A 57671-nucleotide genomic window follows, 5' to 3' on the forward strand; every position below is an offset into this window, starting at 1 on the left:
GGCCGGTTCTCCCTCGCCGTAGCCTCGATCACGCTGGTGATCTGTGCCGCCACCGGCACTCTCGTGGGGTTCCTTGCCGCGCGGCGGGGTGGTCTGCTCGACAGCATCGTCATGCGCGTCACCGACATCCTGCTGGCCTTCCCGGAAATGGTGGTCGCGCTGTTCCTCGTCGCGGTCCTCGGCGCCGGTGACCTGACGTTGCTGCTCGCCCTGACCATCGGCGGGTGGACCCCGTTCTGCCGGCTGGCCCGCGGTGTCGCGCTGGAACTCAACGGCCGTGACTTCATCGAAGCGGCTCAGGCCCTGGGTTGCTCGGGGTGGTTCATCATCCGCCGCCACCTGCTTCCCAACGCCCTGCCCCCGTTGCTGGCCCACGCGGCAGTGCGCTTCGGTCACAAGCTCATCACCGTCGGCGCCCTGTCCTACCTGGGGCTTGGCGTCCAGCCGCCGTCCTCCGACTGGGGTTCGATGCTGTCCGAGGCCACCCCATACCTCGACCGGGCGCCGCTGCTGGTCCTGGCACCCGGTGCCGCGATCTTCTTCGCCGCTCTCAGCGTCACACTCATCGGCCGCGGCCTGGAAATGCGCCGGGCCCGGAGAGGCAGGTCCTCGTGACCCCCGGAGCCCCGCTGCACGTCCGCAGCGGTCAGACTGAACACGCTCACGCAGTCCTGCAACTGCGGACCGTGAGCGACGGGAACGGCACCCAAACCGGGAGAAGTACACCCATGAGCCACCAGACCCAGGCCGCGGCGGCCAAGACCTCGAAGCGCACCCTCGCGGAGGTGGTCACCGGGCTGCTGCGCGACCGCATCCTCGACGGGGAGTTCCCGCCCGGCACCCAGATGAACGAAGTCGAGCTCGCGGCGTACTTCGAGGTCTCCCGCGGCCCTCTGCGGGAGGCGATGCAGCGTCTGGTGCAGGAAGGGCTGCTGGTCAGCTATCCCCGCCGCGGGATCTTCGTCCCCGCCTTGACCAGCGAGGACCTGGAAGACATCTTCGTCGCCCGCCAGGCAATCGAGCGCGAGGCACTGCGCCGGGTCACCGCCCGAGGGGTCTCCGCGGGCCTCGTCGCCGATCTCGAAGTGATCGTCGCGCGCATGAAGGACGCCGCCGCCCGCGCGGACAAGAGCGCCCTGGCCGCCCTCGACCTCGCTTTTCATCGCCGCCTGGTCGGTGCTGCCGGCAGCACCAGGCTGGATCGGCTGTACGGACTCATCGCCAACGAGATGCGGCTGTGCTTCCGGATGATCGTCGACAGCTACAGCGATCGTTCTGACCTGTCGGCCGAGCACGAGCAACTGCTGCACGTCATCGCCAGCGGCGACAAGTCCGCCGCCAGGACGCTTCTGGACCATCACTTCGGCGACCCCGGCGACCTCCAGGCGGCGGCGTCGGGCCAACCGCTCAAGCACGGCCTGCACCCCCACCCGCATCACCATTACGGCCCGTCGGCGCACGACCAGATCGTTCACGACCACGCCGACAGCTACCGCCACGGCAACCACGGAGAGGGCCACCAGGCCCCACCACACCCCCGGGAGCAGCCATGAGCGCACGTCTGGAGGTTCGCGACCTGACCGTTCACGCCGGACGGCCCGGACAGGCCCCGCCCATCCTCGACCGCATGAGCCTGACCCTGAACCCCGGCGAGGTACTGGCCCTGGTCGGCGAATCAGGGTCGGGCAAGAGCATGACCGCCCACTCGGTGCTGCGCATGCTGCCGGCCGGGTTACACATGCACGCCGAGGCCCTGCAGCTGGATGACCTGGACCTGCTCGCCGCCTCCTCACGGGCGTTGGACGACGTCCGCGGCCGGCGCATCGCAATGCTCTACCAGCAGCCCAAGCGGATGCTCGACCCGACCGCGACCGTCGGCAGCCAGGTCGCCGAGCCGCTGCGCCGGCACCTCGGCATGAGCCGGCAGGCCGCCCGCCGCCGGGTCGTGGAGCTGCTCGCCGCCGTCGGGATCCCCGATCCCGAACGCCGCGCCGGCGACCATCCGCACCAGATGTCCGGCGGCATGGCCCAGCGCGTCATGATCGCGATGGCGCTGGCCGCCCACCCCGATGTCCTCATCGCCGACGAACCCACCACCGCCCTGGACGTCGCCGTCGAAGCGCAGATCCTGCAGCTGATCGCCACCCAGCAGGCCGAGACCGGAATGTCGGTCCTGTTCATCTCCCACAGCATCACCACCGTCGCCTCCATCGCCGACCGCATCGCCGTCATGTACGCCGGCCGCATCGTCGAGGACGGACCGGCCGCCGACATCCTCACCGCCGCCGAGCACCCGTACACCCAGGCCCTGTTGCGCTGCTCCACCCTGCAACCCGACGACACCGGCCACCTGCACGCCATCCCCGGCAACGCCACCTCGGCACGCGCCGTCAGTTACGGCTGCCGATTCCGCCCGCGTTGCGCCGTCGCGGCCGGTGACGCGGAACTGGGCTCCCACTGTGACAGCGAGGAACCCGACCTCGCCTGCTGCGGTACCCACCGCAACTCCCGCTGCTGGGTCACCATCGACACCCGACGGCAGGTTCCGGCATGAACGACGTCGCGCAGAACTCCGACATCGCCACCATCGACCACGTCACCAAGCAGTACCCGTTGCCCCGCAACCGTTTCGGGCGCCGACTGCACTTGCACTGTGTCGAGGACGTGTCCCTGCGTATCCGCGTGGGAGAGGTGCTGGGGCTGGTCGGTGAATCCGGCTCGGGCAAGAGCACACTCGCTCGTCTCCTGCTCGGCCTCGTACCGGCCGACTCCGGACGGATCGATGTCGCCGGACTGAGGGTCGGCACGTTGCGCGGCGCCCAGCTGCGCCAGCTGCGCCGGTCGGCGCAGCTGGTCTTCCAGGACCCGCACGCCGCCCTGGACCCGCGGATGACGCTGCAGGAATCGCTGCTCGCCCCGCTGCAGCAACACCGCATCGGTACCCCGCAGGAGCGCCTGCGCCGGGTCACCAACGCGCTGGCGGAGGTGGGCCTGGACGACAGCTTCCTGGCACGCCGGCCAGGAGACTGCTCCGGCGGGCAGCTGCAGCGGGTGGTCATCGCCAGAGCCCTTCTGCTGGAGCCCCAGCTGCTCGTCTGCGACGAGCCCGTGTCGGCCCTGGACGCCTCGGTGCAGGCGACCATCCTGAACCTACTGGTCGACCTGCGTCGCTCACGGGAGCTGAGCATGCTGTTCATCTCCCACGACCTGCGGGTGGTCAAGTTCCTCGCCGACCGGGTGGCGGTTCTCTACCTCGGGCAGGTCGTGGAGATGGCCACGCACGACAGCCTCTTCACCGGTGCCCTGCACCCCTACACCCTGGCGCTGTTGGATTCCGGTCACGGACACCGTATCGACGCCGCTACGCCGGATCGGCTCAAAGGTGAACCACCCAGCCCCGTCTCCCCGCCTCCCGGCTGCCTCTTCAACACCCGGTGTCCGCTGGCCACCGACCGGTGCCGTGCCGAGCAACCCGACCTCGTCGACGCCGGAGAAGGCCACCAAGTCCGCTGTCACCGCTGGACGGGGAGCAGGAAGCTGCTGGCCGTTGAGGAGAGCCGCGCATGAGCCTCATGACCGAACGTACCGCCACGGCGAGCGCGCCCGCCACCCGCTGGACCCCACCCGGTAAGGCGTACGCCGGCGGGCGCTGGCAGGAAACGACCCGGACCACCGCCATCACCGATCCCGAAACCGGCGGCTTCCTCGGCGAGGTCGCCGACAGCACCGCCGCAGAGGTAGGCACGGCCGTCGACGCGCTGGTGGACACCTTCCGGGTCACCACCGCTGCCGACGGTACCGACTGGCCGCTGTGGCAACGCCGGGAGGCCCTGCACCGCGCTGCCGAACTGGTGAAGCAGCACGCCGAACGGTTCACCGGCATCGTAAGCTCCGAGGGATGCAAGATCATCAGAGATGCCCGTCGGGAGGTGGCCCGGGCGGCGGAGACCCTGCGGCTGTCCGCCGGTGCGGGACACGCCCTGCAGGGCACCAGCGTGCCGTTCGAGGACACCTCCCTTGGTGCGGACCGGCTCGGGTGGAGCAGCAGGGAGCCGCTCGGGGTCGTCGCTGCCATCACGCCGTTCAACGACCCGCTGAACCTCGTGGCGCACAAGGTCGGCCCGGCCCTGCTGGCCGGCAACGTCATCGCGGTCAAGCCGCACGAGGCAACGCCGCTGTCCGCACTTGCCCTTGCCGAGCTACTCCTCGAGGCCGGCGTTCCCGGCGATCGGATCGCCGTGCTGCCGGGCGGCCCGATCGCCGGGCGGGAGCTGGTGTCGCACCCCGGCGTCGACGTCGTCTCCTTCACCGGCGGGGTCCGCACCGCTGACGAGGTGGCCCGTCTGGCCGGCGCCCGGACCCTGCTGATGGAGCTGGGCGGATCCAACCCGGTCATCGTCGACCACGGCGTCGACCTGGTGTCAGCCGCGCAGGCCATAGCTGAGGGGGCGTTCGGGTGCGCGGGGCAGAACTGCCTGTCGGTGCAGCGGGTCTACGTGGTCGCTGAGCACTACGAGGAACTGCTCAGCCACTTGACCCATGCGACCGCCCAGCTCAGCGTCGGCAGCAAGCACGACGAGAGCACCGACGTCGGGCCCTTGATCAACACGGCAGCCGCGCGGCGGGTGGAGCGCCGGATCGAGGAGGCCGTCGCCCGCGGCGCGGTCGTACGCGCTGGAGCGGTCCGTCAGGGAGCCACGTACCAGCCGACCATCCTCACCGACCTCGCCCCCGACGATCCCATCGTCACCGACGAGATTTTCGGCCCCGTGGTCAGCGTGCTGCCCGTGGCCGGTCTCGACGACGCCGTGCACCAGGCCAACCGCCCGGCCGCCGGTCTGCAGGCCGGGGTCTTCACCCGCGACACCACCGCAGCCCTACGCACGGCCCGCCGCCTGCGGGCCGGCGCAGTAATGATCAACGACACGTCCGACTTCCGTATCGACGCCATGCCGTTCGGTGGTTTCCACCGCAGCGGCATCGGCCGGGAAGGCGTCACCAGCGCCGTCGTGGCGATGACCGCACCCAAGGTCATCGCAGCCCGGCTGACCTCCATCAGCTGAATTTCCTCACCGAACAATACCGATCGGCCCGCCCGCCCGACCTGGATGAGCGGACGGCAGCCGGTCATGCCGTGGTCGCCATGTCCCCTTTGTTCTCCATCCAACGACGTTGAGGAACACCATCATGGACGGAACCCGCACCCTGACCACCCTCGCCGGCTTGTCGACAGCCCTCGTCGTCCTCGCCGGTTGCTCGTTCGACTCCGGGAGCAACGACGCCACCGCAGGCGGCAGCTCCAAGCTGGTGATCGCCGACCTGTGGGCACCCGACTCCGGGTACGCGCTGGAGACCGACGACGCCTTCACCCTCACCCGCGCCGGCTGCCTGGAAACCCTGGTGACCGTGGACGGAAACAACCAGGCCCAGCCAGGTCTGGCCACGGATTGGAAGCAGACGGCACCCACGTCCTGGACATTCACCATCCGTGAGACCAAATTCCAGAACGGCACCCCGCTCACCGCCAAGGTCGTCGCCGACGATCTCAACCGGCTCCTGAAGGCCACTGCGCCGCCGCGCAGCTTCTCCCCCAGCGTCATCTCCACGGTCACCGCCGCCGACGACCGGACCGTACGGATCGATACGCCCGACGAGGACCACTTCCTGCCGCTACGGGTCAGCGTTCCCAACACCGGGATCCTCGCCCCCGAGGCGTTCTCCGGCACCACCACGAACCCGGTCGGCACCTGCACCGGGCCGTTCAAGATCACCAGCACCGGAACGGGCCAGTCGCTGTCACTGACCGCCAACGACGACTACTGGGGCGGGGACGTCGCCCTCGACAGCGCCGAAATCCGCTACGCCGAGAGCGGCTCCACCCGCGCCACGCAGCTGCGTACCGGTGAGGTCTCGGTGGCCGCCAACCTCCCCGTCACCAGTCTCACCCCCCTGAAGGGCGACGACCGCATCACCCTGGAGCAGGCTTCACTGCCCCGCACCACGGGCCTCTACCTCAACACCCGCAAAGCCCCCTTCAACAGGATCGAGGCCCGTCGCGCAATCCAGAACGCCCTCGGACTCGACGCCATCGTCAAGGGTGTCTACGAGGGCACCGCCACCGCGGCGGCCGGACCGTTCACCCCCGACGAGCCCTGGACGCCGGCCGGACTGCACCCGGTGCAGGGAAACGCCCCCGCCGCCAAGGCCATCATGGCCGCCGCCGGCATCGACCCCAAGTCCCTCGGCTTCGAGCTCATCGCCTACTCCGACCGGCCCGAGTTCGCCGACCTCGCCCAGGTGATCCAGGCGCAACTGGCGGAGGCCGGCATCACCGTGAAGATCCGCACCGGGGAGTACGCCTCGGTCGAGGACGACCTCATGAGCGGTAACTTCCAGGCGACCCTGCTGTCCCGCAACCATCTCATCGACCTGCCCGAGCCCATCAGCATGCTTCGCTCGGACGAGACCTGCAAGGGCGGCTTCAACCTCGCCGGATACTGCAACCCGCAGGTCGACAAACTCGTCGCGGAGGCCGGGACCACGGCGGACACGGCCAAGCGCCAGGCCCTCTACGGTCAGATCGCCACCCAGCTCGCCACCGACGTGGCGTTCGTCCCGCTCGTCCACGAGAGCCTCACCATCGGCGTGGCGCACAACGTCCGGGGCGTGCCGACCGACCCGCTGGAGCGCACCCTGCTGACGAAGGACACGAAACTGTCGTGACCATGACCCTCCCCGAACACCCCGGCACCGGGACGACACGGCACCACGTTGTCGATGTCGTCCCCGGTGACGGCATCGGCACCGAGGTCGTCCCCGCCGCGGTCCGCTGCGTCGACCTCCTGGCGGAAACGTTCGGATTCACCGTCGAGTGGCGCGACCGCGGGTGGGGGTGCGACCACTACCGGGCGCACGGGCGCATGATGCCCGTCGACGGCCTCGAGCAGTTGGCCTCCGCCGACGCCATCCTGCTGGGCGCCGTCGGAGCACCGGACATTCCCGATGACATCACCCTGTGGGGTCTGCTCATCCCCATCCGCCGGGAGTTCGTGCAGTACGTCAACCTCCGGCCGGTCCGATCTCTGCCCGGAATCCGCTCACCGTTACGCTCGGACACCCCGATCGACCTCGTCGTCGTACGCGAGAACGTCGAAGGCGAGTACAGCGAGGTCGGCGGCCGGGTCAACCGCGGCCGGCCCGGCGAGTTCGCCGTTCAGGAGGCGGTGTTCACCCGGGCCGGCATCGAACGGGTGGCACGCTTCGCCACCGACCTGGCCCGGCGACGCTCGGGCCGGCTGGTCTCGGCGACGAAATCCAACGGCATCATCCACACGATGCCGTTCTGGGACGAGGTGGTGGCCGAGGTGGTCGCCGGCAGCGGGGTGGAGCTGGAAAAGGTCCTCATCGACGCCCTGGCCGCCCGGCTCGTGCTGCGGCCGGAGAGCATCGACGTCATCGTCGCCTCCAACCTGTTCGGCGACATCCTCTCCGACCTCGCCGGCGCCCTGGCCGGGTCGATCGGGGTTGCGCCCAGCGCCAACCTCGACCCGACCAAGACATACCCATCGATGTTCGAGCCCGTGCACGGATCGGCACCCGACATCACCGGCCTGGGCATCGCCAATCCGGTCGGCACCCTCTGGGCGGCGGCCATGATGCTGGACCATCTCGGCGAACCCGCGGCTGCCGCCAGTCTGGTGTCCGCCTTCGAGCACGTCCTGCGCGCGGGGATCGCCACACCCGATCTCGGCGGTACGGCGAGCACCGAGCAGTTCACGACCGCTGTCGTCCGTGCCCTCGCGGGAGGAACGCCGTGAGCACGCGCCAGCGATCGCCGGATCCACTGGACGCGACCGCCGTCCGCCGTCGTCTGCACCGGCGACCCGAGATCGGCTTCCTCGAGATCGAGACCGCCGACCTTGCCTGGGGCGTCCTCGCCGACCTGGGCTGGCAGCTACGTGGCGGCGGCGACCTCGTCGACGTAAGCAGTCACCCTGGTGTGCCGAGCCGTGACGAACTCGACGCCGCCGTCCAGCGGGCCGCCGCGCGGGGGGTGCCGGCGGCGTCCGTGCACCGTTTCCGGGACGGAAACACCGCCTTCGTCGCGGAGCTACGGGGCGCACGCCCGGGTCCACTGGTCGCCCTGCGGGTAGACATGGACGCCTTGCCGATCCAGGAAAGTGGTTCCAGCAGTCACCACCCCGCAGCGCAGGGTTTCGGCTCAAGCATCGACGGCGCGATGCACGCCTGCGGACACGACGGGCACGTGGCCATCGCGCTGCGGGCAGCAGCCCTGCTGTCCGACCGGCAGTTCCCCGGCACCGTACGCCTGCTGTTCCAGCCCGCCGAGGAGGGGGTCCGCGGCGCTGCTCCCATGGTGGCTGCCGGACTTGTCGACGACGTCGACGTCCTACTGGCCGTCCACCTCGGCTTCGGTACCCCGGACGGGTGCGTCGCGGCCGCGACCGAGTTGTACGGGACCTCGAAGCTGCGCGCGGAGTTCACCGGGGTCGCCGCCCACGCCAGCGGAGCGCCCGAGGAGGGCCGCAGTGCCCTGCTGGCGGCGGCGTCCGCCGTCCTGGGCCTGCACGCGCTGCCGCGCTACGCGACCGCGACCACCCGCGTCAACGTCGGGACGCTGCACGCACCCGGCGCGGCGAACATCGTCAACGCCCGTGCCGTCCTCGGCGCCGAGATCCGGGCCGACGGCGCCGCCGAGCACGACGACCTGGAGCGGCGTGCCCGCGACGTCATCCACGGCGCGGCCGCCATGCACGGGGTCACCGTGGACATCGCCAGAACCGGCTGGGCAACCAGCGCGTCCACCGACAGCGCGGTCCTCACCAGGATCGAAACCCTCGCCCCGAGCTGCGGTCTACGTCTTCTGCCGCCGCGTCCGCTGCGGGCAAGCGACGACGCGACGCTGTTCATGCGGCACGTCCAGGAACGCGGCGGACTCGCCGGATACCTGCTCGTGGGTTCCGGAACATACGGACCGCATCACTCGCCGACCTTCGACCTGGACGAGGCCGTGCTGGCCCCGGCCGCCGACCTCCTGGCCGCGTTCATCCGATCCCGATGCCCGTTCTGATTGCCCCGCCCCGTGCCGGATGTACTCACTTCTTGGTGCGGGCGGGTCGCCGAGGGGCGGACCAGCCACGGCGACGGAGACAGCCGGGCTCCCCTCGGTCGGGTGCCCGGCCGTCGAGGTGGTGGGGTGCTCAGGCAGCGAAACCCAGCGCCAAGAAACAGGCCACCGGCGCCATGTACAGCAGTGGGAACGGAACGTGCGAGAACCAGCGCGCCCGGACCACGGGGAGGACGGCACACCAACAGCACCCCGACCTGGTCGGCGGTGCAGTCTCAGTCTGGCAGGTCGGCGATCCGGGTCGACAGCTTGCGCAGCACCGCGAGTTCGTCGGAGCTCAGGTGATCGAGGAAGCGCGAGCGCACGGAGACGACATGGTGCCGGGCGGCTTCCTCCAGCACCATGAAGCCGTCGTCTGTCAGGTGCAGGATGCAGCCCCGCGCGTCCTGCGGGTCGGGCTCCTTGTCGATGAGGCCCCGGCCCTGCATGCGGGCCGCGTGGTGGGACAGTCGGCTGCGCGACCACTCCATCTTGGCGGCGAGGTCCTTGAGCGCCCACCGACGGTTCAGCTTCTCCGACAGTGTGCTCAGCACCTCGTAGTCCGCCGGTGACAGCCCCGAGTCGCGGGCCAGGTCCCGGCCGAGCCGCGCCGGCAGCGCTGTCAGCAGGCGTCGGAAGGCACGCCACCCCTGTTCCTCGTCCTCACTCAGCCAGGCAGTGTCCACCCCGTCACCCTACCGTTTGTTGACACGTCATTGAAGGCCGATGTACGTTCGTTGACATGTCATCGACACCCCCGAACGCGCCCATGAACATCCTCGTCATCGTCGCGAGTACCCGCCCCGGGCGGCTCGGACCTGCGATCGCCGACTGGTTTGTCCGGGCAACCCTTCCGGAAGCCGCACGTGACGGGATCGCCGTCGACGTCGCGGACCTGGCCGACATCGGACTGCCACTGCTCGACGAGCCCGAGCATCCCTCCAGCGGCATCTACGTCCACGAACACACCCGCGCGTGGAGCCGACGGGTGGCCGCAGCTGACGCATTCGTCGTGGTCACGCCTGAGTACAACTACGGCATGCCGGCGGCGTTGAAGAACGCCCTCGATTTCCTCTACCACGAGTGGGCGTGGAAGCCGGTGGGGTTCGTCAGCTACGGCAACACCTCGGCCGGCACTCGGTCCGTACAGATGACCAAGCAGGTCGTCACGACCTTGAAGATGATGCCCATCGGCGCCACCGTCGCCCTACGTATCGCCGACAGCACCCGCAACGGACAGGTGATCGAGTCCGCAGGAATCGAGAGAGCTGCCCGCGATGTGCTGCTCGAGCTGAGCCGGGTGGCCTGGGCGATGCGGTCCCTGCGCACCGGGGCCGACAGTGAAGACACCAGCATTCCCGGGCCGGTCGATGGCCTGACGCTGACCACAGCGCGGGCGGACGACCTGGCGGAACTGCTCGTGCTCCAGCGGTGCTGTTGGGTACAGGAGGCCCTCGCGAACGACACCCTCGACCTGGCGCCGCTACGGGAGACACTCGAGGACCTGCGCGCCTCGATGTCGACCTGGCAGCTGTGGTGCGTACGCCGGCACGGACGCCTCGTCGCGGCGGTCCGAGCCCGGGCACACGAGCGGGCGTGGCTGATCGGTCGCCTGATGGTGGCTCCCGACCAGGCCGGGAATGGCATCGGCTCCTGGCTGCTCTCGTACGCCGAAGAGCAGGCCCCTGAGGAGACCACGCACTGCGCGCTGTTCACCGGCCACCGCAGCACGCGCAACATCGCGCTGTACGAGCGCGCCGGCTATGCCCTCACCGCCGCCGACGGTACCCCGGACGACAGCGTCTACCTCGCCAAGCAGCGGCAGTTGACCGCCTGACAACGTGTCTCGTGGATCATGTCGTCAGCGTGCGGCCTGCGACGTGACGGGTGCGATGAGACGAAGTCCGCCGTTCGCGCCAGAGCGCGAGTGGTGGGCCGGCGATTGCCGGCCCACCACCTGTTTCCGTTGCGGCGACGGCGCGCTACAGAGCCGCGCAGTCACCGCCCTTGGCACCGTTCAACGTGTTCGGTGCGCCGAAGTCCTTGACCGCCGCGCTGTTGCCGGTGCAGCTCAGCGATCCGTTGACCCGGCTACCGACCAGGATCGGCCCGTAGACGCCGGCCAGCCGGCTGAACCGCTCGTTGGCGGTCACCTGGACGTTGTCCGAGAGGGTGAGCGAGCCGTCGAAGGTGCTGCCGGCAATCGTCACGTCCCGGGTGGCTCCGGTGATCCGGGCGGGGCCGTTCACCGTGCTGCCGAACAGCTGCACCGCCTGGGCGCCGGTCGCCGTCAACCCGCCGTCGATCGAGCTGTCGCTGACCACCAACGAAGCGCCTGGACGCACCGATACCCCACCGGCCACCTGGGCGCTCTTGAGGCAGGTCACGCCCTCGCTGGCCACGACTCGCGGTTGCTGGCCGGTGAGCGTCCTCGTGCAGTCGGGCGACGAGCCCGGCAGCACGGTGGCCCGGTAGGCGCTCGGCTCACCGATGTTGCCAGCCGGGTCGATCGCCCGGTGCTCCACCAGGTGTGTGCCGAAGCCCGGCACGAACCCGCCGCCCGGATGGTTGTCCGGCAGCGTCTGCTCGAACGCCGCCTTCGACAGACCGCCGGTGCCGAGGTTGCCGTACGTCAGCGCCTTCACGGTCGTGCCCGAGTGGCGGAACTTGAACGGCGACGCGGGCATCGGCTGCTCGGGGAACCCGAAGTAGTTGAACCACCCGTCCTTGTCCAGCCGGAGCTGGCCAACGACGTGACGGTCTTCGGCATACCCGGTGTGGTCGTCCTGCGGGGTCAGCCACATGTCCCAACCGTCGAAGTACACCGGGTGCTCCATGCCGTCCGCGAGCCGGGTCAGCGGCTCCGACAGGGTGCGCGGTGCGGTCGGCCGTGCGTTGTCGACGGTCCATTCGATTCGGTCGGAGACGCCACCCGGATCGGCCGGGTCGGTCACCGCCGCGGCCAGCTTGTAGGTGCCCGGCGCCAGATTCAGCGCACCGAGGTCGAGGTTGCTGCTGTTGTGCGGGTTCGGCAGCGTCTTGCCGTCGAGCGACCAGGTCACCTCGGGGATCCGGTCGTCCAGGTGGTTGGTCCGCACGTAGACCACCTCGTCACCGGCGACCGGCTGGGTGTTCAGCGTGGCGCCGGTGATGGTCGCCGCGGGCGACGACGGCGCCGTCTTCGTGTCACCCACCGTCCACTGCCGGGTCTGCACGAACCGCGCTCCGTTGTAGCCCGAGTTCGTGGCCGTGTTGCTGGTCGACGGGTTGCGGACCCAGTCGACGCCGTCCGGCCCCACCGGGTCACGCACCTCGACATGCACCACGGTCCCGGCGGGCAGGTCCAGCTCACCGAGGTCGAGGTTGCGGCTGTTGTGCGTGTCGAGCACGGTGCCGTCCGGTCCACCGATCCGCCAGGTGACCTGCAGCTCGTGGTAACGCGGCTGCCCGGTCTCGACCCACAGCACACCGTCGGACGCCACCGTGCCCAGCGGGGTGTGCCGGACGTTCATCTGCCCGGAGTTACGCATACCTGTCACCCGGGCGACCATGTGCTCGCGGCCGATCTGGTCGAAGTCGAACCCGATCCAGCGCATCATCGAGTGCTGGCTCGGCCGACGCTGGCCGCACGGGTACATGCCGCCGCCCTCGTGCACCCCGATCGTGCCGCCGGACAGGCTCTCCTCGCCGATCCACCGCCACCATTTGTGCTGGTCCCCGACCATCTTCTGCGGATCGCTGTAGGTGGTGTGGTGGAAGCTGCTGGGCTCACCGCCGGTGTAGCAGTTCCGCACCACGTCACGGGAGGAGTACGGATACTCGTCGACCAACGTGCCGAGCGAGTGGCCGATCTCGTGCAACGAGATCAGCGGCCCCTGCGGGGAGCCGCCGGAGGTCGTCGCGTTCGTACCGCCGATCCCGCCGTACGTGAACGTGTTGAAGATCGCCAGGGTCTGCACGTTCTGCGCGGTACGGGGGATGCCCATCACCGGCGCCACGTAGGTGTCGATGATCCGGTTCTGCGCCTGGGTGCCGGTCTCGCAGGGGTTGACCCCGGCCGGGTAGTAGGCGGCGTAGCTGGCACAGTCCAGCGGCGCGCCGCCGTAAACGGTGCCGCGCGACAGCGGGTCGTTACAGCCGTCCTGGAAGATCATGCGCAGCGCGGTGTTCTTGGCGTTGATCGGACCCTCACGCTGGCCGCTGTCACGGATCGTGCCGTCCGGGTGGCGTACCCGGCCATCGGGGTCGCACCGGACGCCGTAGTCGATCGAGGCGATCTCCACCGCGTACACGTTGATGTAGTCGCGGTAGGTCCGGAACGGTTCCGTGGCCCACATGACGGCCAGGTTGCGGTCCACGTCCTCCAGGAAGAGCCGCTGCTGGTCCCACTGGTAGCCGTCACCGAGAATGATCAGATTCAGCCGCTCAGTCGACGGGCCGGTGACTTGAATCGGATGCACCTTCGGGCTGGGCAATGGCATCGGCGGGCTGTCCGCCGGAGCGCCGCTCGCCGGGCCGGCGCTCAGCAAGCCGGCCACCAAGGCTACCGCCGCGAGGGTCGCGACCTTGAGTCTCACTGGCTATCCACCTCACCTTCGTCCGCCGGCATTTCCCTCCGGCCACCTGAAGCTAATTCCGGCAAGGCTCAGGAATCACCAGACACCTGACGGAACTTCCGTGGGCACCGGCCGTCCAACGTCGCAACGCGCCGATCCACCGGGACTTCACCAAGGGCGGCTTCGGCCCTCGACCACCAACTCAGCCTGGTCGACTGCCCGACATCCGAGCAGGAGGTCGACTGCCACAGCGAAGCCCGCAAGCGCCGGCACCTGAACCGCTACGAGGTCCTACGGACGCCGTCGACCATGCGGGGAAGGGCGAGCGGGTTGGCCTCGCGCAGTTCCGGTGGGAGCAGCGGGTCGGGGGTGTTCTGGTAGCAGACCGGGCGCAGCCAGCGCTCGATCGCGGTGCTTCCCACCGAGGTCGAGCCGCTGGTGGAGGCGGGGTAAGGTCCGCCGTGATGCATGGCAGGGGCGACCGTCACCCCGGTGGGCCAACCGTCCACGACGACCCGCCCCGCAATCTCGCTCAGCCCGGCGACCAGTTCCGCCGCCACATGGTCCCGTTCGTCGGCAGCCAGGTGCACGGTCGCTGTGAGGTTGCCCGGGAGGGCGCGGAGCACCGCGTCCCGCTCCGCCGTCGAGCCGTAGCGGACCAGCACGGTGACCGGCCCGAAGCATTCCTCCAGCAGTTCCCGGTACGGCCCACCCTCGGCGAGCCGCGACGCGGCGACGGTCAGCACGCCCGGCCGGATGGCCAGCGGAGTCTCGTCATCGCCGGCCTCCCCCGCTGTGAGCGGTTCCGTCACGCCGGGAAGCGCGACGCGGGAGCGGACGCCGGCCAGGAACGCCGCGCGCATGCGCGGGTCGAGCAGCGGCCCGGACGGCACCGCCGCCGTGGCGACCGCCCGGATGACGGCGTCACCCGCCGGTCCCTCGGGGAGGAGGACGAGACCCGGCTTGACGCAGAACTGGCCCAGACCCTGGGTGTACGAGGCAGCGAGCCCCGCTCCGATCTCCTCCGCTCTGGTCTCGGCCGCCCGCGCGGTCACCACAACCGGGTTGAGACTGCCCAGCTCGCCGTGAAATGGAATCGGCCGCGGCCGGGAGGACGCGAGGTCGAACAACGCGCGACCGCCGCGCACCGAGCCGGTGAACCCGACGGCCGCTGTCAGTGGGTGGCGTACGAGTTCCGGGCCCGCGTCGAAGCCGTGGACCAGGCGGACGACGTCCTCGGGCAGCCCGACCTCAGCCGCCGCCGAGCGGAGGATCCGGGCGCACAGGACGGAGGTGGCCGGATGGTCCGGGTGCGCCTTGACCACCACCGGGCACCCCGCGGCCAACGCGCTCGCGGTGTCGCCGCCCGGCACACTGAAGGCCAGCGGGAAGTTGCTCGCCGCGAAGACCGCGACCACGCCCAGCTGCACTTTGTAGCGCCGCAGGTCGGGGCGGGGCGCGGGCTTCGCCAGCGGGTCGGCATGGTCGATGATCACGTCCAGGTAGGCGCCGGCTTCGACCACGTCCCCGAATGCGCGGAGCTGGTAGCACGTGCGGGCGAGCTCGCCCGTGAGCCGTACCCGGCCGAGCGCCGACTCCGCATCGGCAGTCGCGATGATCTCCTCGCCGCTCTTCTCCAGGAACGTGGCAGCCGTGCGTAGCAGGTCTGCCCGCGCGGCGCGGTCCCTGAGTGCCGCGCCGGCTGCGGCGGCGGCCCGCACCGCCTCGTCCACGTCCTCCGCCGTCGACTCGGTCGCGACGCGTCCCTGCGGCTCTCCGGTACGCGGGTCGATGCTCAGCACGTCACTCACGGTCTCGTCCTCTTTTCCGTCGTGTCTTCGGTCGCCTCGACGGGCGTCGTGTCTTCGGCCAGGGCGGCGAGCTCTGCCAGGGGCACCGGTACGGCGAGGCTGCGGGTGGCCAGCGGGCGCAGGTCCTCCGACGTGGTCTCGCGCCTGCTCAGACAGGCCGCGATCTCGGTGGTGGCGAAGCCGCACACCCGTCCCTGGCACCAGCCCATCCCCGGCCGGGCCAGCATCTTCAGCGTGCGCGCATCCTCCGCGCCGAGGTCGTCGTGCGCCCGGCGCAGGTCACCGTACGAGACCTCCTCGCAGCGGCAGACCGGGGTCGTCTCCGACAGCCACTGCGGCCACGCCCGCGGCACCGGATAGGTCCGGTGCATGGCGGCGGCGAACCGGCGCCCCCGCCGGACGGCGCTTCGCAGCCGCCTCATCACGGCCGGGTCGGCCGGCTGGCCCAGTGCGGCGGCGACGGCGAGCCCGCTCAGCCGTCCCTCGTGGACGGCCAGGGCCGCGCCGCCCACGCCGGTCGCCTCGCCCGCGACGTACAGCCCCTCGACGGTGCTGCGCTGATGGTCGTCAACGACCACGACGAGGGATCCGTCGACGTCCTTCGCCGTCTCCGCGCCGAGCATGAGCGGCAGTTCGAGCGAAGGGGTGAAGCCCCACCCGAGCGCCACGAGGTCGGCGGCGATCTCCTCGTCCGGTCCGGCCGGGCGGCCGTCGCGGTCCACCCTGGTGATCCGGACCGCCTCGACCCTGTCCGTACCGAGGATCTGACGAATCACGGTCCTCGTCCGGTACGGGATGCGGTGCCGGGCCATGAGCGCCGCGTACTGCAGTGCCTCGACACCCTTGCCCGGCGCGGAGATCGCGCCGACCGGGTCGCGCAGCCAGCCGAGCGTTCCGTTGGCCTCGACGACGGCCGCGACGCTCACCCCGGCCCGCGCGAGGCCGGTGGCCACGGGAAGCAGGAACGGGCCGGTGCCGGCGACAACGGCTCGCCGTCCCGCCGCCGTGCGATGCCCCTTGAGCAGGGCTTGCACTCCCCCTGCGGTCATCACGCCGGGCAGGTCCCAGCCGGGGAGCGGCAGTTGCCGGTCGTATCCCCCGGGGCACAGGATCAGCGCCCGCGCGATGAACGTATGGTCGGCCCCATCGGCCGTGGACGTGGCGGCCGTCACCCGGAGGGTGAACGCGCCGCTCTCGCCCCTGGTGATGAGCCAGACCTGGTGCCCGGGGAGGTAGTGGATCCGGCCGGCGGCGCGGAGGGCGTACATGCGGTCCCGCAGCCCGGTGAAGACCGGCCAGCCGTGCTGGCCGACGCGATCGTCGGGGCGGGCGTGGTTCTCGTCGTAGTGCCGCCAGTACTGCCCGCCGGGTTGTCCGGCGGTGTCGATCAGGGCGACGCCGAGCCCGGCCTCGGCGGCCTCGACGGCGGCGGCGAGCCCGGCCGGGCCCGCGCCGACCACGGCGACGTCATGCACGGGTGGCATCGTCGTTCCTCCGCTCGCCGGCGTCTTCGAGGTCTGCGCCGGTCTCGGCGTCGTCGCCGAGGCTCATGCCATCGGCGGCGGTGACCAGGCAGGCGCGCTGGTCGGGGACGTCGTCGACGGTGATCAGGCAGTCGAAGCAGACGCCGATGCCGCAGAACAGCCCCCGGGGCCTGCCGCCCTTGCGGGTGGTGCGCCAGTCGAGGATTCCGGCGGCGACCAGCGCGGCGGCGACGCTCTGGCCGGGGTCAGCCGGAACGGTGGCACCGCGGAAGGTCATCTGATGAGTCATCGCAGCGCCTCCTCGGCGTCGGCGAACCGGTCCGGGGCGAACGGCGTGAGGTCCAGGTCGGGCCGCTCGCCCACGAGCGCCTGGGCGATCAGCTTGCCGGTCCCGGCGGACAGGCCGACGCCGGCGCCCTCGTGGCCGCAGGCGTGCCAGAGGCCGGGCGCGCGGGGGTCGGGACCGATGACGGGCAGGTGATCGGGGCAGTAGGGGCGGAAGCCGAGGTAGGTGCGCATCGCGCGGACCTCCCGAAGCATCGGAAACAGCGCGATCGCCTTGGCCGCGAGCGTGCCGATCGCGGGGACGGACACGGCCCGGTCGAAACCGACCCGCTCGCGCGACGCGCCGACGAGGATGCTGCCGCTGGCGGTCCCCTCGACGACGGGCGAGGTCTGCAGGGCCGCGTCGGAGCTGGCCACGTCGCCGACGTACTCGGCGGAGTACACCTTGTGGCGGATCGTCCGGGGCGGCATCGGCTGGGTGACCAGGACGAAGCCGCGCCGGGGCAGCACCGGGACGCGCACCCCGGCGAGGCCCGCGACGCCGCCGGCCCACGTGCCGGAGGCGTTCAACACCGCCCCGGCGGGGATGTCGCCGCCGGGCGTCCGCACGCCCGTCACCCGGGCGCCGTCGCGCAGGAACCCCGTCACCTCGGTACGCGTACGCACCTGCGCCCCACGCGCACGGGCCAGCCGCAGCAGGTGCGCCGCGACCAGCATCGGCTGGACCTGGGCGTCCTGCGGGTAGAAGGCGCCCCCGGCGAGCTCCGGGGAAAGATGCGGCTCGTAGTCACGCAACTCGGTCCGCGCGACGTCACGGACCTCGACACCGCACCGGCGCTGGCGGACGGCGAGCTCGCGCAGCGACGCGACGTTCTGCTCCGACGCCGCGACGACCAGGCCGCCCTTGGACTCGAACTCCCACAGATCGGCGTGTTCCGCGAGATCCTCACGCCAGACCCGCTGCGAGTACAACGCCAGGTCGAGCTCGGGACCGGCCTCCTTGTCGGACACCAGCACGTTGCCCTCGCCGGCGCTGGAGGTGCCCCCGGCGATCGCGCCGCGCTCGACGACGACCACCCGCACCCCCGCCAGCGATGCGAAGTACGCGCTGGCCGCGCCCACGACGCCCGCCCCGACGACCACGAGGTCCGCGCTGTGCTGACGGTTCGCTCGCTGACGCTCGCTCATGACGTGTCCTTCGCGCCACCTGCCCACAGACCTCGCACGTGGCCGATGTGCCGGTGCATCAGCAACTCGGCCCCGGACGGGTCGCGGGCTTCGATGAAGTCCAGGAGCTCGTGGTGCTCGGCGGCCGAGCGGCCCAGCCTGCCGCTCTCCAGCAGCGGGGTCAGGCCGAGCAGCCGGGTCTGCGAGCGCAGGTCGGAGACGACGTCCATCAGGAACCGGTTACGGCTGTAGCCGAGCAGGGTCAGGTGGAAGACGTGGTCGGCCTCGATGTAACCGACCAGGTCGCCGCGCTCCGCCGCATCGACGATGGCCTGCGCCAGCGTCCGCAGTTCGGGGATGTCCTCCTTCGGGATCACCGCCACGGTGTCCCGCACGGTCGGCGGCTCGATGAGCAGCCGCACGGCGGCCAGGTTGTCGAGGTCCTCCTCGGACATCTCCGTGATCCGGAAGCCCTTGTTCGGCTGGGGGACGACCAGGCCCCCCTTCACCAGGTCGAGCATGGCCTCCCGCACCGGTGTGGGCGAGACGCCGAGCTGCGCGCCCAGCGCCGGAGCCGAGTAGACCACGCCGGGCTCCAGCTTGCCGGAGATGATCGCGGCACGCAGGGCGTCCCTGATCCGGTCGCGGAGGTTCTCCTTCCGGCCGACACCAGGCAGGTCGGGGACGGGCACCGGGCTCACAGCAGGAACCCCGCGGGAAACGGGTCGGTGGGATCGAGGTGGAACTGCGAGGTTGCGGTGACCCACGCCCGGCCGGTGATCGACGGCAGCACAGCGGGCAGTGCCCCGACCGTGGTCTCGTCGAGCAGCCGCCCGGTGAAGCGGGTGCCGATGAACGACTCGTTGACGAAGTCCTCACCGATACCCAGTTCGCCGCGCGCGTGCAACTGCGCCATCCGGGCGCTCGTGCCCGTGCCGCAGGGAGAACGGTCGAACCAGCCGGGGTGGATGGCCATGGCGTGCCGCGACAACCTGGCGGTCGAGCCGGGGGCCTTCAGATAGACATGGTGGCAGCCGTTGATGTCGTCGCGCTCGGGGTGGATCGGCCGGTCCTGCTCGTTAACCGCCTCCATGATCGCCAGACCGGCGGCCAGCAGGTCACCGGCGCGGGACCGGTCGAAGGGCAGCCCCAGCTCCGCCAGATCGACGATCGCGTAGAAGTTCCCGCCGAAAGCCATGTCGTACCCGACCTCGCCGAAGCCCGGCACCTCGACCTTCCGCTCCAGCGCGTGCACGAACGACGGGACGTTCTGGATGGTGACCGACTCCGCCGCACCGTTCCGCACCGTCACGGATGCGACGACCAGCCCGGCGGGGGTGTCGAGCCTGATCGTGGTCACCGGCTCGACAACGGGCACCATCCCCGTCTCGACGAGCACCGTCGCGACCCCGATCGTGCCGTGGCCGCACATCGGCAGCAGCCCGGAGACCTCGATGAAGAGCACGCCGTAGTCGGCGTCGGGACGAGTCGGCGGCTGCAGGATCGCGCCGCTCATCGCGGCGTGGCCGCGCGGCTCGTACATCAGCAGCGTCCGAACGTCGTCGCTGTTCTCCATGAACCACAACCTGCGCTCGGCCATGGTCGCCCCGGGGATCGTGCCCATGCCGCCGACGACCACTCGGGTGGGCATGCCCTCGGTGTGCGAGTCGACGGCGTGGAACGTGCGGCGGGACCTCACTTGTAGCCCTTGCCCAGGACTGCTTCGGTGTCGGCGGTGATCCTGGCCGCCACCTCGGGCGGGAGCGGCAGTCGCGGCGGACGACAGACGCCGCCCTTGCGGCCGGAGACGTCCATCGACAGCTTGATCGACTGCACGAACTCGGTCTTGGAGTCCCAGCGCAGCAGCGGGTGCAGGTCGCGGTAGATCGGCAGCGCCCTGGCGATGTCGGCGGGGTCGCCCGAGGTGGCCAGCCGGTAGAGCTCCACGGTGCTCTCCGGGATCGCGTTCGGATAGCCGGCGATCCAGCCGACGGCGCCGGCGATGCCCAGCTCGAGCAGCACGTCGTCGGCACCGACCAGGAGGTCCAGGCCGGGTGCCAGCTCGCCGATCTCGTACGCCCTGCGGACGTCGCCGGTGAACTCCTTGACGCCCACGACGAGGCCCTCATGGAACAGTTCGGCGAGCAGCGAGGGAGTGAGGTCGACCTTCGTGTCGATCGGGTTGTTGTAGGCGACCACCGGCAGCCCGGCCCGGGCGACCTCGCGGTAGTGCTCGACGACGGCCCCGCGATCCGCGCGGTAGGCGTTCGGCGGCAGCAGCAGGACGGAGGTGGCCCCGGCTGCGGCGGCCTGCTCGGTCCAGCGGCGGGCCTCGAGCGCGCCGTAGGCGGCGACGCCGGGCATGACGCCGAAGCCGGCGGGGGCGGCCTGGACGGCCACCTCGACGACCCTCGCCCGCTCCTGCGGGGTCAGCGTCTGGTACTCGCCGAGCGATCCGTTGGGCGTCACCCCGTCACAGCCGCCGGCGGCGAGGAACCGGACGTGCTCGGCGTACGCGTCGTAGTCGATGGAGAGGTCGTCGTGGAAGGGCAGTGCCGTCGCGACGTGAACGCCACGCCACGGCCTGGTGGGGGTGGTCATTGAGGTCTCCTTGATGGTCGTGGCGCGAAACACCGGACAGTGCAAGATCAGATGGTCTGGGCTGCCATCCACTTCTCCAGGCCGCCGGCTTCCAGCGGCAGCGCGCGGGACAGCACCTCCGCGCCGTCCGGCGTGACCAGGAGGTCGTCCTCGATGCGCACGCCGATTCCGCGCAGCTCCGGAGGCACGGTCAGGTCGTGTGCGTGGAAGTACAGCCCGGGCTCGACCGCGAGCACCATGCCCGGTGCCATGGCCGCGCCCTGATAGGCCTCCTCGGCAGCCCGGCCGCAGTCGTGCACGTCCAGCCCCAGGTGATGGCCGACGCCGCACACCAGATAGCGCCGGTGGTGCTGGCCGGTGTCGGAGAGCGCCTCGTCCACGGAGACCGGCAGCAGTCCCCAGTCTGCCAGTCCCCGCGCGATCACCTCCATCGCCGCATGGTGGAAGTCGGTGAACCGGCGGCCGGGTCCCACCGCCGCCAGCCCGGCCCGGTGGGCCTGTTCCACCAGGTCGTGCACCTGCCGCTGAACGGGAGAGAACCGCCCGGAGGCGGGGAGCGTGCGGGTGACGTCGGCGGTGTAACAGCTCTTGACCTCGACGCCCATGTCGAGCAGGAGCACCTCGTCCGGCAGCACCGGGCCGTCGCAGCGCACCCAGTGCAGCGTGGGCGCGTGCCGGCCACTGCCGACGATCGTGGCGTAGCCGGGGCCGTTGCCGTACGCCCGGGCGTACCGGTCGAAGGTGCCCTGCAGCCACCGCTCCCCGGGCCCGGCGATCGCGGTGGGGATCTCGCGGACGACCGCGGCGAAGCCCTCGACCGTGCGGTCCACGGCGTCGCGGAGCTGCCCGATCTCCCACTCGTCCTTGTACATGCGCAGTTCGGCGAGGGTACGGTCTACCTCCTCGTCCCGGGTCACGTCCTCGGTGAGCTCCGCGAGCGGCCGGACGTCGACGCCCAGCGCCCGCGCCCAGTCGGCCAGTCCCGGAGCGGCCCCGACCCACAGTTCGCCGTAACGGGCGTCGGTCCAGAAGGCGGAGTCGCCGGGACAGGCGGGCGGCGGCAGGTAGAGCGTGGCGTCGCCGCCGCGCAGCACCACCACGGCGTTCTCGATGGCGCAGCCGGTCACCCAGACGAAGTCGCTGTCCGGACGGAAATCGTACGTCGTGTCGTTGCTGCGCACGGGCGCCTCTCCCGCGGCGAGCACGATGGTCCGGCCGGGGAGCGCCTCGGCCAGCCGGGCCCGGTGGGCGGCGGCTGCCTCGGCGGCGCCGGGGACGACTGGCGCGGTGCGGTCGGGCACGCCCCATCCCGTGTTCATGTGCTCCGTGAACGCCGCGATCTCGGACAGCTTCGGCGGCTTGCCTTCACGCATCGGTGACCCCTCCTCCGACATTCCTGACCAGCTCGGTCAGCCGGGCGAAGACCTTGTCGTCGCCGATGCCGTCGTGTTCGTACTCGTTGGTGACCCAGGTCTGGACGTTGCCGACCCGGGACGCGGTGTCCAGTTGCAGGCCGGCGTCCACGTACATGTCGTCGTAGTAGACGGCCGCGGCGACCGGGACCTCGTTGGCGGCCAGCCGGTCGAGGTCGTAGAGCGGTGGCCACTCCCCCCGGACGGCCAGCAGCTCGACGGCGCCGCGGAACGGGCGCAGCTCGGCGATCTCCTCGAACATCCAGGGATAGATCATTTCCCCGGTGAACAGCAGCGGCCTGGCCTCCTCCGCGAACCGCGGGTGCCTCCCCCGTTCGGCCTGCGCCGCCCAACCGGTGGCGGCGGCGCCGTGTCCGTAGATGCTCTCCTGCAGGGCCGCGAACAGCGGGTTGTCGCTGTAGGAGGTCCTGGCCAGCACCTGGTGCAGAAACGTCGCCGACAGCTCGTCTCCCGAGAAGGCCTCGTCGAGCAGCCAGTGCATGCGCTCGTATCCGGGCTTCATGCCGAAGTCGATGCCGAGCGACTGCAGCCGCCGGACCGTGAGCACGTCGCCGTCGGGCAGCAGCACATCGCCCTCGGCCAGCCGGTCGGCGATCCGGCCCACCTGTGCAACCTGGTGGGGGTAGCGCCGGTAGAACGCCCTGTTCTTCGCCTCGACCCGAGGATAGGTGCGCCGGTAGACCTCGGCCGCCGACGGGTCGAGACCGGGCAGGCCGCCGGTGACGTAGCAGGCACTCAAGCCTTCCGGGGCCTTCGACAGGTAGGTCAGCGTGACGAAGCCGCCGTACGACTGCCCGAGGGTGGACCAGCGCCGGCCGCCGAAGACGGTCTCCCGCAGGTGCTCGTGGTCGGCGACGATCGAGTCGGCCCGGAAGCACGCGAGGAAGCTGGCAGCCTCCTCGGCTGTCCCGAACCCGCTCATCCGGCGACCGTCGATTCGGCTGCTGCGACCGGTGCCGCGCTGATCAACCAGGACGACGCGGTGGTCGCGCAGCGCCTGGCCGAGCCAGCCGGACCGGTCGAGCGGACGCGGGCCCTTCCCGCCGGGTCCGCCCTGCAGGTAGACCAGGCACGGCAGGTCCTCACCGGCGCGTACCGGATCGACGATCTCACGGGCGAAGATCTGGATGGTGCCGCGCGCCGGGTCGGACCAGTCCAGCGGTACGTCGGTCACGTGATCGCGGACGCGCATGCCGGGAATCGTGTAGGTCGCGGCAACGGTCATCGGGCCTTCCTCTCCTGCCGGATGCGCTCCACGGCGCCCACCGCCGTGGTCCGCACGGCTCCCGCGTGATCGTGTACACACGGATTGAGCTGCCCAGACGCCATCACCACCGCCAAGTAAGGTGTGCCATTGCACTGATCTTAAGCACGACCGAAGGGCCCTGCCAAGAGGGGGCAGCGGGGAATCGACTTTGACCGCCAAGCGGGGGCGGACAGCCGCGATACGGTCAACAATCGCCTGGCGGCGAGCTGCCATGAGGGCCGACCGGCCCCGGCTCGCCCGAGAGCCCAGACCTCCACGTGGAGAGAGATGGCCACAAAAATGCCGTAGTGCACCCACAAGTAACATTGCACTCGGCTGTTCGATCCAGCGCCGCATCGCCCGCGCCGACGCTCAACGGCGGTAAGGAGTCAACGGCATCCGTGTATTTACATCTGTGCAATGATCGCCTACGGTGATCGGAACTCGAGTACCCAATGGGTGGCGCCCCCCTTACACAGCGTGACTGCCGTGCCTGCCGCGCACGGGCGATCACCGAAGTGACACCGGGAGATTTGCCTTGGGTTCCGACGCCGCACAGAGCTCATCCGGTCAGCGACAAGCCTCTCCTCACGACGCAACAATCCAGCACTCGCCGAGGAAGAAGCACTTCCTCCAGCGCATCCGCCCGGCCTCCATGCTGGTGGCCCTGGCAGCGGGTGCCCTCGTCCTCGGAACCACCCCACTGTGGGGGCCGGGCGGCCCGCATCGACTTGACGGCGCGGCCATGTCCGCGACCCCCACCTACACCGTCGGTCTGCAGCCGCCGCAGGATCCGGGTCCGTTCCCCAGCAGCGTGACACCCACGTCCTCCACCATCACGATCGCCGGCCAGCGGGACGGAGAGAGCACGTTCAAGGTCGTCAAGTACGACCAGGTTCAGCCGAAGACCTCGGGCCAAATGGACTTCGACCACTTCCACACCGGCATCGAGATCCAGTGGTGGCTGCGGAAGTGGGCCCACGAGCGTCCCGACATCGTCGACCTGCACATCGTCGGCGAGAGCTTCAGCGGGCAGCCGATCTACCAGTTGACCATCACGGACAAGTCCACCGGCGCCGACACGGACAAGCCGGCGGCCTACTTCGAGGGGAATCGCCACTCGGGCGAGGTCTCGTCAGCCGAGAGTTCGCTGTGGCTGGCGCACCACCTCATCACGCAGGCGGGCAGGGACGAGAAGGTCGACACACTGCTCGACGAGAAGACGGTGTACATCCGGCCGGTCAACAACCCCGACGGACACGACATGTACCTGTACACCGCCCAGACGAACCGGTCGACGGTGCGGCCGGACGACAACGACGGGGACGGCAAGCGCGACGAGGATCCGGGCGAGGACCTCAACGGTGACGGGTACCTGAGCCAGCTGCGCCAGCACGTCGGCGCAGGCAAGGGAACCCACGTCATTGACGAGCGGGATCCGGCCGGGAACGCCATGCTCAGTGTCGGCGCAGGCAAGGGCGACTACCTCATGTTCTCCGAGGGCATCGACAACGACGGCGACGGCCGCTACAACGAGGACGGCGTCGGCGGCCTCGACCTGCACCGCAACTACCCGTACAACTGGCATGTCATGCCGGCGGATGACGCCACCAGCCGGAACCTGACCCAGGGTGGTGCCGGCGAATACCCGTTGTCGGAGCCGGAGACCCGGCATGTGTACACCTGGTTGATGTCGCACACCAACATCGCCGCGGTGAACAGCATGGACACCCGGGTGCCCATGCATCTGCGGGGGCCCTCGACCTGCGACCCCGTCGAGTGCATGTATTCGAGCGACCGCAAGCTCTACGAACACTTCGACACGGCGGGCGCCTCCTTCACCGGCTACCGGAACACGGGGAGCGTCTACATCGACTACGCCACGCGCAACGGCGGCCAGCCGACGCCCCTGTTCGGGCACGGCCCGGACTTCGGCTACTTCCAGTACGGCGCGATCTGGTACGGCGACGAGATCTGGAACGGCGGTGACTACACCGACTACGACAAGGACGGCAGGTACGCCGACTGGGAGCGGTCGCGGTGGTGCGCTGAGAACGGCCGGACGAACTGCTTCCTGCCGTGGACCAAGGTGGAACACCCCAAGTTGGGAACGGTCGAGATCGGCGGGATCAACCCCAAGTTCTGGTCGCAGAACCCGTCGGCTGATCTGATCGGGAGGTGGGCTGTCAACCAGGCACGGTTCAACCTGTATCTGATCGAGTCACTGCCGCAGGTCCACCTGACGGAGGTCACCGCCAAGAAGCTCACGGGTGCCCAGAGCGACGGCGCGACGCACGAGATCACGGCCACGGTCACGAACACGGGCCGCATTCCGACCGCTCTCGAACAGGCAAAGGAGATCAAGATCGTCGCTCCGGACACCGTCAAGGTCGAAGGCGCCCGAACCATCGGCGCCGCACCGCAGTTCTACCTGGACGGTGGCGACAAGCAGAAGGTCCGCCTCCGGGTGATCAAGACCAGCAGCGACACGGTCACGGTGAAGACCGCCAGCGTTCGGGGCGGTCTGGATACCGCATCCACACGCCTGAACTGATCCACTTGGGGGTCCCCGCCCCGCACCGCGGGGCGGGGACCCCTCGCACGCGTCGGACGGGGTGGGCGGGAAGCTGCGTGGGCGGACGCGGGTGTGGCGTCGTTGGCCTGCTTCCTGCCGAACAGGCCGGGCCTATCCCCCGGCCATCGCCCCGAGGATGATGAACGGTTCCTCGCCGGCGATGACCCGCTCGGGAAGTGGGGTGTCGGGCGACTCGTTGGACAGGTCCTCCTCACAGGCGTAGAAGCGGACGAAGGCGCGGCGCTTGCCGCTGTGGCGGTCGCGGATCGTGCCGAGCAGCATCGGGTACTGCGCCTCGAGGGTGTCCAGCACCCGACGCTGGGTGACCGGACCGGCATCCGGGCCGGGCACCTCGAGGCTTACCTCTCCGGTGATGTGAGCCAGGTTCTTCAGGTGGGCCGGGAGGACGACCCGGATCACGGCAGCACCTGGACTTCCACGGAGAGCACGGGCGGCAGGTCCCGGACGATCGGCGCCCAGCTGTCGCCGCCGTCGGCCGAGTGGTAGACCTGGCCACCGGTGGTGCCGAAGTAGATCCCGCACGGGTCGAGAGTGTCGACCGCCATCGCGTCGCGTAGCACGTTGACGTAGCAGTCGGACTGCGGCAGACCCTTGGTCAGCGGCTCCCACTCGTCGCCGCCGGTACGGCTGCGGTAGACGCGCAGCCTGCCCTCCGGCGGGTAGTGCTCGGAGTCGCTCTTGATCGGCACGACGTAGATGGTCTCCGGCTCGTGCGCGTGCACGGCGATCGGGAACCCGAAGTCCGACGGCAGGTTGCCGCTGACCTCGCGCCAGTTCGCCCCGGCGTCGTCGCTACGCATGACGTCCCAGTGCTTCTGCATGAACAGCGTGTCCGGCCGGGACGGATGCTGGGTGATGTGGTGCACGCAGTGGCCGACCTCGGAGTCCTGGTCGGGGATCTCCCCGGAGCGCAGACCCTTGTTGATCGGCAGCCAACTCGCGCCGGCGTCGTCGCTACGGAACGCGCCCGCCGCCGAGATGGCGACGTAGATCCGGCCCTGGTGCACCGGGTCCAGGATGATCGTGTGCAGGCACAGGCCGCCGGCGCCGGGCTGCCACGCCGGCCCGGTCGGATGCGTACGCAGGGCGGTGAGCTCCGTCCACTTCTGCCCGCCGTCGGTGGTGACGTACAGGGCGGCGTCCTCCGCGCCCGCGTACACCGTGTCGGGGTCGTCGCGGGACGGCTCGAGGTGCCAGATGCGCTTGAACTCCCACGGCCGCGGGGTGCCGTCGTACCACAGGTGCTCACCGACCTCGCCCGAGTAGGCGAAGTCGTTGCCGACCGTGGTCCAGGTCCTACCGCCATCGTCCGAGCGCTGGATCAACTGCCCGAACCAGCCGCCGGACTGGGAGGCGTAGAGCCGGTTCGGGTCGGCCGGCGACCCGGTGAGGTGGAATATCTCCCAGCCCCCGAAGTGAGGTCCCTCGACCGTCCAGTCGCCGCGCCTGCCGTCGGAGGTCAGCACGAACGCGCCCTTGCGCGTGCCGACCAGCACCCGTACGCCGCTCATATCCTCGTCCTTCCGCTCTGTTCGGCGGCGGCCTCTGGGAAGGCCCTCCGCCACGCCGAAGCTCATCGGCCTCCGTCAGTCGTACTCTCCGGGTACGACGAATCGGCCGCTTCGGAATGGACAACACGGCTGGGTCGGGGTTGGTCGCGCACGGGTCGTCACCGGCGCGGGCGGCGGGCGCAGGGGCCGTCGTGGTCGGCGCGCAGCAGGCAGCGCCGGCCACCGGGCATCCGCAGGTCGCAGAAGACCCGATGGCGTACGTTCTGGTGGTCCTCGGCGGAGACGGTGGTCTCCCCCGGGTCGGTCTGCGGCAGCACCAGCAGCGCGGTCGCGAAGACTCGGGGACGTAGAATGATCTTGTTTCGTGGCAGGTCGACGAGTGTGCTCGCCCGCTGTGGAGGTACCCACTCGAAGCTCTCGTCGATCTCGATGGGTACGCCCTCCTGCCGCGCCAAGCGATGACGGTCAGCAAGCCACCGAGCCACGCTGTGGCCGGCCGCCCGGCCGCAGAAGGCTCACTGTCAGAAGGGGTGTTGATGTCCGTCGTGGCGGATCATCAACACCCCTTCACCCCGTCTCGGCAGTGTCGAATGGGGTTGGATCTACTGGTCTAGCGGGCGGCGATCGTGAACCTGCGGTTCGCAAGGCTCGGGTTCTTCGCCCGTACCTGGTTGATCCGGTCGATGGACAGCGACGCGGACGCGGCGCCCTCGACCTCTCCCGCCGACGCGACGACCGCGCCCATCGGGTCGATGATCATGCTTTGGCCCGTGCAGTGGGGCCCGGACTGGCCGGCCATGACCGTGTACGAGGTGTTTTCGATGGCGCGGGCCCGAGCCAACGTTGCCCAGTGATCCTCCTTGGCCGGCCCGACGACCCAGGCGGCCGGGACGATGAGCGCGTTGGCCCCGGCGTCGACGAGCAGCCGTGCCATCTCGGGGAACCGCAGGTCGTAGCAGGTCATCACGCCGAACGTGACGCCGCCCAACTCGAAGGTCAGCGGAACGAACTCCGCCGACTGGATCCGGTCCGACTCCTTGTATCCGAAGGCGTCGTAGAGGTGCACCTTGCGGTAGACACCCAGCAACTCACCGGCGGCGTCGACCGCCACGACCGTGTTCGAGGCTCTGGGGTTGTCCGGCAGCTTCTCGGTCATACCGGCGACGACCGCGATCCCTCGCCGCTTGGCCGCCTCCCGGATGCCTGAGACGAACGGGCCGTCCAGCGACTCGACCGCACCGCTGACGTCCGCGGTGACGTCCGGGTTCGAATACATCGAGTTTTCCGGGAGTACGACCAGCTGCGCCCTGTCGTCGGCGGCCCGATCGATCAGTTGCCGCGCCGTGGCGAGGTTCTTTTCCTTGTCGGTGGTGGCGCCGAACTGCGCCACGGCGGTTCTGATGCTCATGCTCGCTCCAATGCCTGCTCGTCCGTCTGCCTGCGGGCTACGCGAAGAACTTCGCCGCGCCCGAGAAGTCCGAGATCCGGCTACCGGCAAGGATCGCTTCCCGCGCCGGGATCTCGGCGTCCTCCTTCTGCTTCAGCAGGTCGGCGATCTCCAGCGCCTCGCCACGGTCCAGGATCGCGACGCCGTCGGAATCGGCGAACACAACGTCACCCGGCTTGATCACGACCCCGCCGATTGACACCGGCACGTTGATGGCGCCTTCGATGCCCGCGATCCGCGTCGTGTGGGCGGCGACCCCCCGCGAGTAGGCCGGGAAGCCGTAGCCCGACATCTCCTCGATGTCGTTGATCTGCCCGTCGATGACAGCTCCGACGGCGCCCCGGGCCTTGGCGGTGAAGGACACGAGGCCGCCGAAGCACGAGCGGTGCTCGTCGCCGCTCTGCTCGACCACCAGGACGTCGCCCGGTCGCAGGTCGTCCGCGGCGACGTGGACAGCTGTGGAGTCGAGGTGCGGAAGCCGGACCGTCACGGCGGTGCCCACGAACTTCAGGGGCCGGACGTTGGGGGTCAGGCCGCGCGGGAAACCGTAGTCGCGAAGGTGGCCGAGCGTCGACGTGCAGACCTGGCTCAGGGCCTCCACGATCTGCGGATTGATTGGAGGGGCGGAGGGATTGCGGACAAACATTCGATAGCTCCTGGACAGTTGTTGCGATGGTCGTTCGGGGCGCGAAGCAGCCATCGAATGACGGCGATGGCGCCGCTAGCGAAGAACCTTCCGCAGTCCCGCCGCCCGCTCGATGATCACCACAAAGACGATGCTTATGGCGATCAACACGACCGAGAGGGCTGCGATCTGGGGATCGGTTCGGGTCTCGACGTAATGGAAGATCTCGACGGGCAGGGTTGTGGCCTGTGGCCCGACGACGAAGAGGGAGATCACCGCCTCATCGAAGGAGATCAGGAAGGCGATCACGCCGCCGGCCAGAACACCGGGGGCGATCAGGGGCAGGGTCACCCGGCGGAAGGTCGTCCACGCGGAGGCCCCGAGGGTACGGGCGGCCTCCTCGCACGACCGGTTCATGGTCATCAGGCTCATGGAGGCGGTACGGATCACGTAGGGAACGGTGATCGCCAGGTGAGCCACGATCAGACCGCCGTACGTCCCGGTGATCCCCACCGGCGCCAGCACCAGCAGCAGCGCCAGCCCAAGGACGATGCCCGGCACCATGAGCGGAGAGAGGAAGAAGCCCGAAAGCAACTCCCGGAACCGGAACTCGTACCGGGTCAAGGCCACAGCGACGGGTACACCCAGGGCGAGCGCGAGCAGGGCGACCCCGCCGCCCACGATGCCGCTGACCTTGAAGCCGGTGATGAACTCCTCGTTCTGGGCCAGGCGCTCGTACCACTGGAGACTGAATCCCTGCGGCGGAAAGGCCATCGTCGACTGGGTGTCGAAGGAGATGACGGCCACCACGAGGATGGGCGCCAGCAGGAACAGGTACAGCACTGCCACGACCAGCCGATTCGGCCAGCCCTTGAATTTGTGGGTCATCGTGGGTCCCGTCTTCCTATTGCGCTTCGATCCGCCGGATCGCCCTTTGGTAGAGGACGATGACGGTCGCGAAGAGTCCGAGCAGGATGAATGAGATCGCGGCGGCGAACGGCCAGTTCAGGGTCGCCGTTGCCTGGTCGTAGATCTCGGTGGCCAGGTAGAAGACCTTGCCGCCACCCACGAGTCGCGGCGTGATGAACGAGCTGATGGTGAGCACGAACACCAGAAGCGCGCCGGTGAGGACCCCGGGCATGCTCAGCGGCCACACGACCCGCCAGAAGGTGCGCCAGCGGTTCGCGCCCAGGCTCGCGGCGGCATGTTCCAGCTCGGGATTGAACCGGCCGAAGCCGGCCAGGAGGGCCAGGATCATGTACGGCATCATGATCTCTACGAGTGCGATGTAGACCCCGAGCTTGTTGTTGATCAGCGCGAGCGGCTCGTCGATCAGCCCCCACGAGTGCAAGCTGCTGTTGACCACCCCCTGGTTGCCGAGGAGCACCAGCCAGCCGTAGGTCCGAACGACGGAGCTGGTCAGCAGGGGCGCGATGGCCAAGGCGACCAGCACGCCCTTGAACCTGGACTCGGTCCGTACCAGGAACAGCGCGATCGGGTACGAGACCAGAACCGTCATGACCGTGACACCGACACCCAGCTGGGTGGTCTCCCAGGCCATCTTCCAGTAGTACGGGTCACCGAGGAACTGCCCGTACGAGTCCAGGCTGATCGCCTCCACGATCAGGCCCGAGGAGTCGCCGCGGTTGAGGCTCATCCGAAACAGCCACAACAGGGGCAGCAGGAACGACACTGCCAGGCCGAGCAACCCCGGAACCGTCAGGCCCAGCATGGTCAGCTGATCCCGTCGGGGCTTGCGGGCCGGTCTACTACTCGGAGGCGCGCCGGCGGGCGTACCCTCCTGGGTCACCGTCGTCGTCATCCGGCCCTCACTTCAGGACCAGGGCGTCGCTGGTCTCCCAGGACAGCCGCACCGGCGTGCCGCGCTCCAGGCGCCCGTGCCGGCCGGCCACCGATTGCACCGCCACCGCCTTGGTGCCTACCCGGACGCTGTATTCGATCGAGTCGCCCACGTAGACGACCGACTCGACAGTGCCGTGCGCGTCGTCGCGGCCCGCCTCGTTGATTCTCAACCGATGTGGTCGGACGAGGACGGTCACTTGCCCCGGCCGGCCAAGGTCGTCGGCGGCCTGCATCTGGCCCAGGCCGGCGACGTCCACGGCCGCGACACCGTTGGCCGTGTGCCGCACCTCGGCATCGAACAGGTTGACGCGGCCGATGAAGTTGGCGACGAACTGGTTGCTGGGGTGTTCGTAGATCTGCTCCGGCGTCCCGACCTGCTCGATGTTGCCTTCCGACATGACGACGATCCGGTCGGAGGTGGCCAGCGCCTCGTCCTGGTCGTGGGTGACGAACACCGTCGTGATCCCGAGCTTCTGCTGGATCGAGCGGATCTCGTCCCGCATCGTGTCGCGCAGCTTGGCGTCCAGGTTGGACAACGGCTCGTCGAGCAGGAGGACCGATGGCTCGACGACCAACGCCCGAGCAAGGGCGACGCGCTGCTGCTGGCCGCCGGAAAGCTGCTTGATGCGTCGGCCACTCAGGTGACCCAACTGGACCAGCTCCAGAGCTTCCGCGACGCGCCGCTTGACATCCGCCTTGGGCACCCGTCGCATTTCCAGGCCGAATGCCACGTTCTGCGCGACGTCGAGATGCGGGAACAGCGCGTAGTTCTGGAAGACCAGGCCCATGCCGCGCTGGTGGACCGGCGTTCGGGTCAGTTCCTTGCCGTCCAGACAGATGTGCCCGGCGGTCGGTTCGATGAGGCCGGCGATCATTCGGAGGGTCGTCGTCTTGCCGCATCCCGACGGGCCGAGGAGTGAGATGAACTCACCCCTCTCCACGTCGAGGGTGAAGTCAGCGACGCTTGGCCGATCCGTACCGGGGTACGTCTTTACGATGTGCTCAAGTCGCAGGAAAGACATGGCCATCGCTCAACCTGCCAGGATCTCGCGTCGCCACAGCTGCGTCCACGCCTCCCGGTTGGCCGCCACCTTGGTCCAGTCAACCGTCAGGATGTTCGCCGTCCGTTGCGGGTTGAGCGCTGTCCGGGCGAGGGCTTCGGCGCTCGGCTTGGCCTTGGTGTTGGTCGGCGCGTAGAACATGGTGTCGGTGAAGGTGGCCTGGGACTCGGGGCTGAGCGCGTAGTTGATGAACGTCTGCGCCGCGGCAGGGGACGGTGAGTCCTTCACCAGGTTGATGGTGTTGATCTGGAAGATCGTGTCGTCGTCGACCGTGGCGACCTTCATCTTGCCCTGGCTCTTGTCCGCGTAGTACTGGGCGCGGGCGTTCCAGGCGATCGCCAGCGAGGCCGTCCCGGACTGGACCAGCGTGTACTGGTCGGGCTGCGGGGCCCAGGTCTGCACATTGGGCGCAAGCTCCTTCAGCCGCTTGACGCCGGGATCCACCGACTTCGTGTAGTCGCCGCCCGCCTTCTGGTTTTCGATGAGCATCAGGCTCGTGCCCTGGATGTCCGGCTGTGCCGTCACCACGACCTTGCCCTTGTACTTGGGATCCCAGAGGCTTTCCCATTTTGCCGGGGCGGGGTTGACGGAGTCGTTGTAGATGAGGACCAGGCTGTCGAAGGTCAGCGCCGGGCCGAAGTTGTCGGCAGCCTTACCGCGAGGGTCGATGTCGGCGAGGTTCGGCACCTTGGCGGGGTCGAGCGCCTGAAAAATGCCGGACTTGTTCGCGGTGTCCGCGGCCGAGATGTCCAGGATGGAGACGTCGGTGTCCGGCCTGCTCTTGGCCGCGCGCAACGACGCGAGGTTCTCGGCGGAGTTTCCCGAGCCGATGTAGTTGACGTGGATGTTCGGAAACTTCTTCTGGAACGGCTCGATGACCGCCTTCTTGAAGCTGTCCTCGAACACGCCGGAGTATCCCTTGACCGTGATGGTTCCGGCGTCGGCCGAATCGTTCGTGGCCGGGGAGTCGTTGGAGCAGCCGCCCACGGCAGCGACGGCGAGCACGAGCAATCCACTCGCCCACGGGGTGATCTTCATGATGGTTCTCCTTGCAAAGGGGTGGAATCGGCGACGTGGCGACGGAGACCCGGTCAGAGCGTCTGCAGTTCCAACTGTCGCCCGTAAGAAATGTCGATGTGCCGCCTCACGAGCCCCGCGGCCTCTTCCGGATCGCGCTCCTTGAGGGCGATCTGGATGGCACGGTGATCCTCGTTGGTATTGGCCATGCCGAGCTTGCTGTGGGCCAGATACCAGATCCGCAGCGATCCGCAGTTCAGCCGATCCACGGCCTCGGCGAGGAAGCGGTTGCCAGTCGACTTCGCAATCTCCAGATGGAACTGGTGATCGTATTCGATGGCCTCGTACGGATTGCCGGCCTCGATCTCGTCGTCGATGCGGTCGCAGATCCGCTCCAACTCGTCGAGTTGCCGTGGGGTCGCACGTTGTGCGGCCAGCCGTGCGACGGGCTCTTCCAGAAGGTGTCGGGCCTCGTAGAGCCGGGACAGCTCGCCGACTTTGATCCCGCGTACGTAAGGGGTCCGGTGCGGGGGATAGATGATGAAGTGCTCATCAGCCAGTCGCTTGAGGGCCTCACGGGTCGGGGTTCGCCCGAAGCCGTAACGGGCCAGCAGCATCGCATCGTCGAGGGGCAGGTCTTCCTCGAGGTCGCCGGTGACGATCGCTCGCCTTAGCGCGTCGTACGCCTGCTCGGTCTTGGTCCGTCCGCTGGAGGTCATCCGTATACCTTCAATATATCGGGGGTGTACGAACGGTATGAGGAGCTCTATGCGGTGTCAAGGGGCCCGGGCGAAGAACTTTTGCCTGCTGACGGGCCGGTCGGGATGTCACGGCGGACGAGGCAGTGCCGCCTGGTGCTCCAGCCGTGCCTGGTGTGCGCGGAGTCTTCGCTGCTAGCGTGTGGGTGCCAGAAAGTCGGTCGCCCTACGCGGCCTGCGAATACTCGCCCATCAAGCCGCCGAGACGATCACGCCGCATTACCCGGCTGCCAGCTACGGCCGCCGGTGGTGCTTGTCCCAGCGGCGGTGCCTGTCCCAACGAGCGGTGCGGGCGATGCGCGTTGTAATGATCGACGTACTCCGTCACCACCGACTGCAGATGGCGACGCCCAAAGACGAGCATCCGGTCGAGTAGCTCCCGGCGTACCGCGCCGACCCAACGCTCCGCGTACGCATTGGCCTGCGGTGCCCGCACGGGCGTCTTGAGCACCTCGACGTCCGCGGCGGCGAAGACCGCGTCGAACACGGCGGTGAACTTCGCATCGCGATCCCAGACCAGGAACCGGAACCCGTCGACTCGCTCGCCGAGGTCCATCAGCTGGCTTGCCGTCGCTTTCGTAGAACTGGCCGCTGTCGGTGGGGGTGCAGGGCGAGCAGTGCCGGGGTGCGGGCGGCCTTGGCGGGTGAGCTGCTCAACCTGGATCCAGGCGAGCACGACAGGCGTAGGAGCTGCCGCCGTAGATCTTCAACATGTGCCCGATGATCGGCGAGCTGCCAATTCGTAGGTTTGGCAGAGCCGCCTGGTAGCTTCTGACAGGCGCAGAGGCCGGGGCGGTGTCCATCGGCGGCGGTCAGCCAGCAGGCGGAGACGCGCACCTGTGTGACCGCTGGCAAGAGAGGCTGGTGTGCGTTTGTGGACGCGCGTTCCCGGGTCGCGGCGCACGGCTGGGGCTTGCGGGATTCCTCGCGTGCTCGGGCGCTTTGTCGTGCCGGCCCTGTGCGCGGCGCTGTTCGCCGCTCCGCTGTGGTTCATGGTGGTTGGCTCACTTCGACCCGCCGGCCTGCCCCCGCCACGCACGCTCGAACTCTTCCCGCCCGAGCCGACGTTGGCCGCCTACGCTCGGCTACCCAGGCTGATACCCCTGTTCACCTACCTGGCGAACTCGGCGCTGGTCGTCGCGCTTGCCGTTCCGTTGACCGTCCTCGTCGCCTCGCTGACCGGCTTCGGTCTCCGGTTGCTCACGCCGGCAGCCCGGCGGCGGGTGGTTCTCGGTCTGCTGGTGGTACTCCTCGTGCCGGTTACCGGGGTCTGGGCGACACGCTTCGAACTGTTCCGACTGGCCGGCGTGGTCGACACCTATGTCCCGCTGCTGGCCCCGGCGGCGCTCGCCGGCAGCCCGTTCCTCGTGCTGCTGTACGTCTGGAGTTTCGGCGGCATACCGGACACCCAGCTCGGGGCGGCCCGGCTGGAAGGCGCCGGGTGGCTGACAATCTGGCGCCGGGTGGCCCTGCCCCAGGTACGTCCGGCGACCATGGCGGTGGCGGTCCTCGCCTTCACCTTCCACTGGTCCAACTTCATCGACCCGCTGCTGTACCTGCACAACGGTGACCGCTACACCTATCCGTTGGGTCTGCAGTTCCTGCGCCTGCTGAATCCCACCGACTGGCCGCTGTTGATGGCTGGCTGCGTGATCGCGACCGTGCCGTGCGCGGTGGTGTTCCTGCTGGCCCAACGGATCCTGTTGAACGACAACCCGTTGACGGCATTGAGATCTGGAGGACGCCGATGACTGGACGCGGTGTACGGCGGTGGGTGGCGCTCGCCACCGCGGCCCTGATGATCGGCTCGGGCGCCGGCTGCGGTGGCGCCCGTCGCACGGACGACGCGGCGGGAATCACCGTGGTGTTGACGGGCAACGCCGAGGAGATAGCCGGTTACCGGAGCATGGTCGCGGCCTTCGAGAAGAGCACTCCCGGCGTCGACGTCACCCTCTCCCCGGTCGCCACCCAGGACGACCTGATGGCTCGGTTGACAACGTCGTTCGCCGGCGGGAATCCCCCCGATGTCTTTCTGTTGAACTATCGCCGTTACGGCCAGTTCGCGGCGCAGAAAGCGATCGAGCCCGTCCAGCCCTACCTGGACGGTAGCAAGGTGCTGAAGGAAAAGGACCTCAGCCCGCGAGCTCTGGAGGCCTTCCGCTTCGACGGGGAGAAGCTGACCTGCCTTCCGCAGAACATGTCCTCCCTGGTCGTCTACTACAACGCCGACCTGTTCGCCAAGGCGGGCGTCCCGCTGCCGCGGGCGGGTTGGAGCTGGGCGGACTTCCTGTCGGCGGCGCAGGCACTGACCGGCGCCGGCACGTACGGCGTCGGCGTGGCGCCGTCGATCGCCCGGGTCGCGCCGTTCGTGTGGTCCAACGGTGGTGAACTCGTCGACGACACGCGCCAGCCCGCCGCCCTGACCCTGACCCAGAACACGGCCACGCGCAGGGCGCTCGACTGGTTCCTCGACCTCCAACTGGTGCACCATGTGGTGCCGCCGGACGCCGAGGAGCAGAGCGAGTCAAGCGAGGCACGGTTCCTGCGCGGCGGCTTGGGCATGTACCTGAACAGCCGGGTGGCGGTGCCGACACTACGCACCATCAAGGGCTTCGAGTGGGATGTGGCGTCACTGCCGGTGGCCCCGGGAGGCGTACCAGCCTCGATCCTGCACAGCGACGCCTACTGCATGAGCGCGGGCCGGTCAGACCACGGTGCCGCCTGGCGATTCATTGAGTTCGCCATGGGAGTGCAGGGCCAGGAGATTCTCGCCGAGTCGGGCCGCACCGTGCCCTCCCGCCTCGACGTCGCCAACTCCTCCGCCTTCCTCGCCGCGAATCGGCCCCCACGCTCGTCGCGGGTCTTCCTCGACGCCGAGCCGCACCTGCGCACCACACCACGCACTGCCACCTGGTCCCGAGTGGAGCGCGAGGCCGACAAACTCCTCGAAGAGGTGTTCTACGGACGGGTTGGGCGCGAGGAAGGACTGCGCCACCTGGAGGAGCAGATTCGCCCACTCTTCACCCTTGAGGTAGGAAGCGGCCGGTGAGCACCGAGCACCGCGCGATCCGGCTGGAGTCATTGGCCAAGTCGTACGGAAAGGTCACCGCCCTCGACGGCGTCGACCTGGAGGTCCGGGTAGGTGAGCTGGTGACCCTGGTCGGACCGTCGGGCTCGGGCAAGTCGACCATCCTGCGCCTGATCGCCGGGCTGGAACGACCCGACGGCGGCCGGATTCTCGTCAACGGTCAGGATGTCAGCCCCCTCCCGCCGCACCGACGCGCAGTGGCAATGGTTTTCCAGGATTACGCGCTCTACCCGCACCTGACCGTACGCGGCAATCTGCTCTTCGGACTGCGGGTGCGCCGGGTCCGACGCGGCGAGGCCGAACAGCGGGCGCAGCAGGCCGCCGAGCGCCTGGGCATCGCGGACCTGCTCGACCGCTACCCCGACCAGATGTCCGGCGGGCAGCGCCAGCGGGTCGCCCTGGCCCGTGCTCTCCTGCGCGAGCCCCGCGTCTACCTGTTCGACGAGCCGATGGCCAGTCTGGACGCTCCGCTGCGATTCGCCACCCGCGCCGACCTGCTGGCCCTGCACCGCGAGCTCGGCACCGCGACGATCTACGTCACGCACGACCAGGCGGAGGCGATGACGCTCGGCGACCGGGTGGCTGTGCTGCAAGCCGGGCAGGTGCGCCAGGTCGGCAGGCCGCAGGAGGTTTACGACCGGCCGGCCGACACCTTCGTCGCCGGTTTCCTCGGCAGCCCACCGATGAACCTGGTCCCGGGTGGGGGTGTGCTGGGCGGCACGGCCGGCCTGACACTCGGCGTACGGCCGGAGGATCTGGCTCTCGACGCCGAAGGGCCGCTGGAGGCCACAGTCGATGCGGTGGAGGCGCTGGGCAGTGAGGCGATCGTGCTCACGCGCTGCGCGGACGGTACCCGGTTGGCGGTACGAACCGGGCCGCGGCCGGGTGTGCGGCCGGGCGATCGGGTACGGCTTCGCCCCGACCCGAGCCGAATCCACCGCTTTGATGCCGACAACCGGCGATGCCGGTGAAGACCGGCCGGGCCAGACGTCCCCTCACCGCGTGGGCGTTTCTCGCGCCGTACACCGTTGCGGTCGTGTTGCTGATCGCGCTTCCCGCCCTGCTCAATGTGGGCTACGCCTTCACCGACCACACCGGGCTCACCCGCGATCCACAGTTCGTGGGCCTGGCCAACGTCCGTCGCCTGCTCTCCGACGGCTTCCTGCTCGACAGTCTGCAGGCGTCGCTGTTCCACGTGGCGCTGGCGGTACCGGTCCGGCTGCTCGCCGCCGTGGGGCTCGGGCTGCTTCTGGCCGCACCGCGCCCGGGTGGTCGGTTGTTCCGGGCCGCTGTCTACCTGCCGACTGTCATCCCAGACGTGGCGCTGGCGGTGCTGTTCCTCTGGGTGCTCAACCCGAGGTACGGCCCGCTGAACCAACTCCTCGGACTGTTCGGCCACCCCGGCTACACCTGGCTGGCCGATCCGACCACCGCGCGGATCGGGGTCGTCCTCATGCTGGCGTTCCCGATCGGGGAGGGATTCATCGTGGTCCTCGCTGCACGCCGCCTCCTGGACGGCCGGCTGTACGAGGCAGCGGCGCTGGAGGGCTGCGGCCCGTTCGGTCAACTTCGGCGGCTCACGCTGCCGCTGCTCGCGCCGGTATTGGTGCTACTCGCGGTCCGTGACACGATCCTCACCCTGCAGGTCAATTTCGTCCCGGCGTACGTCCTTACCGATGGTCGGCCCGCCAACGCCACGCTGTACCTGCCGGTCTACATATTCGACCAGGTCTTCGAGTTCTCCGGCTTCGCCTATGGCTCGCTCATCACGATCATGCTCATGGCGGTCACCGCGGTCATCATCGCCCTGCAACTGCTGATGGTGCGGCGCTGGCGCGTACTGCGCTGAGCGTGACATCCTGCTTCGGTGAGAGTCCGGGTGGTTGCCCTCGTAGTCGCGGTCGCGTCGCTCGCCGGCTGCGGCGGCACGAACTCACACCGCGGCACCGATCCCGCCCGGGCGATGCTCGCGAACCTGCCAAGCTGCGACCGGGTGCCACTCAACGACGATCCCGAGATCAGCGCCGAGGTCACCGGGCTGGTGCTGCCCCAAGGCGCGCGGGTCACCTCGGTGGTCGAGCAGGGCGTGCTGACGACCGTTGAGGCCACCGTCCGCATGACCCCACTGGACGTACGCGCGCACTACGAAAACCGCGACGACATCGACCTGCTGCGCGCCGAGGACGAGACCTTCGAGGCCGAGGTGCTGATACGCACGCCGCAGCGACGGATGTACCTGCGGGCCGGCGCGCTCTGCGCGGACGGCACGAGCCTGACCGCGGTGGTGGGCCCGGACTCCGACGAGGCGGGGCTTCCGCAGTTCCACAACGACTAGGCACCGGACCAGCTCAACAGCTGTCCTAACCCGACGATGCGAATCCCGTCAGATGCCTGGTGACGTTTGTCGCCACTGTGTCTAACGTGCGTACGGACGACCGGCCATCCCGGTCGCGTCCCACGCACAGGGAGATCCTGCATGAATCCAACCCTCCTGCGAGGTCGTCGCGGCCTCACGGTGGCAGCAGGCTTGGCGCTGCTCACCGCGGTCGCGCTGACGGCATCCCTAACGTCCGCCAACGGCCAGGAATCGTTGGCCACGAGCACGCCGACCGGGCCGATGGAGCTGCCCGATGAATGGATGACCGCCCAACGGCTCAGCGACGGGAGCACGGAACTGTCCGCGGCCAAGTACGCTCAGGCACGCGGTGAGGCGAACCAGCTCGCCGCGCACACCCGCAGCGTCTACCGCAACCTGGCCGAACGGAACTGGAGCTTCTTCGGCCCGACCAACATCGGCGGCCGAGTGGTCGACATCGCGGTGGACCCCCAGGTCGAGGACCAGATCTTCATCGCCGCCGCCTCGGGGGGCATCTGGAAGTCCAGCGACGCCGGTGCGAAGTTCACCGCCGCGTGGCCGGGCAGCTCGGGCCAGAGCATGGGTGCGGTCGCCATGACCAGCGACGGCGTGCTCTTCGCCGGCACCGGTGAGCCGCAACCGGGCGGCGGCTCGATCACCTTCGGCGGCGACGGCATCTACCGCTCCCCTGACCGAGGTGCAACGTGGCAGCACGTCGGCCTGAAGGACAGCCACGCCATCGCCCGCTTCGCCATCGACCCGAGCAACGAAGACCGGATCTTCGCCGCGGCGACCGGCAACCTGTTCGTCCCGGGCGGTGAGCGGGGCGTCTATCTTTCGGAAGACGGTGGCGACACCTGGCGCCAGGTCCTCGCCGCGCCGAACGACACCACCGGCGCGACCGAGGTGGTCATCGACCCGAGCAACCCGGCTCGCATGTATGCGGCGATGTGGGACCACCGGCGCGAGCCGCACGAGCGCACCTACGGCGGCCCCGGCTCCAGCATCTGGCGTTCCGACGATGGCGGACAGACCTGGCAGCGAATGACCAACGGCCTGCCCACCGACGCCGACCAGGGCCGATGGGGGTTGGCGGTCGCCCCGAGCAATCCGCAGCGCCTGTACGCATACGTCGGCACGGCCGTCGGCCCGTTCCGCGCGTTCTACCGCTCGGACGACGGCGGCGACACCTGGACGCAGACCCCGGTCACCGCCAACCAGGCATCCCAGTCCACCTTCAGCTGGTGGTTCGGCAAGATCTTCGTCGACCCGAAGGATCACGACCACGTCTTCCTTGCCGGGGTCAACCTGATGCGCTCGACCAACGGCGCCCAGACCTTCTCCTCTGTCGGCGGCCCGCACGCCGACCAGCACGTGCTGCGGTGGGACCCGAAGACGCCCAACCGTGCCTACCTGGGCAACGACGGCGGCTTCTACCGGTCCGACAACAACGGCGCGAGCGGATGGGTGAAGTCGACCCACGAGCCATACACCCAGTTCTACACGGTGGATGTCGCCGAGACCGATCCCGTGCTGAAGGTGGGGGGCGCCCAGGACAACGGCTGCAACCGCGGCTACAACGGTCCGGGTGGCGCGTGGAACGCCATCGGCTGTGGTGACGGCCTCCAGGTGATCATCCACCCCGAGAACCCGAACATCGTCTTCGGGTGCAGCCAGTACGGCGCCTGCTACCGGTCGGAGAACGCGGGTGGGGCGCCTCGTCAGAGCATCAGCACCGGCCAGACGGTGTCGCAGCGGCGCAACTGGCTGACGCCACTGCAGTTCGACCCGAGCGACCCCAACGTCATGTACTACGCCGGGAACATCGTCAACCGGTCGACGGACAACGGTCGTACGTGGAAGGCGATCAGCCCGGACCTCACCGGTGGCGGTCCCAACGACCCGGCCGGCTACCCGTGGGGCACCATCAGCACGATCGCGGCCGCCCCGACGGACGGCAACAAGCTCTACGTCGGCACCGACGACGGCCGGCTGTGGTGGACCGACGACCTCGGGCAGAACTGGAACCGGGTCGATCAGGCGCAGCTCCCCGGGACGTGGGTGACCCGGGTTACTGTGCACCCGAAGGACAAGAACATTGCCTACGCCACGTTCTCCGGCTTCCGCTCCGGCAGCAATCGCCCGCACGTGATGGTCACTGACGATGGGGGCCGCACCTGGACGGACATCGGCCGCGGCCTGCCCGACGCGCCGGTGAACTCCGTGGTACCCACCTCGGACGGGCTGCTGCTGGTCGGAACCGATGTCGGGGTGTACGTCTCCGGATGGAACGGCGGCGAGTGGGCCTCACTGGGCGCGGATCTGCCGAATGCGGCCGTGATGTACATGCGCTACCACGAGCCGACCCGCCAGTTGAGTGTGGCCTCGTTCGGTCGGGGCATCTACGACCTCACGGTGCCCCGGTGCCCCGCGGCCTCGGCCAAGCTCCCCTTGCCCGCGCCGGGCGTCGGCGTCGTGGGGGCGCTCGCCTCGTGCCGAGCGGGATAGTGATCTCGACGTAGTCGGGGCGGGGATCTGGAGGCTTGCCTCCGATCCCCGCCCACACCTGCTCCTGCCCCAACTGTGCGTGCTACGAGCCGGGGCGCCGCCCGCCACCCGCACCCACCGGTTCGATCACCTGCCAGAACTCCTTCGAAAGCTGGGCCGCCGCGTTCTCGAACTCGTCACGGGTAACAGCCTCACGTAGCGTGGTGAGCACCGCGCGGACCCCGGCACCGGCGAGCGCACGGTCGACATCCGGGCGGTCCGCCACCCGCCGCACGAACTCTTCGAGCCCGAACGACGTGGCCCGTTCCCGCCCAAACGGTCTGCGCAGGTGATCGGCCAGCCCGTCCGGAAGCTGATAGGCAAGGTCCTCAGCCTGGCCGGCGCTGATCCGATCTGACAACGTCTCCAACGTCGCGCCCGTGAGTGTCGCCGCCTGATCGGTCGACACCTTTGCCCGCGTCACCACCGCGTTGATGAAATCCTGGTATTCCACCTGATTCTCCTCTCCGACCGGATCGCCCTCGAACCGCCAGTTACGAGCCCTGACCTCAATGCGTCGCGGTTGGGTTCAGTACCTCGACAGCATCCTGGGGTGGAGGGTGACCCTGCCTCATCCCCATCGGGCGAATCACCAAGGTGCGCTACGGCGACATGCTCGACATTCCGGGACCGGGACGGGCAGGCGAGCTGTCGGCGAAGCTGCGCCAGCGCGACTACGACGTCACCCGCGACGACGAAATATCAAAAGCTCAACGGCAGAGGATTTCGCCAGCCGCCTGAGGCCAGCGGTGGGCCCGCCGCGAGTTGCCGGACAGGCATCGCCGGGCCGGGTCAGCGGCGCAGCCGACGGGAGCAGGGGCCGTCATGGTCGATGCGGAGCAGGCAGCGCCGGCCGCCGGGCAGCAGCAGGTCGCAGAAGACCCGATGGCGTACGTTCTGGTGGTCCTCGGCGGAGACGGTGCTCTCCCCGGGGTCGATCTGCGGCAGCACCAGCAGCCACCGGCCGATCACCCGGGCCAGGCGCTGCGCGGCGGGCATGTCGTTCGCGACCACCGGCAGGTGGATGACGTACCGCTGGGTCATGCCTCACGGCCCTGGTCGGCGCGGGCCCGGGCCTGGTCGGACTGCCAGCGGCGCAGCGCGTCCTTGATGACGGCGGTCTCCCGCCGGCTCGCGGCCAGGGCCGCGTGGACGCCGGCCAGGTCGCCGGCGACCCGGTCGAGGAAGGCGTACACGTCGGCCGGCTCCAGGCCGCGGCGTCCGAGCCCGACCAGCTTGAAGCGGCGCTCGCGCACCTGCCATGGCAGCAGACTGGTGTACGCGGAGGAGCGGTAGGTCGCTCCACTCCCCCCGGCCGGTCGCTGGTTACGGACGCTCATCTGCTGCCTGCCTCTCTCGTGGATTGGAAGGGGTGGGGCCACCCGCCCTCCCCGCACACGCGGACCCACCCCGCACCTGCCACCGCAGCTACCGATCAGCGGTACGGCACCAGGGCCTGGTAGTCATCCTGTGACGGTGCGAAGCGAAGATGCAACGTTCCACGGCAGAATTCTTGGCAGAGGCATTGACTTTCTTTATCGCTACGAGTAGCTGTTACATGGTTGCGTTACGTAGTGTTGCGGCGTGGAATCAAGGAGTGTTCGAGTGACAGAGGACGTCGGATCGACCGTGCCGCGCCGGCAGCTCGGCCGGCTGCTGCGCCAGTTCCGCACCGAGGCGGGGGTGACGCTGGACGCCGCCGCCGAAGCCCTCGAATACAGCAGGCAGAAGATCTGGCGGATCGAAAGCGGCCTCGGGCCGGTGCGGGTGCTGGACGTCAAGGCGATGTGCGAGCTGTACCACGTGTCGGCGGAGATGACCGAGGCGATGCGGGGGCTGGCCGCGGAGACCAAGTCCAAGGGGTGGTGGCACGCGTACGGGGACGCGGTGCCGAGCTGGTTCGAGCTGTACGTCGGCCTGGAATCCGCCGCCGCGATGCTTCGCCGCTACGACGAATCCCTGATACCCGGGCTACTTCAGACCCGGCAGTACGCGCAGGCCATCTACCGGCTCGACCGGCCTACATCCAGCGAGGACGACCGGGAGCGAGCCGTTGAAGTGCGGCTGCAGAGGCAGTCCCTCCTGACCCGCCGACTGCCGGGGGCTCCGCAGGTGCACCAGATCCTTTCCGAGGCAGTCCTTCGTCGGGTCGTTGGCGGGCCGAGGGTCATGACGGCTCAGCTCCGACGCCTGCTGGAAGTAGGCGATCTGGCAAACGTGTCCGTCCGGGTGCTGCCGCTGTCTGCCGGCCCACCGCCGGGGGCGGTCGCGGGATCCTTTGTGGTCCTCGACTTTCCCGCTACCAAGGGTGGGCGAGCGGCGCCCGAACCATCCGTTGTCTACAGCGAGTCGCTCACGGGAGCGCTGTACCTCGACAAGCCCGACGAGCTGCACGCCTACGAGGACGCTTGGCGGGGCATAGCAGCCCTCGCACTTGATGAGGGAGAATCCAGAGACCTGATCAAGAGGATCATCGGGGAGATGCAGCATGACTGACCTGGCCGGGGCCATTTGGCGCAAGAGCACCCGCAGCGGCGGCAACGGCGGCGACTGCGTCGAGGTCGCCGCCAACCTGCCCGGCATCGTCGCCGTACGCGACTCCAAGGACCCGTCGGGACCGCGCCTGCGGTTCGCCCGCCCCGAATGGGCCGCCTTCCTGTCCACCATCAAGTCGCAATCGCTGCACCGCTGACGTTTGCGGCAGGCTCGCGGTCAGGTTACCGCCGGATCCGGGTGCTCGGCTCGCGCGCGCTCCGCCGCTTCCTCCGCGATCAGGCTGTTTTCCGCCAGGAAGTCGATCGCACGCCGCAGCGCCCGGGCCTGGTGAAAACCCTGCCAGACCGGCACCAGGTGCGGGTACTCCTCGTGCAGTTCATCGCGGAAGCGTCGGAAGGCACCCCTTCCGTCGATGGCTCGTCGCAGCCTGCGGCCGGCGCGCTCGTCGCTGAGTCGATCCGCGAAGTCGGCCATGTCCCCGTGCCACACGTAGGACGGCACCGGGTGGATGGGCACTACGTCGAGGTCATCGAGGTCGACTGGTGTCTTACCGTCGATACCGCCGTCGGCCGTCCAGAACAGCACCTCTCCCGTTGCCGGATCGATCAGCCACCGGTGCTCGTACGCGCTCTGGTCCTCCAGCGCAGTGGCTATCTCCTCGAGGTCGAAGTCGTCTGGATCGCGCACCCGTCCCGCCTCCGCATCGTGGCCGTTCCCGAGCCGCCGAGGATACGCCGCCGCTCGCGGCCGGCCAGCCGACACTTCGTGGCCCTGCGCCGTCGAGTCCGAACTCGCCTGGCACGGCCACGTCGGAGATCAGAAGGCGTCGGTCGAGATCGGGGTGCGCTCGCGCCAGCGAGCGATGGTCCGCTTGTACGGTGCCGGCATACGCAGTCCCGGCACCTCGTCGTACGAGAACAGCCCAAGTTCCTTGTGCTCGGCGGAGTGCGCCAGCTCCTCATCCCCCTGGTAGACGGCACCGTAGCTGACGATGAAGACGTGGCGGACGGGCGTGATCTCGTAGACCCAGCTGTCGACGATGCCGACGCCGGTGACGGTCAGGCCGAGTTCCTCGGCGACTTCCCGGCAGACGCCGTCCTCGGGCGTCTCGCCGACTTCGAGCTTGCCGCCGGGCAACTCCCACTCGTCCCGTTCGTTCTTGAGCAGCGGGACCTGGCCGCGGTAGTCGACGACGAGCTTCACGGAGATCGGTAGTTGATATTCGACGTACCCCGGGTTCCGCTCGACAAGGTACGGCGGTCGTCCAGTCATGCGTCTGGTCCTTCCATCGGACTCGGGATCAATCCCGGCGAGCAGCACGGCAGTGCACGTTTGAACCCGCTACCGCCGCTCGCCGTCGCACCACCGACGGGCGGGAGTCGGCGCAGGCCCGGACGGCGGCAACCGGGCCTGCGACCGTTTCACGCCCTCAGCACGACGACGAGGCCGCGCGGACGAACGCGGCCCAGGAGTCGGATGTGAAGGTGAGGACCGGGCCGCTGCGGTCCTTGCTGTCGCGTACGGCGACGACGCCGGGCAGGTTGTCGGCGACCTCGACGCAGTTGCCGCCGTTGTCGCCGCTGCGGGTGCTGGTGCGCCAGTTCGCGCCGGTCAGGTCAACCATGGTGAACCTCCTCGAGGATCTTGCGAATCAGGTGGCGGGACTGCCCCTCGTCCAAGGCCAACGAGTCGAGGCTGGCCCAGACCTCCTCGTACGCGGCAAGTTCTTCCTTCCGGTCGAGGTACAGCGCGCCGGTCAGCGACTCGCTGTAGACGACCGACGGCTCGGGCTCGACGCGGTTGCCGGGCGGGAAGTCGAGCAGCACGAAGGCGCCCGCGACGGCGCCGAAGTGCAGGCCGGCGGCCAGCGTTACGACCCGGATGGAGACGTGCGGCAGCCGGCTCACGTCCACCAGGTGCCGAAGCTGCTCCGCCATCGTCGCCGGGTCGCCGACGATGCGCAGCAGCACCGCCTCGGACAGCACGACCTCGAGCCGGGGCGGCGCAGGCAGCCGCCGCCGCAGTAGGCCCTGCCGTTGCAGCCGCACCTCGACCAGGCGCTCCCGCTCGTCCTCGGTCAGGCCCGGCCGGCGCCGGCACACGGCAGTCGCGTACCCCCGGGTCTGCAACAGTCCGGGCACCAGCGCATCGTCGTGCTCGCGCAGACGGCCGGCAGCGGACTCCAGGCCGACGTACAGCTCGAACCAGTCGGGGACCGTGTCACCGTACGAGTGCCACCAGCCCTTCGCCCTCGTCTCCCCGGCCAGGGCCACCAGCGCGCCGGCCAGCTCGGGGACAGCGGCGTACAGCTCGCACATCCCCCGCACGTCCAGCCCGCGCACCGCGCACAGGCCCGCCTCGATCCGCCACACCTTCTGCCGGCTGCACTGCAACGCCTCCGCCACGCCGTCCAGCGTCATCCGCGCCTCGGTCCGCAGTTCGCGCAGCGCCCGCCCGAGCTGCCGCCGCGGCACCGTCGACCCCAGATCCTCAGGCATCCGATCCCCGCCCCTCGGCCGGGCCGCTCCCCCGGTGTCTGTTGTGCCGCTCGCCGGACGGCTGCGGGTCGGAGCGGTCCGCGCGGTGGTTCCGCGCGGGAGCCGCCCACCGCCGCTCCGGCCGCTCGTAGACGACCGCACCGTCACACCGCGAGGTCACCCGCCCATCGGGTACGACGTCCTCTCCCGCCGGCCGCCGGTAGCGGCCCGGCACAACCCCATCCGGTACGACCTGCCCGGTCAGGTCGACTGCGGCGCTCCCCGGCCGCAAGAACCACTTCCACCGCCTGCCCATGCTCCTCCTGTCCTTGCTGGTCCCGAACTCGCGTGAACAGATGAACAGCCTACACGCTCATAGGCATGTGAAGAGTGCATCTGCACAGAGGGCAGGTGTTCAGTTCGCATGCTCCTACCGTGGCAGCGTGGGAAAGCTTCGGCTGGTGGCGAGCCAAGAAGTGCAGGAAATGCTCGGCGTCTCCCGGACGCGCGCCTACCAGATCACCAACTCGAAGTCCTTCCCCGATCCGGTGGCCGTCCTGTCAGTCGGGCGGATTTGGCAGGCCGAGGACGTGGAGCGGTGGATCAAAGACCACCGACCGGATCTTCAGGACTCGGAGTAGCGGGGCCGGGCCTGGTGAGTCCACCAGCGCCCAGACGGCTCGTTGTAGCGCGGGCACCATGCGGACCGCTATCCGTGATCTACTGCCCACCATGTCAGCCGGCGTAACGACGGGCATCATCGTCGCTGATCGGCACGCTGGTAGGTGGAGGCGTCACGTTTGGCGTTTCTCACCTTGCGGCACGGTCACAGCGGGACCAGCCTCGCTGGCCCGCGGTGGGCAGATCGTCGACGCACGGGACGCGGCATCCGTCGCCTTCCTGACACGAGTAGGCAGCTTCTTGGATCACGCTCGCGAACTGAGCGATCTCTTCGACCTCTCCCCCATCGATGACCGCCTGGAGGCCGTGCAGCGCGACTACGCCCGGGAATGGACACGGCTCGTGGCGAGCAACGCAGCGGTGCAGGTGGCCGGGCCCCGCACCCTGGCCAACGCTGCTCAAGACCTGCTGCGCGCCGCCGGTCAGCTCGCGGACATCATCGACAAGCGGCGCCATGGCCAGCGCTGGCCGCCCGGCCTGGATCCGGCTCGCGAGGCGGTGTGGAAGGAAAGGTCGAGGTTCGTTGCTGTCACACAACAGGTGTATGCGGGCTCGGCGACATCCACCGACGGAGGCACGTAGCGGTCAGAGCAAGGGTCAGACCGACCGGTACGGGACACGTACATCCTCACTGTCAGAACAGGGTGAGGTCGCCGGTGCCGTCGACGATTCGCCTCGCGTCGGCGGGCACGGGAAGGACTGCCTCGTCCTCCAAGTCGTCCACTGTAATCACCGGTCCCGTCACGATGCGGTCGAGGAGGTCTGCCTGCTGGCTCTCCAACCCCACGCACCCCTCGAGCACGGCGATGAGATCGCGCAGCTCTTCGGTCATCGACCGCGTCCAGCGCTCAGCGTTGATCTCTTCGAGTGGCGAACCCCCGCGGCGCCCAGCGGGATCGCGTTTTCGATAGTCGAACCAGTGCTTGACGACCTTCATACCGGAGACCTCGTAGGTCGCCGCCGCCCGGCTAACCGGGGCGATCCGGGCACCTCCCAGCGTCAGGGCATCCGCACCGTCGAGGTACTCGATCTCGGCAGGCATATCGTCCAGGCCGCCGGCCACCGATCCGATCACCCCGGGTCGGTGCGACATCGGCTGGCCAAGCGGTCGCCCTGCACGATCGTCAGCGAACCGTTCTCCGTACGTGTGCAGCCAGATCACCCGGCTGCCCAACGCAACCGCCTCCTGCCACAGCGACGGGTTTGCGGTGAGGGGCACCCGGACACCCGGTTGGCGGAGCTCCGCGAAGAACCGGCGGGTGTAGCCGGGGTGGGCGAGGAGCGCAGCGATGTACGCCATTACGTCCTGATCGGCGACCTCGCATTCGAGGCGGCGCCGCAGGACCATCGTGAGGCCAGGTGCCACATTGGCTGCCGATCCGCCTGATCGGTACAGCGGGATCACCCGGCCGCCATGGCTGCCCTTGTAGTGGTCGGAGTCAGGTAGGTACGCGCTGAAGACCACTGCCGGGCCGTTCGTCAGAGCTTCCCGAAGCTGGGTTACCGCGAAGACCTGCTGCGGTCCGGCGATCCTCCAGAGGTCGGGCCGCGGGCGGTCGACGACCCGCTGATCAAAGATCAGATACTGGCGGTCGAAGCTGCGAAAGCCCGTGCGTCCGATTCGCGGATTGGTCGAGGTCTCCTCACCGAGGGGCAGCGAGGTGGGTTCGCCCGGCAGCGAAGGCATCGCCCTGTCGACTGTCCGATCGACCGTCTCCTTCATCAGCACCCGCTTTTCGGCCGCGTCGGCGTCGATGAGCCGGTGCCAGCGTCGGGCCAAGACGTCTGGATCCGGGCAATGAACCCAGTTTCGATTGCACTTTACGCCCAGTGAGGTGTGAGGCAGCAGATCGTCGATCGACGGAAACTGCGTCCAGGAGCCGGGCTGGATCGGCCGGAAGGAACTTGTCCATCCGCTGGGACAGTCCCGCCATCGCGAATCCGTCAGTCGGACGGAATCCAGGCCGGCGAACTTCTCCGCACGCGTGCCGGGAATAGCCAGGTACTGGATGATCGCGGGCGCCTCCGGATCCGGCATCGACCGACGGGCGAAGATTCCGATACAGACCGGGTGCTGCACCCCGGGGAACACCCGGGTTTGGGTGTGCGCTTGGTGGCCTTCGGTGGAAAGGTCGATGATCCAACCACGGTCCGCGTGTCGTCGAAGGTACTGGCGCATTCCGGCGAAGCCGGGACCGTTGAGGTATCCGTGCGTGGTGATGAAGGCGACGACGCCGGCGGGCTGTTCGGGAGTCGACTCGAACGCCTTCCACAGTGCCCATCGCCAGAAGTAGACGGCCATGTCGTGGAGCTTGTGGTCGAACCGCCCGTTGCCGGGCACCCGGAAGTCGTAAAGCAGCGGCCTCTGTCCACGGTTGGCCGCGAGGACCCATTTCCCGAATGCCTTCGCCCTGGTCCGGTATGGCGGGTTACCGATGACGACCGTGACGTCCCGGTCCACCTTCACCGTATTGGCGTCCTGGCGGGATTTGGCCAGGGGCGCGTACAGGCGCGCGCGGACCGGGAGTGGTGCCTTGTACGGGTCGTCCAGCGTGTCCGCCACGAAGAGACGGAAGTCCTCGTCCTTGGCCTGCGACTGATGGGCTTCCAGTGCCTGATCGAGCTTCAGCTCGGCGACGGCGAAGGGGCCGATCTGACGCTCGAACCCGATGAGCCGGGGCAGCAACTCCCGGAGAGAAGCCGGCACATCCCCACGTTCGGCGGTGACTGTTTCGGCAACCCTGTCCAGCACGCTCTGTAGAAACGTGCCGGTGCCCATCGCCGGGTCGAGCACCACAACGGTGTCGTCGGCCAACCCGCGGCGGACGCCGAGCTCCATCTGGAGCACCTCGTCAACGAAGCGCGCCATGAAGTCCGAGACGGCCGTCGGCGTATAGTAGGCACCCATCTGGCGCCGAATCCTCGAATCGTAGGTGTCGAGAAACTCCTCGTACAGCCAGTGGTACGTGCCCGCTGCCGGCCACTTCGCCCAGTCGGCCGCGCCGATGACGCGGCGCATGGTCTGGAGCACGATGCTGCGCTCTTCGATGCTCTGGCCACGGTCCTGCCGCGCGGTGAGGATGGAAAGCGCCCGCCCGACCAGAAGATGCCTCTTGGCCAACTTCTCGCCGATGTCGGGGATCTCGAGCCCCTCGAAGATGACGCCTTCGCGTCGCGCCAGGAGCAGACCAAAGGTGATGGTCTGGGCGTAGGCGTCGACGAACTCGTCCTCGGTGAGGTCGGGGAAGAGCCATTCCTGCCAGTCGGCCAGGTGCTCCGAGAACAGTGGTTTCGTGGCGCCGACGCTCTCCCGCGCCAACTCCTGCTTGACCTCGTCGCGCAGCAGTTGGCACAGCCCTGCTGAAACCTTGATCAGGTCCCGCAGGCTGCGAGGCGGGGTTGGCTTCCAGTACAGGAAGTCTCTGATCACGGCAGTGAATATGCTGCCGGCCGGGCGCAGTCTCGACCCCGAGCGTGCCAGGTCGCCATCCAGCGTGGCGGTCTCGCCCGCTTGAACGCCGTAATGATAGACAGCCCACTTTGATCCGTCGGTGTACAGGACGTTTGGTAGGTTCCTGAGCCGCTCCCACTGCGCGCGGTCGCGGCTGTCTCCCCACCGAGTGCCGCCGGGCACTCCCTTGCCCGGCGCCTTGAGCTCGACCACACCGACTCGCGCGCCCGCGACGTCGATGGCAAGATCCGGTCGGATGCCGAGCGCCTTGTCGGATGCCTCGCGGTGTGCGAGGAGTTCCAACTTCAAGATCTTGGCCATGTCACGCAGGAGCACTTCCACAGCGACCGAGATGTTCGCCTCGGCCTGTCCCACCCGGGCCCGTAGCAGGGGGGCGACCGAACGACCGAACCTGGAGACGGCCTGCGCGACCTCGCAGGGGACCTGACCAGCGGATCCATCCGACATGCGCACCATGACACACACCTTCCGCCAGACGAGGGGTTGATCAGCGGTTGGGCAAGAAAGGGCGTGAACTCACGTAGGGTCAGCGATCGATTGCCTTGCGTTTCAGACAGGATCCATCAGATGGTCACCAACCTCAATAGATCGATGAGCCATCCATCCCCGACCGTGTCGGTGCCGCGTGAGAACTGGGATCAAGATCCAAAGTCCAGCCGGTGTTGACGGGCTCGCGGTGGTCTCGGTCGAAGCGGCGCTTTGCACGGTCGGCGATGTCACGCCCGTCGGCCGTGCCGCAGGACACGACGTGAGCCTTGCTGCACAACGGATCTGGCGTAGAGATGCTCGGGTGACGAGCCGCACCCTTCCATAAGGATGAGAGATCAACCGCGCGGCGGGCGTGACCTACGCGATCGCAGCGGGAAACGGCAACATCGTTGGCCTGGCACAGGACGCGTGCAAGTCGTCGCCAGCGCGGGTGCTCGAGGCAATCACAGACCCTCGCAACACCGACGGCCCCTCCCAGTCGCGAGGTTGAGTCGAAGGCCAGGGATGGTCTGGAGGCAAACCGACTCGAGGCTCTGTTGCACTGCGAAGGTGCTTCCTCGGCCGATCAGCAGGCGTAGGACCTCCTCAGCGGTGAAGCTGCCGTCGGCGCTTCGGGAAGCCAACTCATGGGCAGCCTCGAGCACCTCATGGCGGCAGGTTCGGGCGAGCATGGCATCGACCGTATCGACCTGTGCACCAAGGGGTCCACAGCCTGTAGCACGATCCTCGATGGCTACTACGCCTGATCTTCTACATACGTACGGGTCTGCTTAAGCACCAGCTCGACGGCCTCGGGGCGGGCGTCGGGTGGGTAGCCGTACCTGGCCAGAAGGCGCTTGACCTTGCTGCGGACCAAGGCCTGGGCCTGCTCCCGGATCCACCAGTCGACCGGTAGGTGCTGAAGCTCCTTGACGAGGTCCATCGCGATCTGGCCAAGCACAACGTCGCCGAGCAGTTCCTTGGCCGACTCGTTCTGGGCGACGGCCGTGTAGAAGGCGTACTCGTCTTCGGTGAGGCCCATCTCGGCAGCCTTGCCGCGGTCTGCGGAGACTTCCTTGGCGAGGGCGACCAGCTCGGCGATGATCTCGGCAGCCGTCAGGCCGCCGGATGTGTAGCGCTGCATCGTCTTCAGCAGTTTGGCAGTGAACCCTTCCTGTGCGACGACGTTGTGCGGGTGGGCGGACCGGACCTCGCGCTCAATTGCCCGACGCAGCGCCTCGATGGCCAGGTTGGGGCGTTGGCTCTCGCGCAGGCGGCGCATGAAGTCTTCGTCCAAGTGCGACAGGTCGGGGCGCTGGATGCCAGCGGCCTCGTAGATGTCAACGACCTCGTCCACCGCGATCGCACTGGCCGTGAGCTGCCGGATTGCCAGCTCCACGTCCGCCGCCGTCGCGAGCCCCCGCTCCGCCCGCTCCTCGGCCCTCAGCTTGGCCAGATAGAGGCGTACGGCTTCGAAGAACTCCAGGTCCGTCCGCAGCGGCCGAAGCTTGTCCTCCCGGGGGCAGTTGCTGTAAGCGCGGGCGATCTTGCGAGCGGTGTCGGCGTAACGGTCGGCGAGGGTTGGCCTGCCCTCCTCGAGGTCGGGTTCGGGGCGGCGGAGGTAATCCACGACGTCGAGAGCGGCTTGGTAGAAGGCACGAGGTCTGCCCGAGTCGCGCTTGGCCCTCCAGTTGATGCCGTGCAGCTGGCTGCCGATCACGCCGTGCAGCTCAACCACCATGTCGACGGCTGCGCTGATGTCCCTTCCGATCGGCTTCTCGTCGATGTCGGTCCGGGTGTACTCGGCGAGCGCCTTGGTGAGGTCGTCAGCGATGCCGAGGAAGTCCACCACCAGACCGCTGGGCTTCTCCCCCCATCGCCGGTTGACCCTAGCGAGGGCCTGCATCAGCGCGGCGCCGCGCATCGGCTTGTCCAGGTAAATGGTGTGCAGCGGCGGCGAGTCGAACCCGGTCAGCCACAGCGACTGTACGATCACCAACTCCAACGGGTCGTCGGCGTCCGTGGCTCGTCGCTGGATCTTCTTGATCGCTCCGGTCGATCGAACGTGCGTGGCGATCGGCTCCTGGTCCTTGGCGCTACCGGTGTAGACAGTCTTGATCAAGCCTTGGTCGTCATCTTCGTTGTCCCACTGCGGACGCAGCCTAATGATTTCCTGGTAGAGGTCGGCGGCGACCTTTCGGGAGTAGCAGACGATCATGCCCTTGCCGGGCTTGCCGGTCAGCTTGACCATCTCGGTCCGACGCTGTTCCCAGTGCTCCACAATGTCCACCGCGAGCGTCCGTACCCGATCGGCATGGCCGACGACGTCCTCGTACTGCGCGAACGCCCGCCGGACACGCTTGATCTCCTCCTCGTCGAGGTCGACGGTCAGGTCCTCGGCCTCCTCGTCCAACTCCACCGGGTTGACGCCCTCGGGAAGGTGCACAGGGATGTGCCGGTTCTCGTAGTAGACCCGCACGGTGGCGCCGTCGCGAACCGCGCGGGTCAGGTCGTACACGTCGATGTAGTCGCCGAAGACGGCGCGGGTGTTCGCCTCGGCCTTGGAGATTGGCGTGCCGGTGAAGGCGATGAACGCCGCGTTGGGCAAGGCGTCGTGCAGGTTCTTGGCGTAGCCGTCGAGGAAGTCGTAGTGGCTGCGATGTGCCTCGTCCACGACCACGAGCACGTTCCGCCGCTTCGACAGCAGCGGGAAGTCGATGTTCGCTTCCTTGTCCGCCTTGGAGCGGTTGAACTTCTGCAGGGTGGTGAAGATGATCCCGCCGGACGGCCGATCCAGCAGGCGCATCAACTGCTCCTTCGTGTCCGCCTGCACGGGCGTCTCTGGGAGCAGATCACTGGCCGCGAAGGTGAGGAAGAGCTGACTGTCCAGGTCGATCCGGTCGGTAAGCACCACGATCGTCGGGTTGCGGAGCGCCGGCTCCTTCATCACCTTCGCGGTGTAGTACGCCATCTCCATGCTCTTGCCGGAGCCCTGCGTGTGCCACACAACGCCGATCTTGCCGTCGCCGCCCACCGCCGTGATCGTCTTGTCGACAGCCGTGTTGACCGCGAACATCTGGTGAGCCTTCGCCAGCCGTACCGTGTCGATCGCGCCACCCCGCTCTCGTGAGAAAGCGGTGAAGTTGACCAGCAGGTCCAAGAAGAGCTTGGGGTCGAACGCCCCACCGATCAGAGTCTCCAGCGCTCGGCCGTCGCTGACGTCAACGGGCTCGCCGCGCTCATCGATGTCCCACGGCGCCATGTGCTCCCATGGCGTGAACAGTGTGCCGAACCGTGCGGTGATGCCATCGCTGGCAACAGCAAAGACCGGCACCGCGAGGGCGGTCGCACCGAACTCACGCCGATAGGTCATGAGCTGGTCGTACGCCTCGCGGGTGCCGTCAGTCGCGCCGGCCTTCTTGAGCTCGAACACCGCCAGCGGCAGACCATTTACGTAGGCCACTACATCGAGCCGGCGCTTACGGCGAGCATCCTTGATCGTCACCTGGTTAGCCGCGATCAGATCATTACCGCACGGATCGAAAAAGTCGATCACCCACGCGGTGTCCGTGCGGTTCTCCCCCGACGCCGGATCGACGTAGCCGACCTTGACTCCGCGCGTAAGCAACGTGTGCAGGCGGTACCGCTCCGTAAACGCGTCCGCCGACGTCCGCTTCTCGAACTCCGCCACCACCTCGTCCACGGCGTCCGGCGGCAACTGCGGATTGATCCGCGCGACCGCCTCGCGGAGGCTCCCGTAGAGGACCAGGTCACCCCAGGATTTCCGCGCGCCATCACCCTTGCGCGACGGCGCCAACTCGGTGCCGATCACGGGCTGCCACCACTCGCCAAGTTGATCCTTGACGTGATGCTCCCACTCCGACTCGGACTCGTCGTGCGGGAAGACATCATCCGACAGGCTCATAGCTTCTCCATTTGGGGCGAGGATCGTGGAGTCGTTGCGGAATGGGCAAGCGGGCTGTCAGACCGCGGCGGAGACCAACAGCTCCGCGTCCTTGATCCTGAGCGCTCCCGATATCAGCTTTGGCAGCAGCACGTCGCGAAGTTGGGCGAGAGCGATGCCTTCCTGGCGAGCCTGCTCCGCCCGCTCGACCAGCGACGAAACCTGCTGCCTGGTCACTACATTAGTCGCCCGGGGATCGACAACATCAGACAAGAGGACCTCGTCCGGGCGCACACGTTGATGACTCTTTGAGGTTCCCGTTACCCGTGCAGCAAGGCGGGAGAGGAATTCATCCTGGCGAGCAGCGGCCCAGAGCTCTGCAGTAGTGATTGTCGGATTTGGCACAAGCACAAGAAACTCGGTTGACGCGAGTGCTGGCACACCCGCCTTTGGCTCAACCCGCCAGACTCTTGGGATATCGGGGTTGAGCTTTGACAGCAGGACACTTGGTTCATCGATCAGGAATTTTGTACTCAGGACCTTGTCCGGAGAACAGACATCCGGCACTTGGCCGTTATCGAACGCCGGCAGACTGTGATGTGCCACCGCCCGGGCGTCGAGGGTGGACGGCGCCACTTGCACCTTTCTCAATCGGCAGAGCGATGAGAGGCTCGTTCGAGACGACCACCTCTCCTCGGCAAAGAGACAAAGCGCCAACTCGCAGCTCGTCTCGGCGATCCGCTCGTTCACCCCGATCTTGTCGTCGATGGCAGCTAGGAGTTTTACAATCGACTCCTGGTCAGATCGTCTCGGAAGCTCTACCTGGATCGAGTTCAGCGAGGCTTGAGTCAGTTTCGGCTGGGTCGAGCCACTTAGGTAACCGGAGACATCAGTCTTACTCAGGACGTAGCAGAGATAGCGGGTGTCGCAGAGGTCATTTCCCTCGAGGATATGGGCGTGATTGTTGACCCAGAACTTCCCGGACGCCATGAAGGCCACGGGCGTTTTGCGTGTCCGTAGGTTCTCGCCGTCTTCGGAGACGAGTAGGAATTCCCCGTCGAAGAGGTATGAGTCGATGTAATCAACAATGCCTGAAGCGCCGTAGTAGGGAAACTTACCTGGCTTCCTGTCAACGCCTCGTACCGGTACGCGGCGGGCATCGTGACACACGGTGACGTCACTAATCTTGAAGGTACGTCGCTCAGACATCGATTCTCCGGAGCTGGTCGCAAACGACGGCCTCGAGGCGAGCCGACTCGTCGAAGTGGGCGAAGAGTTCCTTCGTCAGACGGGCAATCTTTTCCTCGGTCGGCTCGTCGTCGCTGGTGTCAACGTCGGCGGCGCCTACGTAGCGGCCGGGCGTGAGGATGAAGTCGTGCTCGCGAATCTCTTCCAATGTGGCTGACTTGCAGAAGCCGGGGACATCTGCGTACTCGATCGTCTTGTCGGTGCCGCGCCAGGCGTGGTAAATACCGGCAATGCGACGGATATCCTCGTCGGTGTATTCGCGCTCGGTTCGGCTTACCATGACGCCCATGTTGCGGGCATCGATGAAGAGCACCTGGTTGGTGCGGTTGGCGAGCCGCTTCGATCC

Annotated in this window: 54 protein-coding genes (2 of these 54 only partly in view); 21 read left to right on the top strand and 33 right to left on the bottom strand. The window is 68.5% G+C overall.

Translation table 11 applies throughout. From position 1 onward, the window contains the following. From AB0I41_RS01140 to AB0I41_RS01175, 8 genes are all read left to right on the top strand, one after another. Nucleotides 1-615, top strand: the 3' portion of a protein-coding gene (locus tag AB0I41_RS01140; RefSeq protein WP_357100299.1) for an ABC transporter permease. 303 nt of this gene lie to the left of the window's left edge; only the last 615 of its 918 coding nucleotides appear in the window; its start codon lies beyond the left edge, outside the window; it ends in the stop codon at nucleotides 613-615. Between the two features lie 113 nt (nucleotides 616-728). Further along, nucleotides 729-1553: a GntR family transcriptional regulator gene (locus AB0I41_RS01145; RefSeq protein WP_357100302.1), complete on the top strand. Its 825-nt coding sequence runs from the start codon at nucleotides 729-731 to the stop codon at nucleotides 1551-1553. Between the two features lie 74 nt (nucleotides 1554-1627). Beyond that, the gene (locus AB0I41_RS01150; RefSeq protein WP_357100305.1) at nucleotides 1628-2554 is read left to right on the top strand and encodes an ABC transporter ATP-binding protein; all 927 of its coding nucleotides are present in this window, start codon (nucleotides 1628-1630) and stop codon (nucleotides 2552-2554) included. Beyond that, nucleotides 2551-3567, top strand: coding sequence for an ABC transporter ATP-binding protein (locus AB0I41_RS01155; protein WP_357100309.1), 1017 nt, complete (start codon nucleotides 2551-2553; stop codon nucleotides 3565-3567). The genes AB0I41_RS01150 and AB0I41_RS01155 overlap by 4 nt, the downstream gene beginning before the upstream one ends. Next, entirely contained in the window at nucleotides 3564-5063 is a 1500-nt protein-coding gene (locus tag AB0I41_RS01160; protein ID WP_357100311.1) for an aldehyde dehydrogenase family protein, read from the top strand. Before AB0I41_RS01155 ends, AB0I41_RS01160 begins: the two co-directional genes overlap by 4 nt. A gap of 124 nt (nucleotides 5064-5187) precedes the next feature. After that, a complete protein-coding gene (locus AB0I41_RS01165) occupies nucleotides 5188-6723 on the top strand; it encodes an ABC transporter substrate-binding protein (RefSeq protein WP_357100314.1) in 1536 nt (511 codons plus the stop codon). 2 nt (nucleotides 6724-6725) lie between these two features. After that, nucleotides 6726-7817 (top strand): tartrate dehydrogenase, encoded by a 1092-nt coding sequence (locus tag AB0I41_RS01170; RefSeq protein WP_357100531.1) that lies wholly within the window; start codon nucleotides 6726-6728, stop codon nucleotides 7815-7817. Continuing rightward, nucleotides 7814-9091 (top strand): amidohydrolase, encoded by a 1278-nt coding sequence (locus AB0I41_RS01175; protein WP_357100316.1) that lies wholly within the window; start codon nucleotides 7814-7816, stop codon nucleotides 9089-9091. Before AB0I41_RS01170 ends, AB0I41_RS01175 begins: the two co-directional genes overlap by 4 nt. A 272-nt stretch (nucleotides 9092-9363) precedes the next feature. Here the strand turns inward: AB0I41_RS01175 and AB0I41_RS01180 are convergent, their stop codons facing one another. Further along, nucleotides 9364-9813, bottom strand: coding sequence for a MarR family transcriptional regulator (locus AB0I41_RS01180; RefSeq protein WP_357100319.1), 450 nt, complete (start codon nucleotides 9811-9813; stop codon nucleotides 9364-9366). A 56-nt stretch (nucleotides 9814-9869) separates the two neighbouring features. Here AB0I41_RS01180 and AB0I41_RS01185 point away from each other — a divergent pair, with 56 nt between their 5' ends. Further along, entirely contained in the window at nucleotides 9870-10964 is a 1095-nt protein-coding gene (locus AB0I41_RS01185; protein WP_357100322.1) for a GNAT family N-acetyltransferase, read from the top strand. 145 nt (nucleotides 10965-11109) lie between these two features. On the opposite strand, the gene AB0I41_RS01190 is transcribed toward AB0I41_RS01185, so the two are convergent. The 10 genes from AB0I41_RS01190 to AB0I41_RS01235 all read right to left on the bottom strand — a co-directional run bounded on the left by AB0I41_RS01190 (nucleotide 11110) and on the right by AB0I41_RS01235 (nucleotide 23689). Continuing rightward, nucleotides 11110-13704, bottom strand: a complete 2595-nt coding sequence (locus tag AB0I41_RS01190) for a M64 family metallopeptidase (protein ID WP_357100325.1) — start codon at nucleotides 13702-13704, stop codon at nucleotides 11110-11112. 260 nt (nucleotides 13705-13964) lie between these two features. Continuing rightward, nucleotides 13965-15494 carry an aldehyde dehydrogenase (NADP(+)) gene (locus AB0I41_RS01195; RefSeq protein WP_357100328.1) on the bottom strand — a complete coding sequence of 510 codons (1530 nt, stop codon included), beginning with the start codon at nucleotides 15492-15494 and terminating at the stop codon, nucleotides 13965-13967. Beyond that, entirely contained in the window at nucleotides 15491-16978 is a 1488-nt protein-coding gene (locus AB0I41_RS01200; protein ID WP_357100331.1) for an FAD-dependent oxidoreductase, read from the bottom strand. Before AB0I41_RS01200 ends, AB0I41_RS01195 begins: the two co-directional genes overlap by 4 nt. Beyond that, entirely contained in the window at nucleotides 16962-17267 is a 306-nt protein-coding gene (locus AB0I41_RS01205) for a (2Fe-2S)-binding protein (RefSeq protein ID WP_357100334.1), read from the bottom strand. The genes AB0I41_RS01200 and AB0I41_RS01205 overlap by 17 nt, the downstream gene beginning before the upstream one ends. Next, nucleotides 17264-18451: an FAD-binding oxidoreductase gene (locus AB0I41_RS01210; RefSeq protein ID WP_357100337.1), complete on the bottom strand. Its 1188-nt coding sequence runs from the start codon at nucleotides 18449-18451 to the stop codon at nucleotides 17264-17266. The genes AB0I41_RS01205 and AB0I41_RS01210 overlap by 4 nt, the downstream gene beginning before the upstream one ends. Beyond that, nucleotides 18448-19131 (bottom strand): GntR family transcriptional regulator, encoded by a 684-nt coding sequence (locus tag AB0I41_RS01215; RefSeq protein ID WP_357100340.1) that lies wholly within the window; start codon nucleotides 19129-19131, stop codon nucleotides 18448-18450. Before AB0I41_RS01215 ends, AB0I41_RS01210 begins: the two co-directional genes overlap by 4 nt. Then, nucleotides 19128-20129, bottom strand: a complete 1002-nt coding sequence (locus AB0I41_RS01220; protein WP_357100342.1) for a proline racemase family protein — start codon at nucleotides 20127-20129, stop codon at nucleotides 19128-19130. The genes AB0I41_RS01215 and AB0I41_RS01220 overlap by 4 nt, the downstream gene beginning before the upstream one ends. Then, nucleotides 20126-21031: a dihydrodipicolinate synthase family protein gene (locus AB0I41_RS01225; RefSeq protein ID WP_357100345.1), complete on the bottom strand. Its 906-nt coding sequence runs from the start codon at nucleotides 21029-21031 to the stop codon at nucleotides 20126-20128. Before AB0I41_RS01225 ends, AB0I41_RS01220 begins: the two co-directional genes overlap by 4 nt. A 47-nt stretch (nucleotides 21032-21078) precedes the next feature. Further along, a complete protein-coding gene (locus tag AB0I41_RS01230; RefSeq protein WP_357100348.1) occupies nucleotides 21079-22404 on the bottom strand; it encodes an aminopeptidase P family protein in 1326 nt (441 codons plus the stop codon). Beyond that, entirely contained in the window at nucleotides 22397-23689 is a 1293-nt protein-coding gene (locus AB0I41_RS01235) for an alpha/beta fold hydrolase (RefSeq protein ID WP_357100351.1), read from the bottom strand. Before AB0I41_RS01235 ends, AB0I41_RS01230 begins: the two co-directional genes overlap by 8 nt. 766 nt (nucleotides 23690-24455) lie before the next feature. Here AB0I41_RS01235 and AB0I41_RS01240 point away from each other — a divergent pair. Further along, a complete protein-coding gene (locus AB0I41_RS01240; protein WP_357100353.1) occupies nucleotides 24456-26264 on the top strand; it encodes a M14 family metallopeptidase in 1809 nt (602 codons plus the stop codon). A 132-nt stretch (nucleotides 26265-26396) separates the two neighbouring features. On the opposite strand, the gene AB0I41_RS01245 is transcribed toward AB0I41_RS01240, so the two are convergent. The 11 genes from AB0I41_RS01245 to AB0I41_RS01295 form a co-directional block, all read right to left on the bottom strand. Continuing rightward, entirely contained in the window at nucleotides 26397-26705 is a 309-nt protein-coding gene (locus AB0I41_RS01245) for a MoaD/ThiS family protein (protein ID WP_357100356.1), read from the bottom strand. Beyond that, nucleotides 26702-27817: a sialidase family protein gene (locus AB0I41_RS01250; RefSeq protein WP_357100359.1), complete on the bottom strand. Its 1116-nt coding sequence runs from the start codon at nucleotides 27815-27817 to the stop codon at nucleotides 26702-26704. Before AB0I41_RS01250 ends, AB0I41_RS01245 begins: the two co-directional genes overlap by 4 nt. A gap of 158 nt (nucleotides 27818-27975) precedes the next feature. After that, nucleotides 27976-28188 (bottom strand): hypothetical protein, encoded by a 213-nt coding sequence (locus AB0I41_RS01255; RefSeq protein ID WP_357100534.1) that lies wholly within the window; start codon nucleotides 28186-28188, stop codon nucleotides 27976-27978. Between the two features lie 239 nt (nucleotides 28189-28427). Further along, on the bottom strand, nucleotides 28428-29225 hold the full coding sequence (locus AB0I41_RS01260) for a carbon-nitrogen hydrolase family protein (RefSeq protein ID WP_357100362.1): 798 nt from the start codon (nucleotides 29223-29225) through the stop codon (nucleotides 28428-28430). Nucleotides 29226-29262: 37 nt separating this feature from the next. Next, nucleotides 29263-29964, bottom strand: a complete 702-nt coding sequence (locus AB0I41_RS01265) for an RraA family protein (RefSeq protein ID WP_357100365.1) — start codon at nucleotides 29962-29964, stop codon at nucleotides 29263-29265. Nucleotides 29965-29985: 21 nt separating this feature from the next. Further along, nucleotides 29986-30732 (bottom strand): ABC transporter permease, encoded by a 747-nt coding sequence (locus AB0I41_RS01270; RefSeq protein ID WP_357100368.1) that lies wholly within the window; start codon nucleotides 30730-30732, stop codon nucleotides 29986-29988. Between the two features lie 61 nt (nucleotides 30733-30793). After that, a complete protein-coding gene (locus AB0I41_RS01275; protein WP_357100371.1) occupies nucleotides 30794-31711 on the bottom strand; it encodes an ABC transporter permease in 918 nt (305 codons plus the stop codon). 7 nt (nucleotides 31712-31718) lie between these two features. Further along, on the bottom strand, nucleotides 31719-32780 hold the full coding sequence (locus AB0I41_RS01280; protein WP_357100374.1) for an ABC transporter ATP-binding protein: 1062 nt from the start codon (nucleotides 32778-32780) through the stop codon (nucleotides 31719-31721). Between the two features lie 3 nt (nucleotides 32781-32783). Next, nucleotides 32784-33851: an ABC transporter substrate-binding protein gene (locus tag AB0I41_RS01285; protein ID WP_357100377.1), complete on the bottom strand. Its 1068-nt coding sequence runs from the start codon at nucleotides 33849-33851 to the stop codon at nucleotides 32784-32786. Nucleotides 33852-33904: 53 nt separating this feature from the next. After that, on the bottom strand, nucleotides 33905-34549 hold the full coding sequence (locus AB0I41_RS01290) for a GntR family transcriptional regulator (protein ID WP_357100380.1): 645 nt from the start codon (nucleotides 34547-34549) through the stop codon (nucleotides 33905-33907). Between the two features lie 205 nt (nucleotides 34550-34754). After that, a complete protein-coding gene (locus tag AB0I41_RS01295; protein ID WP_357100383.1) occupies nucleotides 34755-35144 on the bottom strand; it encodes a transposase in 390 nt (129 codons plus the stop codon). Between the two features lie 310 nt (nucleotides 35145-35454). On the opposite strand from AB0I41_RS01295, the gene AB0I41_RS01300 reads away from it, so the two are divergent. The 6 genes from AB0I41_RS01300 to AB0I41_RS01325 all read left to right on the top strand — a co-directional run bounded on the left by AB0I41_RS01300 (nucleotide 35455) and on the right by AB0I41_RS01325 (nucleotide 42540). After that, on the top strand, nucleotides 35455-36339 hold the full coding sequence (locus AB0I41_RS01300; protein WP_357100386.1) for a carbohydrate ABC transporter permease: 885 nt from the start codon (nucleotides 35455-35457) through the stop codon (nucleotides 36337-36339). A gap of 23 nt (nucleotides 36340-36362) precedes the next feature. Further along, nucleotides 36363-37637 carry a sugar ABC transporter substrate-binding protein gene (locus AB0I41_RS01305; protein ID WP_357100389.1) on the top strand — a complete coding sequence of 425 codons (1275 nt, stop codon included), beginning with the start codon at nucleotides 36363-36365 and terminating at the stop codon, nucleotides 37635-37637. Continuing rightward, complete coding sequence (locus tag AB0I41_RS01310; RefSeq protein ID WP_357100392.1) at nucleotides 37634-38647, top strand: ABC transporter ATP-binding protein; 1014 nt, start codon at nucleotides 37634-37636, stop codon at nucleotides 38645-38647. Before AB0I41_RS01305 ends, AB0I41_RS01310 begins: the two co-directional genes overlap by 4 nt. A gap of 65 nt (nucleotides 38648-38712) precedes the next feature. After that, nucleotides 38713-39525, top strand: a complete 813-nt coding sequence (locus AB0I41_RS01315) for a sugar ABC transporter permease (RefSeq protein ID WP_357100395.1) — start codon at nucleotides 38713-38715, stop codon at nucleotides 39523-39525. 18 nt (nucleotides 39526-39543) lie between these two features. After that, nucleotides 39544-40011 carry a hypothetical protein gene (locus AB0I41_RS01320; protein WP_357100398.1) on the top strand — a complete coding sequence of 156 codons (468 nt, stop codon included), beginning with the start codon at nucleotides 39544-39546 and terminating at the stop codon, nucleotides 40009-40011. A gap of 141 nt (nucleotides 40012-40152) precedes the next feature. After that, a complete protein-coding gene (locus AB0I41_RS01325; RefSeq protein ID WP_357100401.1) occupies nucleotides 40153-42540 on the top strand; it encodes a glycosyl hydrolase in 2388 nt (795 codons plus the stop codon). An 82-nt stretch (nucleotides 42541-42622) separates the two neighbouring features. Here AB0I41_RS01325 and AB0I41_RS01330 read toward each other — a convergent pair whose 3' ends face one another. After that, nucleotides 42623-43033 carry a DUF2267 domain-containing protein gene (locus AB0I41_RS01330; RefSeq protein ID WP_357100404.1) on the bottom strand — a complete coding sequence of 137 codons (411 nt, stop codon included), beginning with the start codon at nucleotides 43031-43033 and terminating at the stop codon, nucleotides 42623-42625. Nucleotides 43034-43176: 143 nt separating this feature from the next. Between AB0I41_RS01330 and AB0I41_RS01335 the strand changes: the two genes are divergently transcribed. Next, nucleotides 43177-43320, top strand: coding sequence for a hypothetical protein (locus tag AB0I41_RS01335; protein ID WP_357100407.1), 144 nt, complete (start codon nucleotides 43177-43179; stop codon nucleotides 43318-43320). A 51-nt stretch (nucleotides 43321-43371) separates the two neighbouring features. On the opposite strand, the gene AB0I41_RS01340 is transcribed toward AB0I41_RS01335, so the two are convergent. Further along, nucleotides 43372-43623: a hypothetical protein gene (locus AB0I41_RS01340; RefSeq protein ID WP_357100410.1), complete on the bottom strand. Its 252-nt coding sequence runs from the start codon at nucleotides 43621-43623 to the stop codon at nucleotides 43372-43374. Beyond that, entirely contained in the window at nucleotides 43620-43919 is a 300-nt protein-coding gene (locus AB0I41_RS01345; protein WP_357100413.1) for a DivIVA domain-containing protein, read from the bottom strand. Before AB0I41_RS01345 ends, AB0I41_RS01340 begins: the two co-directional genes overlap by 4 nt. 265 nt (nucleotides 43920-44184) lie before the next feature. Between AB0I41_RS01345 and AB0I41_RS01350 the strand changes: the two genes are divergently transcribed. Further along, complete coding sequence (locus AB0I41_RS01350) at nucleotides 44185-45075, top strand: helix-turn-helix transcriptional regulator (protein WP_357100417.1); 891 nt, start codon at nucleotides 44185-44187, stop codon at nucleotides 45073-45075. Next, nucleotides 45068-45271, top strand: a complete 204-nt coding sequence (locus tag AB0I41_RS01355; RefSeq protein WP_357100420.1) for a DUF397 domain-containing protein — start codon at nucleotides 45068-45070, stop codon at nucleotides 45269-45271. The genes AB0I41_RS01350 and AB0I41_RS01355 overlap by 8 nt, the downstream gene beginning before the upstream one ends. A 20-nt stretch (nucleotides 45272-45291) precedes the next feature. On the opposite strand, the gene AB0I41_RS01360 is transcribed toward AB0I41_RS01355, so the two are convergent. From AB0I41_RS01360 to AB0I41_RS01375, 4 genes are all read right to left on the bottom strand, one after another. Continuing rightward, on the bottom strand, nucleotides 45292-45762 hold the full coding sequence (locus AB0I41_RS01360; protein WP_357100423.1) for a UPF0158 family protein: 471 nt from the start codon (nucleotides 45760-45762) through the stop codon (nucleotides 45292-45294). Nucleotides 45763-45891: 129 nt separating this feature from the next. Further along, entirely contained in the window at nucleotides 45892-46347 is a 456-nt protein-coding gene (locus AB0I41_RS01365) for an NUDIX domain-containing protein (protein WP_357100426.1), read from the bottom strand. Between the two features lie 157 nt (nucleotides 46348-46504). Further along, nucleotides 46505-46699, bottom strand: a complete 195-nt coding sequence (locus AB0I41_RS01370; RefSeq protein ID WP_357100429.1) for a DUF397 domain-containing protein — start codon at nucleotides 46697-46699, stop codon at nucleotides 46505-46507. Further along, nucleotides 46692-47573 carry a helix-turn-helix transcriptional regulator gene (locus AB0I41_RS01375; protein ID WP_357100432.1) on the bottom strand — a complete coding sequence of 294 codons (882 nt, stop codon included), beginning with the start codon at nucleotides 47571-47573 and terminating at the stop codon, nucleotides 46692-46694. Before AB0I41_RS01375 ends, AB0I41_RS01370 begins: the two co-directional genes overlap by 8 nt. 422 nt (nucleotides 47574-47995) lie before the next feature. Here AB0I41_RS01375 and AB0I41_RS01380 point away from each other — a divergent pair, with 422 nt between their 5' ends. Next, the gene (locus tag AB0I41_RS01380; protein ID WP_357100435.1) at nucleotides 47996-48193 is read left to right on the top strand and encodes an AlpA family phage regulatory protein; all 198 of its coding nucleotides are present in this window, start codon (nucleotides 47996-47998) and stop codon (nucleotides 48191-48193) included. A 280-nt stretch (nucleotides 48194-48473) separates the two neighbouring features. Then, complete coding sequence (locus AB0I41_RS01385) at nucleotides 48474-48815, top strand: hypothetical protein (protein WP_357100438.1); 342 nt, start codon at nucleotides 48474-48476, stop codon at nucleotides 48813-48815. A gap of 52 nt (nucleotides 48816-48867) precedes the next feature. Here AB0I41_RS01385 and AB0I41_RS01390 read toward each other — a convergent pair whose 3' ends face one another. From AB0I41_RS01390 to AB0I41_RS01405, 4 genes are all read right to left on the bottom strand, one after another. Continuing rightward, nucleotides 48868-52161 (bottom strand): type ISP restriction/modification enzyme, encoded by a 3294-nt coding sequence (locus AB0I41_RS01390; protein ID WP_357100441.1) that lies wholly within the window; start codon nucleotides 52159-52161, stop codon nucleotides 48868-48870. 769 nt (nucleotides 52162-52930) lie between these two features. Beyond that, nucleotides 52931-56098, bottom strand: coding sequence for a type I restriction endonuclease subunit R (locus AB0I41_RS01395; RefSeq protein ID WP_357100443.1), 3168 nt, complete (start codon nucleotides 56096-56098; stop codon nucleotides 52931-52933). Between the two features lie 57 nt (nucleotides 56099-56155). Beyond that, on the bottom strand, nucleotides 56156-57286 hold the full coding sequence (locus tag AB0I41_RS01400) for a restriction endonuclease subunit S (protein ID WP_357100446.1): 1131 nt from the start codon (nucleotides 57284-57286) through the stop codon (nucleotides 56156-56158). Beyond that, nucleotides 57279-57671, bottom strand: partial view of a type I restriction-modification system subunit M gene (locus AB0I41_RS01405; protein WP_357100449.1) — the end only. Its footprint extends 1230 nt past the window's final position; only the last 393 of its 1623 coding nucleotides appear in the window; the start codon falls outside the window, past its right edge; it ends in the stop codon at nucleotides 57279-57281. Before AB0I41_RS01405 ends, AB0I41_RS01400 begins: the two co-directional genes overlap by 8 nt.

The sequence above is a fragment of the Micromonospora sp. NPDC050200 genome (assembly GCF_040656135.1).
GTDB lineage: Bacteria > Actinomycetota > Actinomycetes > Mycobacteriales > Micromonosporaceae > Micromonospora.

Bases quoted from the DNA above. Each gene is read 5' to 3' on its own strand.
- AB0I41_RS01250 (WP_357100359.1), bottom strand. From the start codon at position 27,817: ATGAGCGGCGTACGGGTGCTGGTCGGCACGCGCAAGGGCGCGTTCGTG.
- AB0I41_RS01295 (WP_357100383.1), bottom strand. From the start codon at position 35,144: ATGGACCTCGGCGAGCGAGTCGACGGGTTCCGGTTCCTGGTCTGGGAT.
- AB0I41_RS01265 (WP_357100365.1), bottom strand. From the start codon at position 29,964: ATGGCTGCTTCGCGCCCCGAACGACCATCGCAACAACTGTCCAGGAGC.
- AB0I41_RS01395 (WP_357100443.1), bottom strand. From the start codon at position 56,098: ATGAGCCTGTCGGATGATGTCTTCCCGCACGACGAGTCCGAGTCGGAG.
- AB0I41_RS01285 (WP_357100377.1), bottom strand. From the start codon at position 33,851: ATGAAGATCACCCCGTGGGCGAGTGGATTGCTCGTGCTCGCCGTCGCT.
- AB0I41_RS01280 (WP_357100374.1), bottom strand. From the start codon at position 32,780: ATGGCCATGTCTTTCCTGCGACTTGAGCACATCGTAAAGACGTACCCC.
- AB0I41_RS01340 (WP_357100410.1), bottom strand. From the start codon at position 43,623: ATGACCCAGCGGTACGTCATCCACCTGCCGGTGGTCGCGAACGACATG.
- AB0I41_RS01210 (WP_357100337.1), bottom strand. From the start codon at position 18,451: ATGAGCGAGCGTCAGCGAGCGAACCGTCAGCACAGCGCGGACCTCGTG.
- AB0I41_RS01225 (WP_357100345.1), bottom strand. From the start codon at position 21,031: ATGACCACCCCCACCAGGCCGTGGCGTGGCGTTCACGTCGCGACGGCA.
- AB0I41_RS01160 (WP_357100311.1), top strand. From the start codon at position 3,564: ATGAGCCTCATGACCGAACGTACCGCCACGGCGAGCGCGCCCGCCACC.
- AB0I41_RS01185 (WP_357100322.1), top strand. From the start codon at position 9,870: ATGTCATCGACACCCCCGAACGCGCCCATGAACATCCTCGTCATCGTC.
- AB0I41_RS01400 (WP_357100446.1), bottom strand. From the start codon at position 57,286: ATGTCTGAGCGACGTACCTTCAAGATTAGTGACGTCACCGTGTGTCAC.
- AB0I41_RS01345 (WP_357100413.1), bottom strand. From the start codon at position 43,919: ATGAGCGTCCGTAACCAGCGACCGGCCGGGGGGAGTGGAGCGACCTAC.
- AB0I41_RS01165 (WP_357100314.1), top strand. From the start codon at position 5,188: ATGGACGGAACCCGCACCCTGACCACCCTCGCCGGCTTGTCGACAGCC.
- AB0I41_RS01240 (WP_357100353.1), top strand. From the start codon at position 24,456: ATGTCCGCGACCCCCACCTACACCGTCGGTCTGCAGCCGCCGCAGGAT.
- AB0I41_RS01275 (WP_357100371.1), bottom strand. From the start codon at position 31,711: ATGACGACGACGGTGACCCAGGAGGGTACGCCCGCCGGCGCGCCTCCG.
- AB0I41_RS01170 (WP_357100531.1), top strand. From the start codon at position 6,726: ATGACCCTCCCCGAACACCCCGGCACCGGGACGACACGGCACCACGTT.
- AB0I41_RS01205 (WP_357100334.1), bottom strand. From the start codon at position 17,267: ATGACTCATCAGATGACCTTCCGCGGTGCCACCGTTCCGGCTGACCCC.
- AB0I41_RS01355 (WP_357100420.1), top strand. From the start codon at position 45,068: ATGACTGACCTGGCCGGGGCCATTTGGCGCAAGAGCACCCGCAGCGGC.
- AB0I41_RS01145 (WP_357100302.1), top strand. From the start codon at position 729: ATGAGCCACCAGACCCAGGCCGCGGCGGCCAAGACCTCGAAGCGCACC.
- AB0I41_RS01260 (WP_357100362.1), bottom strand. From the start codon at position 29,225: ATGAGCATCAGAACCGCCGTGGCGCAGTTCGGCGCCACCACCGACAAG.
- AB0I41_RS01290 (WP_357100380.1), bottom strand. From the start codon at position 34,549: ATGACCTCCAGCGGACGGACCAAGACCGAGCAGGCGTACGACGCGCTA.
- AB0I41_RS01150 (WP_357100305.1), top strand. From the start codon at position 1,628: ATGAGCCTGACCCTGAACCCCGGCGAGGTACTGGCCCTGGTCGGCGAA.
- AB0I41_RS01200 (WP_357100331.1), bottom strand. From the start codon at position 16,978: ATGCCACCCGTGCATGACGTCGCCGTGGTCGGCGCGGGCCCGGCCGGG.
- AB0I41_RS01235 (WP_357100351.1), bottom strand. From the start codon at position 23,689: ATGACCGTTGCCGCGACCTACACGATTCCCGGCATGCGCGTCCGCGAT.
- AB0I41_RS01370 (WP_357100429.1), bottom strand. From the start codon at position 46,699: ATGGTTGACCTGACCGGCGCGAACTGGCGCACCAGCACCCGCAGCGGC.
- AB0I41_RS01375 (WP_357100432.1), bottom strand. From the start codon at position 47,573: ATGCCTGAGGATCTGGGGTCGACGGTGCCGCGGCGGCAGCTCGGGCGG.
- AB0I41_RS01365 (WP_357100426.1), bottom strand. From the start codon at position 46,347: ATGACTGGACGACCGCCGTACCTTGTCGAGCGGAACCCGGGGTACGTC.
- AB0I41_RS01390 (WP_357100441.1), bottom strand. From the start codon at position 52,161: ATGGTGCGCATGTCGGATGGATCCGCTGGTCAGGTCCCCTGCGAGGTC.
- AB0I41_RS01155 (WP_357100309.1), top strand. From the start codon at position 2,551: ATGAACGACGTCGCGCAGAACTCCGACATCGCCACCATCGACCACGTC.
- AB0I41_RS01230 (WP_357100348.1), bottom strand. From the start codon at position 22,404: ATGCGTGAAGGCAAGCCGCCGAAGCTGTCCGAGATCGCGGCGTTCACG.
- AB0I41_RS01325 (WP_357100401.1), top strand. From the start codon at position 40,153: ATGAATCCAACCCTCCTGCGAGGTCGTCGCGGCCTCACGGTGGCAGCA.